The 56107-nt window shown below is 60.5% G+C and carries 58 protein-coding genes (2 of these 58 only partly in view); 35 read left to right on the top strand and 23 right to left on the bottom strand.

What is annotated here, in order from left to right; all coding sequences use genetic code 11:
• Positions 1-842 carry the 3' portion of a LysR family transcriptional regulator gene (locus tag C4J86_RS10615; protein ID WP_124370339.1) on the top strand. The gene continues 97 nt to the left of window position 1, outside the view, so 842 of the gene's 939 nt are visible here — the last part of the coding sequence; the start codon falls outside the window, past its left edge; the stop codon is at positions 840-842.
• Positions 843-910: 68 nt separating this feature from the next.
• On the opposite strand, the gene C4J86_RS10610 is transcribed toward C4J86_RS10615, so the two are convergent.
• Entirely contained in the window at positions 911-2185 is a 1275-nt protein-coding gene (locus C4J86_RS10610) for a glucarate dehydratase family protein (RefSeq protein ID WP_124370338.1), read from the bottom strand.
• Positions 2182-3543: an MFS transporter gene (locus C4J86_RS10605; protein WP_124362366.1), complete on the bottom strand. Its 1362-nt coding sequence runs from the start codon at positions 3541-3543 to the stop codon at positions 2182-2184. Before C4J86_RS10605 ends, C4J86_RS10610 begins: the two co-directional genes overlap by 4 nt.
• A gap of 137 nt (positions 3544-3680) precedes the next feature.
• On the opposite strand from C4J86_RS10605, the gene C4J86_RS10600 reads away from it, so the two are divergent.
• From C4J86_RS10600 to C4J86_RS10585, 4 genes are all read left to right on the top strand, one after another.
• Positions 3681-4589, top strand: coding sequence for a LysR family transcriptional regulator (locus tag C4J86_RS10600; protein ID WP_124362365.1), 909 nt, complete (start codon positions 3681-3683; stop codon positions 4587-4589).
• A gap of 168 nt (positions 4590-4757) precedes the next feature.
• A complete protein-coding gene (locus tag C4J86_RS10595; protein ID WP_124370337.1) occupies positions 4758-5216 on the top strand; it encodes a (2Fe-2S)-binding protein in 459 nt (152 codons plus the stop codon).
• Positions 5216-7453: a molybdopterin cofactor-binding domain-containing protein gene (locus C4J86_RS10590; protein WP_124372415.1), complete on the top strand. Its 2238-nt coding sequence runs from the start codon at positions 5216-5218 to the stop codon at positions 7451-7453. The genes C4J86_RS10595 and C4J86_RS10590 overlap by 1 nt, the downstream gene beginning before the upstream one ends.
• A 16-nt stretch (positions 7454-7469) precedes the next feature.
• Complete coding sequence (locus C4J86_RS10585) at positions 7470-8816, top strand: cytochrome c (protein ID WP_124370336.1); 1347 nt, start codon at positions 7470-7472, stop codon at positions 8814-8816.
• A gap of 158 nt (positions 8817-8974) precedes the next feature.
• Here C4J86_RS10585 and C4J86_RS26835 read toward each other — a convergent pair whose 3' ends face one another.
• Complete coding sequence (locus tag C4J86_RS26835) at positions 8975-9124, bottom strand: hypothetical protein (RefSeq protein ID WP_164487530.1); 150 nt, start codon at positions 9122-9124, stop codon at positions 8975-8977.
• A gap of 177 nt (positions 9125-9301) precedes the next feature.
• Here C4J86_RS26835 and C4J86_RS10580 point away from each other — a divergent pair, with 177 nt between their 5' ends.
• Both C4J86_RS10580 and C4J86_RS10575 read left to right on the top strand, forming a co-directional pair.
• Complete coding sequence (locus C4J86_RS10580) at positions 9302-9556, top strand: hypothetical protein (RefSeq protein ID WP_124362361.1); 255 nt, start codon at positions 9302-9304, stop codon at positions 9554-9556.
• 29 nt (positions 9557-9585) lie between these two features.
• The gene (locus tag C4J86_RS10575) at positions 9586-9888 is read left to right on the top strand and encodes a hypothetical protein (protein ID WP_124370335.1); all 303 of its coding nucleotides are present in this window, start codon (positions 9586-9588) and stop codon (positions 9886-9888) included.
• Here the strand turns inward: C4J86_RS10575 and C4J86_RS10570 are convergent.
• Positions 9885-10385, bottom strand: a complete 501-nt coding sequence (locus tag C4J86_RS10570; RefSeq protein ID WP_124366614.1) for a CinA family protein — start codon at positions 10383-10385, stop codon at positions 9885-9887. The genes C4J86_RS10575 and C4J86_RS10570 overlap by 4 nt on opposite strands.
• An 18-nt stretch (positions 10386-10403) precedes the next feature.
• The gene (locus tag C4J86_RS10565) at positions 10404-11480 is read right to left on the bottom strand and encodes a M42 family peptidase (RefSeq protein WP_124370334.1); all 1077 of its coding nucleotides are present in this window, start codon (positions 11478-11480) and stop codon (positions 10404-10406) included.
• Between the two features lie 163 nt (positions 11481-11643).
• Between C4J86_RS10565 and C4J86_RS10560 the strand changes: the two genes are divergently transcribed.
• The 4 genes from C4J86_RS10560 to C4J86_RS10545 all read left to right on the top strand — a co-directional run bounded on the left by C4J86_RS10560 (position 11644) and on the right by C4J86_RS10545 (position 13371).
• The gene (locus tag C4J86_RS10560; RefSeq protein WP_124370333.1) at positions 11644-12408 is read left to right on the top strand and encodes an OBAP family protein; all 765 of its coding nucleotides are present in this window, start codon (positions 11644-11646) and stop codon (positions 12406-12408) included.
• A gap of 97 nt (positions 12409-12505) precedes the next feature.
• Complete coding sequence (locus C4J86_RS10555) at positions 12506-12787, top strand: hypothetical protein (protein ID WP_124362356.1); 282 nt, start codon at positions 12506-12508, stop codon at positions 12785-12787.
• A 90-nt stretch (positions 12788-12877) separates the two neighbouring features.
• Positions 12878-13135: a DUF6555 family protein gene (locus tag C4J86_RS10550; protein ID WP_124362355.1), complete on the top strand. Its 258-nt coding sequence runs from the start codon at positions 12878-12880 to the stop codon at positions 13133-13135.
• Entirely contained in the window at positions 13132-13371 is a 240-nt protein-coding gene (locus C4J86_RS10545; RefSeq protein WP_124370332.1) for a hypothetical protein, read from the top strand. Before C4J86_RS10550 ends, C4J86_RS10545 begins: the two co-directional genes overlap by 4 nt.
• 205 nt (positions 13372-13576) lie before the next feature.
• Here the strand turns inward: C4J86_RS10545 and C4J86_RS10540 are convergent, their stop codons facing one another.
• On the bottom strand, positions 13577-14434 hold the full coding sequence (locus C4J86_RS10540) for an SDR family oxidoreductase (RefSeq protein WP_124370331.1): 858 nt from the start codon (positions 14432-14434) through the stop codon (positions 13577-13579).
• Between the two features lie 287 nt (positions 14435-14721).
• Here C4J86_RS10540 and C4J86_RS10535 point away from each other — a divergent pair, with 287 nt between their 5' ends.
• Entirely contained in the window at positions 14722-18867 is a 4146-nt protein-coding gene (locus C4J86_RS10535; protein WP_124370330.1) for a CheR family methyltransferase, read from the top strand.
• A gap of 6 nt (positions 18868-18873) precedes the next feature.
• Here the strand turns inward: C4J86_RS10535 and C4J86_RS10530 are convergent, their stop codons facing one another.
• Genes C4J86_RS10530 through C4J86_RS10520 form a run of 3 tightly spaced genes read right to left on the bottom strand, consistent with a single transcriptional unit; the run spans position 18874 to position 20078 of the window.
• On the bottom strand, positions 18874-19317 hold the full coding sequence (locus C4J86_RS10530; RefSeq protein ID WP_124362351.1) for a DUF421 domain-containing protein: 444 nt from the start codon (positions 19315-19317) through the stop codon (positions 18874-18876).
• Between the two features lie 10 nt (positions 19318-19327).
• Positions 19328-19843 (bottom strand): hypothetical protein, encoded by a 516-nt coding sequence (locus C4J86_RS10525; protein ID WP_124370329.1) that lies wholly within the window; start codon positions 19841-19843, stop codon positions 19328-19330.
• A 13-nt stretch (positions 19844-19856) separates the two neighbouring features.
• A complete protein-coding gene (locus tag C4J86_RS10520; protein ID WP_124362349.1) occupies positions 19857-20078 on the bottom strand; it encodes a PLDc N-terminal domain-containing protein in 222 nt (73 codons plus the stop codon).
• Between the two features lie 211 nt (positions 20079-20289).
• Here C4J86_RS10520 and C4J86_RS10515 point away from each other — a divergent pair, with 211 nt between their 5' ends.
• Positions 20290-20589, top strand: coding sequence for a hypothetical protein (locus tag C4J86_RS10515; protein WP_124370328.1), 300 nt, complete (start codon positions 20290-20292; stop codon positions 20587-20589).
• On the top strand, positions 20589-20807 hold the full coding sequence (locus C4J86_RS10510) for a hypothetical protein (RefSeq protein ID WP_124370327.1): 219 nt from the start codon (positions 20589-20591) through the stop codon (positions 20805-20807). The genes C4J86_RS10515 and C4J86_RS10510 overlap by 1 nt, the downstream gene beginning before the upstream one ends.
• A 719-nt stretch (positions 20808-21526) precedes the next feature.
• On the opposite strand, the gene C4J86_RS10505 is transcribed toward C4J86_RS10510, so the two are convergent.
• Positions 21527-23026 (bottom strand): sensor domain-containing diguanylate cyclase, encoded by a 1500-nt coding sequence (locus C4J86_RS10505; protein ID WP_124370326.1) that lies wholly within the window; start codon positions 23024-23026, stop codon positions 21527-21529.
• A gap of 449 nt (positions 23027-23475) precedes the next feature.
• On the opposite strand from C4J86_RS10505, the gene C4J86_RS10500 reads away from it, so the two are divergent.
• The 3 genes from C4J86_RS10500 to C4J86_RS10490 all read left to right on the top strand — a co-directional run bounded on the left by C4J86_RS10500 (position 23476) and on the right by C4J86_RS10490 (position 24897).
• Positions 23476-23652, top strand: a complete 177-nt coding sequence (locus tag C4J86_RS10500) for a general stress protein (protein ID WP_076954923.1) — start codon at positions 23476-23478, stop codon at positions 23650-23652.
• A gap of 289 nt (positions 23653-23941) precedes the next feature.
• Entirely contained in the window at positions 23942-24292 is a 351-nt protein-coding gene (locus C4J86_RS10495; protein ID WP_124362346.1) for a general stress protein, read from the top strand.
• A 53-nt stretch (positions 24293-24345) separates the two neighbouring features.
• Positions 24346-24897, top strand: coding sequence for an ATP-dependent Clp protease proteolytic subunit (locus C4J86_RS10490; protein WP_124366605.1), 552 nt, complete (start codon positions 24346-24348; stop codon positions 24895-24897).
• Positions 24898-25294: 397 nt separating this feature from the next.
• On the opposite strand, the gene C4J86_RS10480 is transcribed toward C4J86_RS10490, so the two are convergent.
• On the bottom strand, positions 25295-25564 hold the full coding sequence (locus C4J86_RS10480; RefSeq protein ID WP_124370324.1) for a DUF6555 family protein: 270 nt from the start codon (positions 25562-25564) through the stop codon (positions 25295-25297).
• A 1019-nt stretch (positions 25565-26583) separates the two neighbouring features.
• A complete protein-coding gene (locus tag C4J86_RS10470) occupies positions 26584-27717 on the bottom strand; it encodes an IS4 family transposase (RefSeq protein WP_124370322.1) in 1134 nt (377 codons plus the stop codon).
• Between the two features lie 273 nt (positions 27718-27990).
• Between C4J86_RS10470 and C4J86_RS10465 the strand changes: the two genes are divergently transcribed.
• A complete protein-coding gene (locus C4J86_RS10465) occupies positions 27991-28824 on the top strand; it encodes an SRPBCC family protein (protein ID WP_124370321.1) in 834 nt (277 codons plus the stop codon).
• Entirely contained in the window at positions 28824-29993 is a 1170-nt protein-coding gene (locus C4J86_RS10460; protein WP_124370320.1) for a zinc-dependent alcohol dehydrogenase, read from the top strand. Before C4J86_RS10465 ends, C4J86_RS10460 begins: the two co-directional genes overlap by 1 nt.
• A gap of 92 nt (positions 29994-30085) precedes the next feature.
• Here C4J86_RS10460 and C4J86_RS10455 read toward each other — a convergent pair whose 3' ends face one another.
• Positions 30086-31426, bottom strand: a complete 1341-nt coding sequence (locus tag C4J86_RS10455) for an APC family permease (protein WP_256680026.1) — start codon at positions 31424-31426, stop codon at positions 30086-30088.
• A 132-nt stretch (positions 31427-31558) separates the two neighbouring features.
• A complete protein-coding gene (locus C4J86_RS10450; RefSeq protein ID WP_124370319.1) occupies positions 31559-31873 on the bottom strand; it encodes a hypothetical protein in 315 nt (104 codons plus the stop codon).
• A 225-nt stretch (positions 31874-32098) separates the two neighbouring features.
• Between C4J86_RS10450 and cyoA the strand changes: the two genes are divergently transcribed.
• From cyoA to cyoE, 5 genes are read left to right on the top strand one after another with little or no spacing between them, the layout of a single operon-like run.
• The gene (gene cyoA, locus C4J86_RS10445; RefSeq protein WP_124370318.1) at positions 32099-33022 is read left to right on the top strand and encodes a ubiquinol oxidase subunit II; all 924 of its coding nucleotides are present in this window, start codon (positions 32099-32101) and stop codon (positions 33020-33022) included.
• Between the two features lie 2 nt (positions 33023-33024).
• Complete coding sequence (cyoB, locus tag C4J86_RS10440) at positions 33025-35004, top strand: cytochrome o ubiquinol oxidase subunit I (protein WP_124362338.1); 1980 nt, start codon at positions 33025-33027, stop codon at positions 35002-35004.
• Positions 35005-35009: 5 nt separating this feature from the next.
• Positions 35010-35624, top strand: coding sequence for a cytochrome o ubiquinol oxidase subunit III (locus C4J86_RS10435; protein ID WP_124370317.1), 615 nt, complete (start codon positions 35010-35012; stop codon positions 35622-35624).
• A gap of 1 nt (position 35625) precedes the next feature.
• Positions 35626-35964 carry a cytochrome o ubiquinol oxidase subunit IV gene (gene cyoD, locus C4J86_RS10430; protein ID WP_124362336.1) on the top strand — a complete coding sequence of 113 codons (339 nt, stop codon included), beginning with the start codon at positions 35626-35628 and terminating at the stop codon, positions 35962-35964.
• The gene (gene cyoE, locus C4J86_RS10425; RefSeq protein ID WP_124370316.1) at positions 35922-36818 is read left to right on the top strand and encodes a heme o synthase; all 897 of its coding nucleotides are present in this window, start codon (positions 35922-35924) and stop codon (positions 36816-36818) included. The genes cyoD and cyoE overlap by 43 nt, the downstream gene beginning before the upstream one ends.
• Here cyoE and C4J86_RS10420 read toward each other — a convergent pair.
• The 4 genes from C4J86_RS10420 to C4J86_RS10405 form a co-directional block, all read right to left on the bottom strand.
• The gene (locus tag C4J86_RS10420) at positions 36790-38415 is read right to left on the bottom strand and encodes a histidine kinase famiy protein (RefSeq protein WP_124370315.1); all 1626 of its coding nucleotides are present in this window, start codon (positions 38413-38415) and stop codon (positions 36790-36792) included. The genes cyoE and C4J86_RS10420 overlap by 29 nt on opposite strands.
• Before the next feature lie 107 nt (positions 38416-38522).
• On the bottom strand, positions 38523-39032 hold the full coding sequence (locus C4J86_RS10415; protein WP_124370314.1) for a ferritin-like domain-containing protein: 510 nt from the start codon (positions 39030-39032) through the stop codon (positions 38523-38525).
• 63 nt (positions 39033-39095) lie between these two features.
• Entirely contained in the window at positions 39096-39980 is an 885-nt protein-coding gene (locus C4J86_RS10410) for a manganese catalase family protein (RefSeq protein WP_124370313.1), read from the bottom strand.
• Positions 39981-40139: 159 nt separating this feature from the next.
• Entirely contained in the window at positions 40140-40364 is a 225-nt protein-coding gene (locus C4J86_RS10405) for a hypothetical protein (RefSeq protein WP_124362331.1), read from the bottom strand.
• 299 nt (positions 40365-40663) lie between these two features.
• On the opposite strand from C4J86_RS10405, the gene C4J86_RS10400 reads away from it, so the two are divergent.
• Positions 40664-40846, top strand: a complete 183-nt coding sequence (locus C4J86_RS10400) for a general stress protein (RefSeq protein WP_124366593.1) — start codon at positions 40664-40666, stop codon at positions 40844-40846.
• A gap of 231 nt (positions 40847-41077) precedes the next feature.
• Here the strand turns inward: C4J86_RS10400 and C4J86_RS10395 are convergent, their stop codons facing one another.
• The 3 genes from C4J86_RS10395 to gcvA all read right to left on the bottom strand — a co-directional run bounded on the left by C4J86_RS10395 (position 41078) and on the right by gcvA (position 43667).
• A complete protein-coding gene (locus C4J86_RS10395) occupies positions 41078-41839 on the bottom strand; it encodes an SDR family oxidoreductase (protein WP_124370312.1) in 762 nt (253 codons plus the stop codon).
• Positions 41840-41868: 29 nt separating this feature from the next.
• Positions 41869-42696, bottom strand: coding sequence for a DMT family transporter (locus tag C4J86_RS10390; protein WP_124362328.1), 828 nt, complete (start codon positions 42694-42696; stop codon positions 41869-41871).
• Positions 42697-42773: 77 nt separating this feature from the next.
• Entirely contained in the window at positions 42774-43667 is an 894-nt protein-coding gene (gene gcvA / locus C4J86_RS10385; protein WP_124370311.1) for a transcriptional regulator GcvA, read from the bottom strand.
• A 289-nt stretch (positions 43668-43956) separates the two neighbouring features.
• Here gcvA and C4J86_RS10380 point away from each other — a divergent pair, with 289 nt between their 5' ends.
• Complete coding sequence (locus C4J86_RS10380; protein WP_124362326.1) at positions 43957-45231, top strand: glycoside hydrolase family 68 protein; 1275 nt, start codon at positions 43957-43959, stop codon at positions 45229-45231.
• A 202-nt stretch (positions 45232-45433) separates the two neighbouring features.
• Here the strand turns inward: C4J86_RS10380 and C4J86_RS10375 are convergent, their stop codons facing one another.
• The gene (locus C4J86_RS10375) at positions 45434-46075 is read right to left on the bottom strand and encodes a glycoside hydrolase family 25 protein (RefSeq protein WP_124370310.1); all 642 of its coding nucleotides are present in this window, start codon (positions 46073-46075) and stop codon (positions 45434-45436) included.
• A 141-nt stretch (positions 46076-46216) separates the two neighbouring features.
• Positions 46217-47518 carry an Nramp family divalent metal transporter gene (locus tag C4J86_RS10370; RefSeq protein WP_124370309.1) on the bottom strand — a complete coding sequence of 434 codons (1302 nt, stop codon included), beginning with the start codon at positions 47516-47518 and terminating at the stop codon, positions 46217-46219.
• A 781-nt stretch (positions 47519-48299) separates the two neighbouring features.
• Between C4J86_RS10370 and C4J86_RS10365 the strand changes: the two genes are divergently transcribed.
• The 9 genes in view from C4J86_RS10365 to C4J86_RS10325 are tightly spaced (at most 41 nt apart) and all read left to right on the top strand, a layout consistent with a single transcriptional unit that may run on beyond the window.
• Positions 48300-49514, top strand: coding sequence for a methyl-accepting chemotaxis protein (locus tag C4J86_RS10365; protein WP_124366581.1), 1215 nt, complete (start codon positions 48300-48302; stop codon positions 49512-49514).
• A 10-nt stretch (positions 49515-49524) separates the two neighbouring features.
• Positions 49525-49893 (top strand): response regulator, encoded by a 369-nt coding sequence (locus C4J86_RS10360; protein ID WP_124366580.1) that lies wholly within the window; start codon positions 49525-49527, stop codon positions 49891-49893.
• Between the two features lie 15 nt (positions 49894-49908).
• Entirely contained in the window at positions 49909-50196 is a 288-nt protein-coding gene (locus tag C4J86_RS10355) for a lipid asymmetry maintenance protein MlaB (protein ID WP_124366579.1), read from the top strand.
• A 41-nt stretch (positions 50197-50237) separates the two neighbouring features.
• The gene (locus tag C4J86_RS10350) at positions 50238-52268 is read left to right on the top strand and encodes a chemotaxis protein CheA (RefSeq protein ID WP_124370308.1); all 2031 of its coding nucleotides are present in this window, start codon (positions 50238-50240) and stop codon (positions 52266-52268) included.
• A 30-nt stretch (positions 52269-52298) separates the two neighbouring features.
• Positions 52299-53954, top strand: coding sequence for a methyl-accepting chemotaxis protein (locus C4J86_RS10345; RefSeq protein WP_124370307.1), 1656 nt, complete (start codon positions 52299-52301; stop codon positions 53952-53954).
• 36 nt (positions 53955-53990) lie between these two features.
• Positions 53991-54530 carry a chemotaxis protein CheW gene (locus C4J86_RS10340; protein WP_124370306.1) on the top strand — a complete coding sequence of 180 codons (540 nt, stop codon included), beginning with the start codon at positions 53991-53993 and terminating at the stop codon, positions 54528-54530.
• A 9-nt stretch (positions 54531-54539) separates the two neighbouring features.
• On the top strand, positions 54540-55349 hold the full coding sequence (locus tag C4J86_RS10335; RefSeq protein ID WP_124362299.1) for a protein-glutamate O-methyltransferase CheR: 810 nt from the start codon (positions 54540-54542) through the stop codon (positions 55347-55349).
• A complete protein-coding gene (gene cheD / locus C4J86_RS10330) occupies positions 55346-55879 on the top strand; it encodes a chemoreceptor glutamine deamidase CheD (RefSeq protein ID WP_124370305.1) in 534 nt (177 codons plus the stop codon). The genes C4J86_RS10335 and cheD overlap by 4 nt, the downstream gene beginning before the upstream one ends.
• Positions 55842-56107 carry the start of a chemotaxis response regulator protein-glutamate methylesterase gene (locus C4J86_RS10325; protein WP_124370304.1) on the top strand. 817 nt of this gene lie beyond the right edge of the window, so the window shows 266 of its 1083 coding nt (coding positions 1-266); it begins with the start codon at positions 55842-55844; its stop codon lies beyond the right edge, outside the window. Before cheD ends, C4J86_RS10325 begins: the two co-directional genes overlap by 38 nt.

Raw genomic sequence — 56107 nt, 5'->3', positions numbered from 1 at the left:
GGGTGAGCAAGTCAGCGGTGAGCCAGCGGATTTCCGACCTGGAAAAGGCCACCGGCGCCCGCCTGGTGACGCGCACCACGCGCAGCGTACGGCTGACCGATGCGGGGCTGTCGTTGACCCGCGAGGTGCGCAGCGCCTATGAACACATCGCTCGCAGCTTCTCTGCGGTGCGTGACCTGGCCGGCGAAGTGCGTGGCCTGGTGCGGCTGACCGCCCCGGTAGCGTTCGCCCGGCAACAGCTGGTGCCGCATCTGCCGCAATTCCTGCGCCAATACCCGCAGGTGCGCATTCAGCTGGACGTGTCCGACGCCTTGAGTTCGCTGGCCGCCGAAGGTTACGACCTGGCCGTGCGCCATGGTTTCCAGATCCCCGAGACCCATGTGGCCTGGAAGCTCTGCGACACCGCCTCGGTGCTGGTCGCCACCCGCGATTACCTGCAGCGCCATGGCGAACCCCGCGAGCCGGGTGATCTGTCGGCGCACAACTGTCTGTTTTACCCACGGGGGGCCGACCAGCCGGCCTGGACCTTCGAACGCGGCAGCAAACACCTCGAACGCCTGACCGTGCCCATCGCCGGCAGCTTCGCCACCAACAACAGCGAAGCCCTGCGCGACGCGGCGCTCAATCACCTGGGCATTGCCCTGCTGCCGGATTTCAGCGCCCATGCGGCGCTGGCCGAGGGCAAGCTGGTGCAGGTATTGAAGGGGTGGACGCTCAAGGGCGCATTCGCCGATGAAATCTACCTGATCCGCCCCTACTCGCCCCATGTGCCGAAGGCAGTGAGCGCGCTGGTAGGTTTTTTAAAGGCGCAGTTGGCGGGTGGGTTTCGATTCGAGGGCTGAGGCGGCGCACAAAAAAAGGCCCGGCGACGCACGCGGATGCGTCACCGGGCAAAGCGAAGCGACCGGCTTCAGAAACGTGGCTTGACGGTTTTCCACGTCGGTTGGTAGCGCTTCATCTGTTTCACATCGTCACGCTGGCGGATACCGCAACTGAGGTATTGGTCATGCAGCTTGCCTAACTGATCGTGGTCCAGTTCCAGGCCCAGCCCCGGCGCGCGAGTGATGCTCACGCAGCCGTCGACGATGGGCAGTTTGCCGCCCTTGATCACCTCTTCATCCGGCTCCTGCCACGGGTAATGCGTATCGCAGGCATAGTCGAGGTTGGGCACCGACGCCGCGACGTGGGCCATGGCCATCAGGCTGATGCCCAAGTGTGAGTTGGAGTGCATCGACACGCCCAGGCCAAAGGTGTGGCACATCTTCGCCAGCACTTGGGTGTCGCGCAGGCCGCCCCAGTAATGGTGGTCGGCCAGCACGATCTGCACGCTGTTCAACGCCACGCTGCGGCGGAACTCGTCAAAATCGGTGACCACCATGTTAGTCGCCAGGGGCAAGCCGGTTCGCTTGTGCAGCTCGGCCATGCCCTCCAGGCCGGGGGTCGGGTCTTCGTAATATTGCAGGTCATCGCCGAGCAGTTCGGCCATGCGAATCGAGGTGGCCAGAGACCAGTTAGCGTTCGGGTCGATGCGTAGCGGCACACCGGGAAAGGCCTTTTTCAGCGCCTTGATGCAGCGCACTTCATGCTCGGGTTCCAGTGCGCCGGCCTTGAGCTTGATGCTTTTGAAACCGTAGGTCTCGAGCATGCGCCGGGCCTGGGCGACGATCTGCGCTTCAGTCAGGGCTTCGCCCCAGCTGTCGGGCTTGTAGGGCGAATCAATGTGTTCGGCGTATTTGAAAAACAGGTAGGCGCTGAACGGGATCTGGTCACGGATCGCGCCGCCGAGCAGGTCCACCAGCGGTACATTCAGCGAATGCGCCTGCAGGTCGAGAAACGCCACTTCGAACGCCGAATAGGCATTGCTCACGGCTTTGCTGGCATGGGAGCCCGGCGCCAGTTCCGCACCGGCCACGCTCAGCGGTTTATGCGCGGCCACGGTGGCCTGCACGATAGCGCGCAGGCCATTGAGGTTGAACGGGTCCAGGCCGATCAGCTGTTGCTGTACCTGTTGCTGGATCGCCAGCGCCGGGGCATCGCCATAGCTTTCGCCGAGGCCGATGTAGCCGGTGTCGCTTTCAATCTCGATGATCGAGCGCAGCGCGAAAGGCTCGTGGATGCCGCTGGCGTTCAACAGCGGCGGGTCGCGAAAGGCAATCGGGGTGACGGTGACGCGGATAATTTTCAAGAGACGGCTCCCTGTGGATCTGAAGACAAAGGGTGAGGCGCGGTGGATGGGTTGGACGGTGTACCGCCACGCGGTGCGGTGCGGGCAAAGAACACCACCACCGCCGCCACCAGCGAAGTGGCGGCCAGGCCGTAGAGCCCGCCCTCGATGGACCCGGTGGTCTGCTCCAGCAAACCGAAGGTGGTAGGCGCGACGAACCCGCCCAGGTTGCCCACCGAATTGATCAACGCAATCACCGCCGCCGCGATCCGCGCATCCAGGTAACCCTGGGGAATCGGCCAGAACAGCGCCGACGCGGCCTTGAAGCCAATCGCGGCAAAACAGATGGCGACGAACGCAAACACCGGCCCGCCCAGGGTAGACATGAACATGCCGAACGCCGCGATCACCAGCATCAGCGACACCCAGGCTTGCTGGTGCTTCCACTTGCTGGCCAGCGCCGCGAAGCCGTACATGGCGACGATGGAAATCAACCACGGAATGGCATTGAACAAGCCCACCTGGAAGTCACCCAGGTTGCCCATTTTCTTGATCATGCTCGGCAGCCAGAAGGTGGCGCCGTAGATGGTCAGGGCGATGGAAAAGTAGATAAAGCAGAACAGCGCGATCTGTTTGTCGGCCAACAGCTTGAACATCGACGGCCGCACGCACTGGCTCGCCTCGCGCGCCTGCTGCTCCAGCGCAATGGCACTGACCAGCGCGTGTTTTTCTTCGTCACTGAGCCACTTGGCCTGATGGGGATGGGACTGCAACCAGAACCACACAAACCCGCAGAGCACGATGGAGGCGAAGCCTTCGATCAGGAACATCCATTGCCAGCCATGCAGGCTGAACCCGCTGACATTCAGCAGCGCGCCCGACACCGGCCCGGAGATCACTGAGGCAATGGCCGAACCGCTGAGGAAAACCGCCATGGCCTTGCCGCGCTCGCTGGCCGGCAGCCACTGGGTGAAGTAGTAGATGATGCCGGGAAAGAACCCGGCTTCGGCGGCGCCGAGCACAAAGCGCAACACGTAGAAACTGGTTTCCCCCTGCACAAAGGCCATGCCCATCGCGGCCGCGCCCCAGGTGAACATGATGCGCGTCAGCCAGGCCCGCGCGCCGTAGCGTTGCAGCAGCAAATTGGATGGCACTTCGAAAATCGCATAGCCAATAAAGAACAACCCGGCGCCCAAGCCGTAGGCCGCCGCGCCAATGCCCAGGTCGGTTTCCATATGGCTGCGCACGAAGCCGATATTGACCCGGTCGATGTAGTTGACGATGAACATCACCACGAACAGCGGCAGGACATGGCGCTTGACCTTGGCAGCAGCGCGGGCGAGCACGCTCGGGTCTGGCGGATTGTGAAGGGTATCCACGGGCAACTCCCAGTCATTGTTTTTTTAGGGATCGTTTTTTTAGGGATTGTTTTTTCTAGGGGCAGACCGATGATGGACGCCGAGGATTGTTCCCGTCTAATCTAACCTGGCATTCGATTGATACTGGAATTAGATCAATGTTCGAACTGACCCAACTGCGCTGCTTCACCACCGTGGCCACCGAACTGAATTTCCGCCGGGCGGCTGAACGGCTGAACATGACGCAGCCGCCCCTTAGCCGGCAGATCCAGTTGCTCGAGCATCACCTGGGCGTGGAGCTGTTTACCCGCACCACCCGCAGCGTCGCCCTGACCGCCGCCGGCCGGGCTTTTTTCATCGAGGCGCAGAACCTGCTCGAGCGTGCCCAGCAAGCGGCCGTCACCGCGCGACGCTTTGCCGAGGGCGATATCGGTACGGTCAATATCAGCTTCGTCGGCAGCGCGGTGTATGAGTTTTTACCCAAAGTGATTGCCGAGGCGCGCCTCAAGCAGCCCCACGTCAAGATCGACCTGTCCGAGATGAACACCTACCAGCAATACGAAGCTCTGCGCGCCCGACGCATCGACCTGGGCATCGTCCGCGCGCCGCTGCTGGAGCCCGGCTACGCCACTGAATGCCTGGTGCGCGAGCCGTTTGTGCTGGCGGTGCCGAGCAGCCATCGGCTGGCCCAGGCAGAGACCGTCAGCGTGCAAGACCTGGATGCGCAGCCGTTCCTGATGTACGCCCATTCCGCCTACCCGCCGTTCAACGAATTGCTCACCGGCCTGCTGCGCTCGGCCCGTGTCGCGCCGGAGTATGTGCAGTGGCTCGGCTCGTCCCTGACCATCCTCGCCCTGGTCAACGCCGGCATGGGCCTGGCCCTGGTGCCGCGTTGCGCCAGCAGCGTGGTGTTCAAGAATGTGGTGTTCCGCGATATCGACCTGGGCGAAGGCGCGCAGAGCGAGCTGCACCTGATCTGGCGCGAGCACAACGACAACCCGGCGTTCACCATGCTCCTGGAAGGTATCCGCAGCGCTGCGGGAGCGAGCTTGCTGGCGCCCCATTGACCCAATCCTGTTGAATACTTGCCTGATCCTCTGAACTTGTGGGCTATTGCATAGATGGCCCTTGCGCGCTGGTCTAGAGTTCGACGATGGGCGACCTGCGGTCGCACCTCTCTTATAAGAACTCTAAGAACTCAGCACCACCAACCGATGATCAGCAGGTGAGCCGCCATGGAATTACGTATTAACCAACAGGCCTATCAGGTCGATGCCGACGCCGACACGCCGTTGCTGTGGGTGATCCGCGACGACCTGGGCCTGACCGGCACCAAGTACGGCTGCGGCCTGGCCCAGTGCGGCGCGTGTTCGGTGCTGGTGGACGGCAACGTGGTGCGCTCGTGCGTCACGCCGGTGGCGGCGCTGGTCGGCCGCGAGATCACCACCATCGAGGCGATTGAAGCCGATGACGTGGGCAAGCGCGTGGTCGCGGCCTGGGTCGAGCGCCAGGTGGCGCAATGCGGTTACTGCCAGTCCGGGCAGGTGATGGCGGCCACGGCGCTGCTCAAGCACACCCCTGCACCGTCGAAAGAGCAGATCAACGCGGCCATGATCAACCTGTGCCGCTGCGGCACCTACAATGCCATCTACGCCGCCATGGATGACCTGGCCGCCGGCAAGGAGACCGCATGATGAAGACGTCCGAGATTCTGCCCGGCGTGACCCTGGACGCACCGATCAACCTGTCGCGTCGACGCTTTCTGGCGAGCACCGCCGTCGGTGCATTGGTCATCGGCTTCGGCCTGCCCCTCGGCGCTTCCAGGGTGCAGGCTGCCACGGGCAACGCCGCTGAACGCGGCACCCAGGTGCCGGCGTTCCTGGAGATTCGCCCGGACGGCAGCGTGCGCCTGCTCAGCCCCTTCATGGAAGGCGGCCAGGGCACGCACACCGCCATGGCGCAGATCATCGGCGAGGAGCTGGATGCCGACCCTGCAACCTTCGTGGTCGAAGCGGCACCGCCCGGTGAAGCCTACGTGGTGATGGAAAATGGCCTGCGCATCACCGGCGGCAGCATGTCGGTGCGCATGAGCTACCCGACCATGCGCCGCCTCGGCGCCCTCGCCCGCGCCATGTTGATGCAGGCTGGCGCCGAACAGCTCGGTGTGCCCGTGGCGCAACTGACCACGCAACCGGGCCGGGTGGTGCATGCCGCGTCGGGCCGCTCGCTGGGTTACGGCGAGTTGGCCGGCCGCGCCCTGGACATGCCCGTGCCCGACCCGGCCAGCATCACCCTGCGCGACCCGAGCCAGTTCCGCTGGATCGGCAAGCCGGTCAAACGCCTGGATGCCTATGACAAATCCACCGGCAAAGCGCAGTACAGCATCGACCTGAAAGTCGACGGCATGCTCCACGCCGCAGTGCAGCACGCACCGCGCCTGGGCATGACGGTGGGCAGCCTGCGCAACCAGGCCCAGGTCGAGGCCATGAAGGGCGTGCATTCGGTGCACACCTTGCCCGGCGCCGTGGCGGTGGTGGCCGAACGCTGGTGGCACGCCAAGCGGGCCGTGGAAGCGATCCAGGTGGAATGGCTCGAAGCTGCCGCCGACTCCACTGTGCGCGCAATGCCGGCGGACTTTTCCAGCGATAAATACCGCGACTTTCTCGCCGCCCAGCAAGGCCCGGCCCGCGACGACGAAAACCAGGGTGACGTGGCCGCCACGCTGGCCAACGCCAAGACCCGCGTCGACGCCACCTATCACAACCAATACCTCAACCACGCTCAGCTCGAGCCGCCCTCGGCGCTGGCGCGCTATAACCGCGACGGCACGCTGGAGGTGTGGCTGCCGAACCAGGCGCCGGATATGTTCCGCGCCGACATCGCCAAGCGCACCGGCCTGGCCGTTGAGCAAATCACCCTGCACTCGCCGCTGCTCGGCGGCTTTTTCGGGCGGCATTTTTTGTATGACTCGGCCAACCCCTACCCGCAGGCTATCGCCCTGGCCAAGGCTGTCGGCCGGCCGATCAAGCTGATCTGGAGTCGCGAGGAAGAGTTCGTGCGCGATGTGCTGCGCCCGGTGGCGGTGGTCAAGTTCCGCGCCGCGCTGGATGACAAGGGCCTGCCGCTGGCCATTGAAGCGGTGAGCGCCACCGAAGGCCCCACCGAAGCGATTGCCGGCAAGCAAGGCGATGCCCTCGACCCCACGGCCCTGGAAGGCCTGTCCGGCAAAAGTTATGCGATCCCCAACAAGCGCATCGCTCAGATTTACGTCAAGGGCCCGGCCATGCTCGGTTACTGGCGTTCGGTGGGCAATTCGTTGAACGACTTCTTCTATGAAGCGTTCCTCGATGAACTGGCCGACAAGGGCGGCCATGACCCGTACGAACTGCGCCTGCACCTGCTGCGCGACAATGCGCGGCTGACCACTCTGCTGCAAGCGGTGGGCGAGCTGTCCGGCGGCTGGAAGCGCGGGCCGTTCACCGCCGAAGACGGCAGCCGACGGGCGCGTGGCGTGGCCATGGCCTCACCGTTTGGCTCCCACGCGGCGGTGATCGCCGAAGTGTCGATCGACAACGGCCAGGTCAAGGTGCATGACATCTGGCAAGCCATCGACCCGGGCAGCATCGTCAACCCGGCGATCATTGAAGCCCAGGTCAACGGCGCCGTGGCCTTGGGCCTGTCGCAAACCTTGCTGGAGGAAGCGGTCTACGTGGACGGTAAGCCACGGGCGCGCAACTACGATTTGTACCCGATCCTGCCGCCCTCGCGGATGGCACGGGTACACGTGAAGATCGTCGAGAGCGGCGAAAAAATGGGCGGTATTGGCGAACCACCGTTGCCCGCCGTGGCGCCAGCAGTGGCCAACGCGGTGGCACAGTTGACCGGCCAGCGCATCCGCAGCTTGCCGTTGAGCCGCTACACCTTCAGTTAACCCACAGGGAACGCCCATGAACAACCGCCGATTCGCAAGAACCGCAGGCTGGCTGGCGCTGCCCTGCCTGGTCGTGGCAGGCCTGCTGGCCTGGTACGTCACCCGCGAGCCCGCCTCGCCGTTCGCAGAACAAAACACCGCCAGTGTCGACCCGGCACTGGTCAGTCGCGGCGAGTATGTCGCGCGTCTGAGCGACTGCGTGGCCTGTCACAGCCTGGCGGGCAAGGCGCCGTTTGCCGGTGGCCTGGAAATGGCCACGCCTCTGGGGGCGATTTATGCCACCAACATCACCCCCGACCGCGAGCATGGCATTGGCAACTACAGCCTTGCCGACTTCGACCGCGCCGTACGCCACGGCGTGGCGCCGGGTGGGCGGCGGCTGTACCCGGCGATGCCCTACCCGTCTTACGTAAAACTCAGCGACGACGACATCAAGGCGCTGTATGCGTTCTTCATGAAGGGCGTGCAGCCGGCCAACCAGCCGAACATTCCCAGTGATATTCCCTGGCCGCTGAACCTGCGCTGGCCCATCGCCCTGTGGAATGGTGTATTTGCGCCCACCGCCGCCTACGCCGCCAACCCGAGCCAGGATGCCCTGTGGAACCGTGGCGCTTACATCGTGCAAGGTCCTGGCCACTGCGGCAGTTGCCATACGCCGCGCGGCCTGGCCTTCAACGAGAAAGCCCTGGACCAATCCGGCGCGCCGTTCCTGGCCGGTGCGCTGCTCGACGGCTGGTACGCACCGAGCCTGCGCCAAGACCCCAACACTGGCCTGGGCCGCTGGAGCGAGGCGCAGATCGTGCAGTTCCTCAAGACCGGGCGCAACCAGCATGCGGTGGTCTACGGCTCGATGACCGAAGCGTTCAACAACTCCACACAGTTCATGGCTGACGACGACTTGGCCGCCATCGCCCGTTACCTCAAGTCCCTGCCCGGCGACCCGCAGCGCGATGGCACGCCTTGGCAGTATCAGGCCGTGGCCGCCGACGCGCGTGCGGATTCCCCCGGCGCCCACACCTACGCGACCCGCTGCGCCTCCTGCCATGGCCTGGACGGCAAGGGCCAGCCGGAGTGGATGCCGCCACTGGCCGGCGCCACCTCGGCACTGGCCAAGGAAAGCGCCTCGGCGATCAACATCACCCTCAACGGCTCGCAACGGGTGGTGGCCGCAGGCATACCGGATGCCTACCGTATGCCGGCGTTCCGTGAGCAATTGTCCGACCAGGACATCGCTCAGGTGCTGACCTACGTGCGCAGTACCTGGGGCAACCAGGGTGGCGCGGTGGACGCACAGGCAGTGGGCAAACTGCGCGGGCATACCGACCCGGCGAGCAGCAGCCCGATCATTTTGCATATGCGGTGAGGCTGGAACGCGGTCTCTTTGGTATAGGTGATCACATGTGGGAGGGGGCTTGCTCCCGATGGCGGCGAATCAGTTAAACATGCGTTTACTGACACACCCTCATCGGGGGCAAGCCCCCTCCCACATTTCCAATCCTGCTCGACTTGGCGAGGCTAGGCCTACTTGCTCTCGTCGCCCTTGCCTTCCTGCATCTGCACCGAAGACTTGCTGCCGCTGGTGTTGTCTTTGGTCGTGTTATCGGAGTTGTCGAAACAGCCGTGCAGCAGGAATACACTGCAAAAACCCAAGCACATAGACAGCTTTTTCATAAGATCTCCTGTTAAACCGATTCGTCAGCCTGTGCTGCATGTGGCCAGTTTCCGGACACGAACGTTCCCTGCACAGGCCGTGAGGCTGACGAATGGTTTGCCATTAATTAGCTAGCATTTACGTACGGCATATTTGGGCTAACCTTGACCCGTTAAAGCCTGTTAGCCGGTGATCCCATGGACACGTTGACCAAAGCGCAAATCGAGCACGCTCTTGCACAGCGACTGCGCAATTGCCGTGTTACCTGCACGATCAATCCAGACAGCAGCCTGTCAGTCACGGTGCTCGCGCCTGACGCCAATCAGTTCACCATCGCCAATATCAACCGCGCCCGCTACCACGGCGAGTCAGGTATCAACCGGCTCGTACGGGAAATCATGGAAGACATGGTGGTTTCCCGGAAAACCTCCCGTCTTTCCTCCGTGGGGTAAATACGCTTAAAAACAGAACGAGGCTTTCCATGCCGGATTCCACCGCTGCACCGTCGCAACGCTGCACCATCGATTACCTTCAAGACACACTGCTCGGCGTCAACCCGCTCTCCCATGCATGCATGGCGCGGATTACCCAGGCCGGCGAGCGCATCTCGCTGCACATCCCGGGGCCGTGGCCGAAGGAGCTGCCGAAGGCACATACCGTATCGATCAAGGTTGAGAACCGCACTTATCATGGCGTCCTCGTGGATGCCCAGGCATCGGGCACCGATGAGTTGGTGTTGAACATTCAACTTCAGCCGGAACGGCCGGGCGCAGCTGGTCATTAACCCCGTTCACCCGCCAACGCACGCTGGTGAAAATGCGCCAGCCACTTCAAGGCATGCAGCGTCGCATCCAGCTGCACCTGCTCACGGGAGCCCATGAAGCGCTCCTTTCGGCTGAAGATACTCAGCCGGTTTTCGATTCGATAAGCCCAGGCAAAACAAATGGTCCCAGCCGGAATGCCGTCCATGTCATCCGGGCCAAGCAGGCCGGTGGTGGCGACGGCAACCCCGGCCGGGCTGTCACGCAACGCGCCTTCGGCCATCTCGCGAGCGACTTCACAACTGGTGAGGTTGAAGGTATCGATCGTATACGCGCGTACGCCCAGCAAGCGCTGTTTGGCCTCGGGCGAGTACACGACATAACCACTTTCAATACATGACCCGCCGCCCCTGACCTCCGACAGCAGCGTGATGATCTTGCCTGCCGTACACGACTCGGCGCTGGTGAGGGTGAGCTGGTGTTGTTTCAGGTAATCAATAGTGGCTGCGGCTATATCCATGATGACAATTTCCCGTGTTCAAAAGGTTGCAAGGTAGTCGGCCAATGTCAGCGCACAGGCCTCAATTGCGCCGTCCACAATCAGCTCGTAGCCGTGGGTGTTTTCCGTTGGAATCGCCAGGCAACCGCCGCGCGCCGAGGTGCCGTTACTCATGACGGCACTGGCATCCGAGGCAAAATCCACCAGCAGCGCATATTGAGGCGCATAACCGCAGCGCTGTGCGGCGTCTGCCAGGCCGGTGACCACGGAACGTGTGTAATAGCCTTTGAGGTCACCGGTATTGATGATCGGATCGACGCTCAGGCGAGTGCCGTACTCGCTCATCACCGGGCCGACTTCCACTGCGATGGTGGTATCGCCCGGCAGCGTCTGCGCCGCATACATCGCCCCGGCGTTGCACTCTTCTTCCAGGGTGGTGAAGACAAAATACACATCGCACGTCAGCGCCTGTCGGCGTTGGTGCAGGCGCTGCACGCTATGAAGTACCGCAGCGATGGGCGCGCGGTCATCCAGGAAGTGCGCGGCAATCGCGTCACCCACCCGGAACGGCGCACGCCAATGGCGGCTCAGCGTGACGCGGCTGCCGGGGCGTACGCCGTAGTCACGCAAGGTCTCGACGGAGCAACGGGTGATCACATGCACGTCATTCCAGTGCACGTCCCCTGACAACACATCGGCACCCTGGGGCGCGTTGGCGGTGGCATGCATCGAACCAAAGGACAGCACCCCCGGAATGAATTGGTGATCACCGAGTATGTCCACCGGGCACATGCCGAAATTCACCGGGTTGGCACCGCCCAACGCGGTCACGCGCAACGTGCCGTCGGCGTCCACATGCTTGACCACCATGGCGATCTCATCCATATGCGCCATGACCCGCACCGCGCGGCGGGGCTCGCTATCGCCCTGCGCGCCTTTGACCAGGCCGATGACATTGCCGGCCGGGTCCACCCAGGTGTCGTCACACAGTAGCCGCAAATGCTCCAGGCAAATGGCGCGCACCTCATCCTCCTGGCCGCCAGGGCCACGGGCGAGCAACAGTTGGTGAAGCAACTGGGGGACATCGGGTCGGGCATCGTTTGGCTGGGGTTGCATCCGGGGGTCTCCATTCGCGCTATTGAACACTTATGAAAAATGACCCGACACGTCGAACGGTTGTTCCACAAATCTTCTTCGGCGTGCATCGAAATCCAGTTGAACGCCCACTTCGGCAGGCTTTCTAGATGTGTTCGAAAACCACCCATGGAGGGAGTCCCCGATGAACATCAACCGTCTGCAACCCGCCCTGCCTTCGCTGTGCCTGGCGATGTCGATGGCCGCGCTGACCGCCTGCGCCGGCAACGACTCAGCTTCCAACGTGGTCGCGCCCGGTGAGGCTAAATCACCCACCACGCGCACCCTCGACACCGGCGCCGCCCTGCTGCAATCGCGCCCGCCCATCGATGCGCTCAATGCCTACCTGGACGGCTTTCACTTCTACAACGGCCATCCCGACGTGCAAATGGAAGCCCATCACTATTGCGCGATTCTCAACGAGGAAGTGATCCAGTGCGTGATCTACGACGGCAACCGCAAGGACGCCAAGTTGATGGGCGTGGAGTACATCATCAGCGAGCAGCTGTTCAACAGCCTGCCTGCGCCCGAGAAGGCGTTGTGGCACAGCCATGTGCATGAGGTGAAGTCGGGCCAACTGGTAGCGCCTGGTATTCCTGCGGTGGCCGAACACGCCTTGATGGAAAAACTGGTGCATACCTACGGCAAGACCTGGCACACCTGGCACACCGACCTCAACAAGCGCCTGCCGCTGGGTGTTCCGCAATTGATGATGGGCTTTACCGCCGATGGCCAGGCCGATCCGAAGATGGTCGCCGAACGGGACCAGCGGCTGGGCGTCGACAGCGCCAGGAAAAAGCAGGAACGCGCCGACATCCCAGCTCCGGCCATCGCACCGGGTGCGGACGCCTGGCGCCATGGCAATATCATCCAGATTGAAGACCCCACCCAGGCCGCCCACCAGCACTGACAGCGGCAGCTGGTCATTTGGATTGAACGATTATTTGCCGGCGCTTGCCACATAGGAAAGGGGCGCATCAGCTGCCCCGCGCATGAGGAGTTCAACTATGTCTTACGACCATCAAGGCCCTGCCAGCGTCATTACCGCTTCCCGCCATCTGGGCACCGAAGACGATGAATGCCTGAACGAAAACGCCAATATAAAAATGACCAGCAGCGGCAAGCCCACCATCGTTCGCCTGGATTTCGATACCCCGCTGACCTGGCCCGGCAACCCCAACTTCGTCACCGTCAACGTGCCCGACGGCACGTCTGTCAGCGGTGTGATCGTGGCCTTGGAACGCCCGGCTGACGGGCCAGGTTGGGTCACCTTTACGGTGGACGATTGAGCCTGCGAGCAGGCCATCGCATTGTCCGACAACTTATTTGAATTATTTTTGACGTCAAATATCTGTACTTCATGAGCATAGGGAGTCCTCATGAAAAACAACGAGTTATTCACCATCAAGTATCAACTTCACGGCGAGCCCAGGTCGTTCATCGTGCGTGCAGCGCGCATGAATAACGCTGAAGCCTGGCATTGGGCCAGTTGCGATGCCGGCGTGGCGGTCATCCCCAGGTTCGGGCAAAACAACCTCAAGCGCGTCTCCAAGCCAATGGCGGAAAAATACGGCATTACGGATGTGCGCTGGTGCGGCGCGGCAGCGATTCAGTGGGCAGAGGGCATTACATCATGAACAGTCAGGTGCTGGATTACACAGCCAGGCAAACGTCGGACGACGAAGTCGCGCAGAACACCCAGATGTTCTACGAAGCGGACCGATTGGATGCCCAGGCCTATAAGATCATCGAACACTACAGCGGCGATGCCGCGACCTGGGCGCGCTTCACCGAGGCGAAGAAGCTGGCGGACGCGCAACGGACCGCCGCTTATCAAGAGTGGATGCGCATTCACCGCACCAGGAAAAGGTAGATCTTAACGGCAGGTCAGTTGAGGCTTCTTGTAGGAGCGAGGCGGGCGGCTAGCCCTTGCTCGCGAAGAACGTCCAGGCGACGCGTTCATTCTGGATAAGCGCGGGGAGCCTGAGTTCTTCGCGAGCAAGCTCGCTCCTACATGGTTATGAGGCATGCCCCTGAGTTATGAAGCATGCCCCTGAACATCAGGGGCATGCGTCTGTTCAGAGGATCGGTTTACCGCCCGTCACGCCGTAGCGCTCGCCAGAGATATAACTGCCCTCATCCGACGCCAGCAACACATAGATAGGCGCCACTTCCACCGGCTGGCCAGGACGCCCCAGCGGCGTGTTGCCACCGAAGCTCTCCACCATGTCGTCAGTCATCGTCGACACGATCAACGGCGTCCAGATCGGCCCCGGCGCCACGCTGTTCACGCGAATCCCGCGCTCACCCAGCATCTGTGCCAGGCCGGCGGTGAAGTTGGCGATTGCGCCCTTGGTGGCCGCATAAGGCAACAGCGACGGGTTGGGCATGTCGGAATTGACCGACGTCGTGTTGATGATCGAACTGCCCTCGGCCATGTGCGGCAGCGCCGCCTTGCAGATCCTGAACATAGCGGTGATGTTGATGTTGAAGGTCTTGACCCAGTCCTCGTCAGGAATGTCTTCCAGGGATTTGTAGGTCATCTGGAACGCGGCGTTGTTGACCAGCACGTCGATACGCCCGAACTCCTTCACCGTGTCGTTGACAATGGCTGTGCACTGCGCCGCGTCGCCCAGGTCACCGGGCAACAGCAGGCACTGGCGCCCCGCTGCCTCGACCCAGCGCTGGGTCTCCTTGGCGTCCTCATGCTCGTCCAGATAAGACACGGCAACGTCCGCACCTTCGCGGGCAAAGGCGATCGCCACCGCACGCCCGATGCCGCTGTCGGCGCCGGTAATCAAGGCAATCTTGTTGGCGAGCCGGCCCGAGCCTTTGTAGGTCTGCTCACCGCAATCGGGCAGCGGCTCCATCTTGCGCTGGTCGCCGGGTACAGGCTGCTGCTGTGGCTTGAAGGGTGGTTTTGGGTAGTTACTCATCGGATTCCCTCCTGTGTGTGGTTAGTGTTGCGAGGGTCGGCCGCGCCCGATAGTTCAGAGCAATTTTCAGGAAATCGGATGACCGTACCCGCACGGCTGCGCCGCTCGTCCGATGGAATAAACCTTTGCAAAGTACGCCTCTCAACCGAAGGGTGAACGCCCGTTGGGGTATCGAGTGGTGTCGAAGCGTTCTGTTACAGGTCGCTTTTCAGCTATATTCCGCTATTCGTTTATCCCTCATCCCGTTTCGAATTCTTGCCCTGCGCAGTTAACCAAGGTTGGTGTTTATGAAGTCTGCCCCCCCGCGGTCACCCAATGTCCCGCAACGCAAGGATCTGATCCCCAGCACCCTGAATTTTCCAGTGGTGGGTATCGGCGCGTCGGCGGGCGGGTTGCAGGCGGTCAAGGCATTTTTCGAACACATGCCCCAAGACTGCGGCATGGCTTTTGTGGTGATCCTGCACCTGTCCCCCGACCATCAAAGCGTGGCGGACAGGATCATCCAGGAGTCGACCCGGCTGCCGGTGCTGCAGGTCACCGAGACGACGCCCATCGAGAAGAACCGGGTGTACGTGATTTCGCCGGCGCAGCACTTGGCAATGAATGATGGCTACCTGGCCGTCTCACCGTCGGCGCGCGAAGGCGGCTCGCATATTGCCATCGACCTGTTCTTTCGCGACCTGGCAGATGCCCATAAAGAGCACGCGTTTTGCCTGGTATTGTCCGGCACCGGCTCGGACGGCGCGGTGGGGCTTTCGCGTATCAAGGAACAGGGCGGCGTCACCCTGGTGCAAACCCCGGAAGACGCGGAATTCGACGGCATGCCACTGGCGGCAATCGAAACCCAGATGGTCGACCTGGTGTTGCCCGTGGTGGAGATGCCGCAAAAATTGCTGGAGCTGTGGCGCAACGCCCGGTCCATCATCCTGCCCACCGCCAATGACCCCGAGATCAAGACCACGCCGCCGGCGACGGAACGTGACGCGGCGGTAGCCGAACAGTTGCTGCTGGATATCCTGATACAACTGCGGCTCAACACCGGCCACGACTTCAAGCACTACAAGCGCGCCACGGTACTGCGCCGCATCGAACGCCGTCTGCAGGTCACCGCCCAACCGGACCTGGCCAGCTATTACGAATATCTCCAGGCGCACCCAGAAGAAACCAAGGCATTGCTCGGCGACATGCTGATCGGCGTGACCAACTTTTTCCGTGACCGCGAGGCCTTCGAAGCGCTCGAGCGCGATGTGGTGCCCAACCTGGTGAAGTCACTGGAAGACAGCGTGCCCAAACGCGAAGAGGTGCGCATCTGGTCGGCCGGTTGTTCCACTGGCGAAGAAGCCTATAGCCTGGGCATGCTGGTCGCCGAACAACTGGCGGTAGATGGCAGCGATGCGAAAATGCAGGTGTTCGCCACCGATATCGACGAGCGCGCGATCAACCATGGGCGTAACGGCGTTTACCCGGAAGCGATCATTACCGACGTGCCGCCCTCACGCCTGCGCCAGCACTTTGCCAAGGAAAAAAACCAGCACTATCGGGTGCGCAAGGAGATCCGTGAAAAAGTCTTGTTCGCCAAGCACAGCCTGCTGAGCGACCCGCCCTTCTCGCAGATCGACCTGATCGTCTGTCGCAACCTGTTGATCTACCTGGACCGCGAGGTGCAGCGCGACATCCTGCAGATGTTCCACTTTGCGCTGCGCCCCGGCGGCTACCTGTTCCTGGGCTCCTCGGAGTCGGCCGACGGCTGCCTGGACCTGTTCGTGCCGGTGGACAAGCGCAACCGCATTTTCCGCGTGCGGGCCGGTTCAGCGGCCATGCGCCGCGCGCCCAGCATGCCGCGCGGTGGTTACCTGCGCCCCAGCGCCACGACCATCGCCGCCCAGGTCAAGGTACCGAACAAGGTCTCGTTCGCCGACATTCACCTGCGCGCTCTGGAGAAGGCCGCGCCGCCCAGTGTCATCGTGGATATACACGCCGACATCCTGCACATGAGTGAAGGCGCGGCGCGCTTCCTGCGCCATGTGGCCGGAGAGATGACGCGCAACCTGCTGGCCCTGGTGCACCCGGACCTGCGCCTGGACATTCGTACGACGCTGTTCCAGGCCCAGCAGTCGGGCCTTGCGGTGACGTCGCGCAAAGTGCGCATCGAGCGCGATCACGTGCCCTACGTGGTCGATGTCACCGCCCTGCCCTATCAGGACGATCTCACCGAGAGCGATTATGTCCTGGTGATTTTCCAGGAAACTGAAGTCGACCCCCGGCACGCCGAAGAAACCGCCATCAGCCAAGCCGAAAACCAGATGATGAGCAACCTGGAGCGCGAACTGCAGCGGACCAAGTTGCACCTGCAGGACACCATCGAGCAGGCCGAGGTCTCCAGCGAAGAACTCAAGGCGTCCAACGAAGAAATGCAGGCGGTCAACGAAGAGTTGCGCTCGGCCACCGAAGAGTTGGAAACCAGCAAGGAAGAGTTGCAGTCGATCAACGAAGAACTGTTGACGGTCAATTTCGAACTCAAGACCAAGGTTGAAGAGACCGACAAGGTCAATGACTACCTGACCAACCTGATCGCCTCCACCGATATCGCCACGGTCTTCGTCGACCGCAACATGCGCATTCGCTGGTTCACGCCACGGGCCACGGATATTTTCAGCATGCTGCCGGTGGACACCGGGCGCTCGTTGATGGACATCACCCACCGGCTCAACTACCCGGAAATGACCGAAGACGCCACCACAGTGTTCGAATCCTTGAGCATGATCGAACGCGAAATCAGCAGCAAGGACGACCGCTGGTACATCGCACGCCTGCTGCCGTACCGCTCCAGCGAAGACCATATCGATGGCACGGTGCTGACCTTTATCGATATCACCAAGCGGCGCCAGGCCGAAGAAGAACTGCGCCTGGGTGAAGAGCGCATGCGCCTGGTCGCGGACAGCACCCATGATTTTGCCATCATCATTCTGGATGACCATGGCGCCATCACCGACTGGAACACCGGCGCCGAGTTGATCTTCGGCTATACCAAGGACGAGGTGCTTGGCGCCTATTACGACTTGATCTTCTCCCCTGAAGACCGCACCGCCGGCATCCCCGAAAACGAGCTGCGCGCCGCCCGCGAACACGGGCGCGGCGAAGACGAACGCTGGCACGTACGCAAGGACGGCAGCCGGTTTTATTGCAGTGGCGAAGTCACCCTGCTGACCAGCAATAACCTGCAGGGCTACGTCAAGATCGCCCGTGACCTCACCGGCCATAAGCGCACCCAGGATGAGCAGAGTCAACGCTTGATGGAGACCCAGACCAACAGTCACCTCAAGGATGAGTTCTTCGCGGTGATGTCCCACGAACTCAAGCACCCGTTGAACCTGATTCAACTGAATGCCGAATTGCTGCGACGCCTGCCGGCGACCAAGGCCACCGGCCAGGCGGTCAAGGCCGTGAACACCATCTGCGAAGCGGTATCGAGCCAGGCGCGCATCATCGACGACCTGCTGGACGTGGCCAGGGTGCGCACCGGCAAGCTCAAGCTGAAGAAGCAACCGATCGACCTGATCCGCACGCTTGAGGATATCTACGCGGTGGTGCTCGCCGATGGCCATCGGTGCCAGGTGACCCTGCAAAAACCGACGACGCCGGCAGCCTTGTTCGTCGACGCCGACCCTACGCGCCTCGAACAGGTGATCTGGAACCTGGTCAACAATGCGCTGAAATTCACCCCCAGCGACGGCCGCGTGCAGTTGCTGGTCAGCCGTACCGAGGGGTACGCGCGGTTGGACGTGATCGACAGCGGCGCCGGGCTCGCCGAAGACAGCCTGGAGAAGATCTTCGACCTGTTCGGCCAGGCGGAAAACCAACACCAAACCCATCAGCGCGAAGGCCTGGGTATCGGCCTGTCCCTGGTCCGGCAACTGGTGGAAGCCCACGGTGGCACGGTCAGTGTTCAGTCCCCGGGGCTGGGCTTTGGCTGCACCTTCTCGATAGCGCTGCCGCTTTCCAGGCAACAGGACCGACTGCCCCCCGCTAACGCTGCGGACGCTTCGGATGAGCGCTTGACCGGGGTCAAAGTGTTGCTGGTGGACGACTCAGCCGATGTGCTGGAAGTGTTGAATATGCTGTTGGAGATGGAAGGTGCCGAGGTGAGTGCGTTCGATGACCCGCTCGCTGCACTGCAAGCGGCCGGCGACACGCCTTTCGACCTGATTGTCTCGGACATTGGCATGCCGAACATGAACGGCCATGAGCTGATGCAGCACTTGCGCCAGATCAGCCACCTCCAGCAGGTGCCCGCCATCGCGTTGACAGGTTACGGTGCCAGCAGTGACCAGAAGAAGGCCACCGACTCGGGCTTCAGCACCCACGTGAGCAAACCCGTGACCCATGATGCGTTGATCAGCTTGATCCAGAGCCTGTGCCGCGCACGGCGCTAGGCGCGGTTATTGGTAAGGAATCACCGAGATCTTGCCGTTGCGCTCGAGGATCGCGAAGCGGATGTGCTTGATCTCGAGAATACCCTGGGCCGACCGGGCCGCCTCGAGGATATCGTCTTCATCCAGGCGGGCGCGCTTGAGGCGTTCGTGAAGGACTCGGCCCTCTTCGACCACCACCGTCGGCCCGCCATCGAGCACCCGTGAAAACCACAGCGAACGCTGCTTGAGCAATGACAGGCCGATGTCGATAGCGATCAGCGTGACGATGACCAGCACCGCATTGGTCAGCGAGAAATCATCCCCCAGCAGGGCCTGCTGGGTCGCCTCACCAATCACCATCAGCAGCACCAGATCAAAGGTGTTGAGTTCGGCGAGGGAGCGTCGGCCCGCGACCTTGAACAGGATCATCAATACCAGGTAAATCGCGGCTGCCCGCAAGACGGAGTCCATGATTGCCCCCCTAGGGATAAATGAACTGGGATACGTCCACGGTGGCGCCGTTGGCCAGCGATACCCGGGTGTCGAAATTGCCGACGCCGTCACTGCGCAAGCTCAGGTACAGCGTGGCCCGCCCTTGATCGTCGCTCAGCGTCCACAGCTTTACGCCCTCTCCCGCCGCGCTGGCCTTGAGGGGCTGGGGTTGGAGCATCTCCACGTTGAAGCCCTGCAACAGCTCGCCGTTGATTTCGACTTCCAATGGCTTGCGCGCAGCGCCTTGCAGGTGGATCACCAACGCATCGGACGAACCATTGCGCAGGAAGCGCTGGTATTCGACGCGTAGCTGCCCGTCGGCGCTGCGTGCCTCGGTGGTGCTCAACGGCCCCTTGGAAAACAGCCCCGCCAGCGTCAGTACCATGAGCACGACCAGCCCGTACCAGCCCAGCCGCTCGAAGCGCCAGACTTTGCGTTGCAAAGGCATGTCCTCGCGTACCGGATAGTCGCGGCTGTGCAGGTCATCAGGCTTTGACTCGCGCATAGCCAGCCCTCTTTCAGCCCTTGCTGTGCTCCGGCGAGGACGGGCCCTTGGTCACGCCGCGCGGGCCGTACACCGCCCATATCACCGCGCCCAGCAACGGCAGCAGGACGACCACGGCGGTCCACCCTGCCTTGCTCCCCGAAGAGTTTTCGCTACGCCACACGCTGTTGAGGACCCACAGGTCGAGCAACAACAGGATGATCATCAAGCCAATCCAGAAATACGTCAGTTCCATGGTGCACCTCCCGGTTATGCAGCATTAGGTTGGCGGGGCGGTGGCAGGGTTCAGAATTTTTGCGCTGACAGGTGCCGAATCTAAATAAACGATAGTTCCGACGGAACTGAATCGTTGAATTGATCAATATTTCAGAAGCAACCAAATTGATACCGTCCCGTTGCAGGCGGGTCACAGCCCTATCGGAACCTGTTGAAGAAGGACTTACACCATGCAACATCACGACGCTTACACCCAACTGATGGCCTGCCGCCAATTGGCAATGGATCAAAACCAGAAGCTGTTCAATGAAGCCAACGCCATCAGCCGCAACGCGTTCGACCTGTTGGAGCGCCCCGATTTCGATAGCCAGATGTTCGATGAGTACCTGCGCTTGCGCGGCAAAGCCGAAGCGCTGTTTCGTGAAGCCATTGAACACCTGAGCGTGCTCAACACCCACTTCCCCTCGCCCGCATCCAGCGCGGCGAATGAAGACGCAACGGTTGCCCGGCGTGAAAAGGAGGTGGCGTGATGAACAACTCACAACGCGCCTGGGAACTGGCCATGGTGTTGGTCGCCAATGGCAAGATCCCGTTCGACCCTGCCAACCCGAGCGGCTCGGTGAAGATCCTGTCGCGGCATCTGGAAGCGCTGGAAACTGCATTGCATGAAGAGGCGATGGCGAACACACCGGTTGAGCGCCTGCGCAAACTCGGCAGTCGCCGGCCTGCGCTGGTCGGTGCCGATTGAGGTTAACCCTGTGGGAGGGGGTGGCCATGGGTATCTACACAACGTTGGCATGGCCCTGAACCTCTAACTGACGCTGCGCGACCTGAATGTGGGAGGGGGCTTGCCCCCGATGGCCATAGGTATCTACACAACTTTGTAGCAGCCTACGGTAACCACGATGCGAAGCGAGTCGCTCTTGATCTTGCTTTTGATCTAGGCGCCCCGTTAAACCACGCTGGCCGTAATCCGATAGTGATTTGGGGGGTAAACCGGCAGGGATGCCGGTTTAGCCGCCCCGCGCCATGGATGGCGCGTGGCGGCGGCCCCCCAAATCACTGTCGGATTACGGGCACACCGAGCCTAAGCGAGGTGCCGAGTGGTGGGGCAAGAGCGTTTTGCTTACTTTTGCGCTTTTCAAAAGTGAGACGCCGTAAGGGCGGAACCCATAGCAGCCGTTACCGCAGCAACGGATATGTACTCGCCTTGATCCAATATCCTGGTCGGCTGTCAGGCCGCCATCGGGAGCAAGCCCCCTCCCACATTTTGGTCGCGGGGCATCAGTTAGAGAGGCTTCGGCTCCTGGGCCGCCGCAGGTTCAGGGCCGCGCCAAAATTGTGTAGATACCCATGCCCCGATGGCGGAGTATCATTCAGCTCAGGCTCAACTGATACACCGCTATCGGGAGCAAGCCCCCTTCCACTGTCGGGTCGCGATCGGGCAGTTAATTCGCGTCGGGCTCCTCAGCGCAGCGCAAATCCATTACGCCCTGCAGACTTCGCGTTATAAAGCGCCTGGTCCGCCGCTTCGATCAAGCCGAGCGCAGGCTCCAGCTCAGCACCTGCACCCGCCGCCACCCCGATACTCACACTCACACGCCCGAATGGGCTGCCCGGATGAGCGATATCGGCGTGCAGCAGTCGATCCAGGATCAATTGCGCCACCACTGCCGCGCCTTCGCTGTCGGTCGCAGGCATGATAATCGCTATTTCTTCTCCGCCGTAACGCGCCACCAGGTCCGAAGGGCGCCGCACGCACGTCTCCAACAGTGTGCTGATCCTCTGCAGGCAGGCATCGCCCGCTACGTGACCGAGGGCATCGTTGTACCGCTTGAAATAGTCGACGTCGATCATCAGCAAGGCCAGCGTCGTGCCGTCGCGTTGCGCCCGGCGCGCTTCCAGGGCCAGGGTCTCATCGAAACAGCGTCGGTTGGCCAGGCCGGTCAGCGCGTCCTTCATCGCCAGTAACTCAAGCTGCTGATTTGAGTCGAGCAGCTGTTGCTGGGCGATACGCAGCGCCTCTTCAGCCTCGGTTCGCCGGCGGATATCAAGGATCAGAAACCAACCGATCAAACCGGTCAGCCCCAGCAGCCCCGCCACCACCACCGCCGACAACGCGGCTTCCATGCGCCACGCCGCGAGCGCTTCGTGCTTGCCCAGGGCGACGGTGGTGATCAGCGGCAGGCTTTCGCTTTTGCGAAAGGCATACAGCCGCTCTACCCCATCCAGGCTGGAGGTGTACGCAGCGGTGCCAACGGAGCGGTCGACCAGATACTGGGAATAGATCGGCGAGGTGGAAAAGTTGCGGCCCATGTCCTGCTCGCGGAAGGGATAGCGCACCAGCAAGGTGCCGTCGGTGTACGACAAACCGATCGCACCGTCCTGGCCGACGTCGAGCTTGCCGAACACGCGCAGAAAGTTCTCCACGCCCAAGGTCACGGCCACCACCCCGGCAAAGTTGCCGGCCGCGTCATCGAAGCGGCGGCTGATGGTAACCACCCACTCCTGGTTGGTATGGCTCTGAATCGGCGGACCGATGAAAGGCTCACGGCTCGGATCGTCGCGGTGATGGATGAAATAGGCGCGCGCGCTGCTGTTGGCGCCCGCCGGAATCGCGCGGTTGGACGACATCAACCAGCCACCCTGCCGGTCATAGATGGTGATGCCGCTGAGTTGCGGCATCACCGGCTGCTGACGACGTATCAACGCGCTGATGCGCTGGATCTGCGCCGGGCCACTGCCTTCGGTTTCCAGGCGCTCGACCAGGCCCAGCAACAGCAGCGCGCTTTGGCGCACGATCCCTTCGGTATAGGTCGTGAGCGCCTGGGTGAGGTTCAAGCCATGCACGTTCACTTCCGCCAGCGCACGCTCACGGGAAGACAGGACTTTCCAGATCGTCAACGAAGTCAGGGAACAGCTGATCACCAACAGCAAAAGCATCACGAGGCGGGTATCACGCTTCACGTCAGCACCTTAAAGGAAGTCCGGTTCCATTCCAGCCATCAATCGAACGTCGGTACTCACAGCGGCCACCGGTTCCGGGGCGCAAGCATACAAGCAGTCTGGCGGGGCTGCAGCAACAGCGTGTGAAAAGGCCAGCATTGGCCGCAGACGGCGCCAAGCAAGGAGTAACGCCGACAAAGATCAGCCCCGCTTATTCCGCCTTCAGAAACACACACTTGAAACTAAGCCGAATGGTCAGCAACGCCATTATTTCAATATCAACCACCCTCTGAAAAGTTATACGAAGCGGCTTGCCAAGCGACGATTTGTATAAGTTTCTGGCTACTCACTACCGTTCATCGGCGTTTCTAAAAAATTTCAAAACCACTGCCCGCCTGCTCTTATCGGAGTAGATGTCCGTTGCATAAATGGGCAACTAGCGAAACGACAACTGAACTAGGAGTATTGTTATGACCACGAGTAATAAAAACCCTGGCAACTTCGCTAACGACCGCGAAAAAGCTTCGGAAGCGGGGAAAAAAGGCGGCCAGTCGTCAGGGGGCAACTTTGCCAACGACCGCGAGAAAGCCTCGGAAGCCGGTCGTAAAGGCGGCCAGAACAGCCATGGTGGTGGACGCAAGTCATAACGAAGGGCATCAATCATGCGAGCGTCAATTGATTATCAGCGTGGCGAGCTCCATCGCCAGCCGGTGATGGAAGTGCGAACTGAGGCAAAGACCGTTGCGCGTTCAAGCACAACTCCCTGTTACGAACGCCGGCAAGTTTCCGAACTAGCCGAAGCAACTATCGGCGCGACGCAAACACCACAGTTATGCGAGAGAAACTTATAGCCAGCGCACTCGCAGACTGAGTGTAAGTTCCCTGCAAGATCGAAATGAACGTTGTATAACCGACATAACGACGAGGTAACTGAACATGAGTACTCAAGACAAAAAAGGCCAAATGAGTGTCAACGAAGCCGGTAAAAAAGGTGGCGAAGCCACGTCTGCTTCTCATGATAAAGAGTTCTATCAAGAGATCGGCAGCAAGGGCGGCCAAAACAGTGGCGGGAATTTCAAGAACGATCCTGAACGCGCCGCTGAAGCCGGTAGCAAAGGCGGTCAGAACAGCGGCGGCAACTTCAAGAATGATCCCGAGCGCGCCGCTGAAGCCGGTAGCAAAGGCGGCCAGAACAGTGGCGGGAATTTCGCCAACGACCGGGAGAAAGCCTCGGAAGCCGGACGTAAAGGCGGCGAAAACAGCCATGGTGGCGGCCGCAATAGTTAATGTGCTTGACGCAGGGGAGCAGTGCTCCCCTGCTTTCATTGATGAGGGACACCATGCCTTTACACATTATTAATTTTACCGGCCCTGTCACCGCCTCGACCTGCAGCCAACTGATCGAAAAAGCCTCGTTGGCCGTGCAGCAAGATGCTTCGGGCCTGGTATTGAACATCGCGACCATGGGCGGCGAATGCAGCTATGGTTTTACGATGTACAACTTCCTGATGTCGCTGCCGATCCCGGTGCATACCCATAACCTGGGCACGGTGGAATCGATGGGCAATATCATTTTTCTCGCCGGTGAACGCCGCACCGCCTGCACCCACAGCAAATTCCTGTTCCACCCGTTTCATTGGCACGTGCAAGGCGCGGTCGACCATTCGCGCATGTCCGAATACGCGATGAGCCTCGATTACGACTTGCAACTGTATGCACGCATCGTGGCCGAACGCACCGCCGCTGCCAGCGAACCGTTGGAAACGGAAAAGTACCTGATCGCCGCACCGCGCATTCTCGACCCTCACCAGGCGCTGGCCGCCGGCTTGATCCACGGCATCGAACTGCCGGTCATCAAGGCGGAGTTCGTGAGCAGCTTCATCCACTCCTAGCCTTTCGCCCGGACACGATGCGCTGTCGGCTCAGGATACTGGCATTAAAATATCAACTAATCGCTTGTTTGAAATTTTCCCGTTTAGCGGTTGAAAACATCCGCCCGATGATGAATGGTGGCACTCCATTCAGGGAGGAATCGATGTGCCCCATCTACAAGCGAACCGCCGTTGTGTTCAATGCAAGACAACCTATGAACCGACCACGGACGAACCTGAGTACCTGGTGGCGACAGCCTCTGAAATGCTCTGCCCGACGTGCAGGCAACTGTACGCGGCCGAACTTATGAAAGATGCACTTCAACGCAGTGTGCAAAAGTTATATGCCCTGCAAACTCGCCGAGGAAAACAGTAAGTTCTGAACAAAGGGCGACCGGATGTCCCATTAAACTCGCCTTCATTCAGGCGGAGGTGGGACGTAGGGCTGTGCAATAAACGGAACACTGCCGGACGGACGCCACCTTACATGTTCAATGCCGTAACGCTCGGCGAGTGGCTTGCTCATTCGTTTGATCTTTTCATTGCGCGACCTTGGAATAATGCCGATCCCTGCATCGCAACATGCCCAATGCCATGCCTCCGTATTGTTCATGACCTCCGCTCTTATAATGAAAGACTTCGGCTCACGGTGGTAGTCGTACTCAATAATATATAAAGAATTTTTCATAGCCGCTCCTTCTGATCTTTTTGTTGTTTGATCAGAACGAAGGTTCAGAATTTTTCCTGGCTAACCGACCAGCCTGCACAGTTTTTCTTGTTTGTATAGACCAACGACCATTCGTCGGCAGTTACGAAAAAAAATAAAACCGCGTCGACTTTTTTGGATTCTCAATAGTGAGTCTGTTCACTCCAGGCTCTTGGTAAAAACTCCTGTCTTGCCCGTACTTAGTGCGGGCTTTTTTTCAGGGCAGTTTATATGACTAAGCAGTGTAGTCGGACGGACCAAGGCTATCGGCCAGTTGCGTGCGATCATCCTTATATACGCAAGGGCTACTATCTGGGCCTGGACCCGGATGTATATGTGTGTATGCGCTGTGGCGAACAGCGTGAGCCTGAGCGCTGGGACGACTTCGCGCGTCGCCGCATGCCGCCTCGCGGGCTTCTGAACCCTCCCTAGGCATAGGTATCTACACAACTTTGTAGCAGCCTACGGTAACCACGATGCGAAGCGAGCCGCTCTTGCCTTTGATCTTGATCTCAGTCGCCCCGTTAAACCACGCTGGCCGGAATCCGATAGTGATTTGGGGGGTAAACCGGCAGGGATGCCGGTTTAGCCGCCCCGCGCCATGGATGGCGCGTGGCGGCGGCCCCCCCAAATCACTGTCGGATTACGGGCACACCGAGCCTGGGCGAGGTGCCGAGTGGTGGGGCGAGGACCTTTTGGTTACTTTTGGGTCCTTCCAAAAGTGACACGCTGTAAGAGCGGAACCGCCAGCTGCCGTTACCGCAGCAACGGATATGTACTCGCTCTGATCCAACACCCTGGTCGGCTGTCAGGCCGCCATCGGGGGCAAGCCCCATATGCGCTAACCAAACCTCCCTCCCCACAACTCGTCCTGCTGGCGTCCTCGTTTTCGCGGGGATTCACGCAGTGCCTGGCTGATATCTCCCCACTTCTCGATACACGTAAACAACGACAAGTGGGGATTGATCGCGCTGCAAAGTAGCCAGTAAATAAAGGCCATCTCACGCCAGTGACAACGGAGTGGCGGCACTTCCTTTTTCTGTCTCGTCTCCCTCGATAGGGGAAAAATGCTCGCCCGCTGCGATTAACCGCTCAATCAGGCAAGCCACTAATAATTTCCCTTGCAACCATGCTTTTGCGCCTTCCGGATTTTTCTTTCTGAGGTGGGATAACCCCAGCAATGACTTCATCCGCTTGAACGCCAACTCCACCTGCCAACGGTGCCGATAGAGAGCCAAAACCTCCTGCGTATCCAGGCAGTCCAAGGTTGTTACCAGCACCACGTAACCGGCCGCTTCCATCGTTTCAGGTTTCAATTGCTTCTGCTTTTTTTGCCCGACTCTCTTGAGCTTGCACTCGCTTTGCGATCGCTGCTCGTCGGTTTTTCGATAGGCGCACACACGTACTGCAATATCCCCCTTTGAACCTTTCATCACAGCTGCCCACTCGCCCGTTTGCCCTGGCTGCAAGGTCCGTAGTCGCGCCAGTTGCTCAAAAGGCGACCCTTGCTCATCGCTAAGCGGCAGGCTGCTCAGGTTCATTCGTACCAGGATGTCACCGCCTGCATTGAGTACATGATTGACTCCACGCCGGTTGGCAAACCCTCGATCCGCGATGAAAACATCGCCCTGCTGCACCGAAAACCGAGTCAACGATTCGCCTGTTTTGGACGGTGTCACTTGCACTTCACAGCAACGCAACGTGCTGATATCCATCGTGTAATGCAGCCGCCATGTTGAGGTGACCGCGCCAGGCTCCATTACGACACTGCCATCAGCAGCCAGTATTCGTCTCCCCAGCAGCGCCGGGCATTGCATGGCCGCGACCGGCGATTGTTGGATCAACTGCTCTGTGATCCAACCTAGCCAGGCCCCCGATTTGTTGACCCTCTTGAGAAGGCCCACGTCTGATAACTCCAGCAATTTCCCTGTACGCGCTCGCTCTACCGTTTCGACCATCGAGCAATCGGCGCTCATGTACATCAATAATGTGCGCAATAGACTCTCTGGCCCGCTGAATCGGCGACCGAACTTCAGGGCCCCCAGCTCTTTTGCCTTGGCTTCCCATCCAGGCGGTAGTAGTGCCAGGAGCTTGGGCCAGTCTTCATTCAGTTTTTGTGTTGGGTCTATTGTCACTGCTCTCGCATCCTAAAGAGTCAGACTTGATTATATCTTTTGGGGTTTGGTTAGCGCATATGGGGGCAAGCCCCCTCCCACATTTGGAACGCGAGACGTCAGTTAGAGAGGCTTCGGCTCCAGAGCCGTCACAGGTTCAGGGCCATGCTAAAGCTGTGTAGATACCTATGCTCCCTAGGCGCTGACACCTTTCATCCCCCTACGCAAAATGTTGTGGAACCTCAAACGGCAGCGGATTTTCTACCGCACACACACCCGTTGGAGGACTGCAACATGACTGAGCATCCACTGATAGCGCACCATACCTCTGAAGACACCCATCGACGCGGCACGCTGACCAAGGCCGAACGCACACTTTCGCTGACGGCCGGCGCAGCCCTGCTGCTGAACGGCTGGCGCACCGGCGGATTGGGCGGCGCATTGCAGACTGCAGCAGGCGCCTACGCGTTAGTTCGCGGTACGGCCGGCCATTGCACGCTGAAGCAGGCACTGACGCCAACCCCCTTCGAACAGCAGTTCAGTCGCGAGCATCACTGGCCGATCAGCGAGGCGATCACGCGCAGTATCACAATAGGTCGCCCGCTCGAAGAGGTGTCTGCTTTCCTCGCCCGGCCCGAGCAGATTGGCCCGCTGCTGCGCTGGGTCGACAGCATCGAACAATTGTTGCCGGACACCACGCGCTGGACGCTCCGCGCTCCCGTCGGCAAACGCGTGCAGTGCACGCTGATCCAGACCCAAACCCAGGAGCCGGCCGTGTTGCATTGGAAAACCCCAGGCGATGCGCGCTGGGCGCACGACATTACCGTCTCACTGACCCCCGCTCCCGCCGGCCGTGGCACGCAAGTCAAAGCGGTGGTGGTCTGCAAGCCGGCCATGGGCAAGTTGGGCTATGGCCTCGCTCGTGCAATCAGCCTGTTCAGTGACAAAGCCTTGCTCAATGCATTGCAGGCGGTGAAGCAGCAACTGGAAACCGGCGAGGTCAGCAACAACCGACTCAGACCGGAACAGGACGACGACTTTTTTTACGTACACGCCGCCGACGACCAGGTGACCACCGATCACCCGGCAGTCAAAACCGGCGTCGCCATTGAAGGGGGAAATCACTGATGCGCGCACTCACTTGGCAAGCACCGAATACACTGCAAGTCGACAACGTTCCCGACCCGACGATCCTCAACCCGCGTGACGCGATCATTCGCGTCACGCTGTCTTCCGTGTGCGGTTCCGACCTGCATTTGCTTGGCGGCTACGTACCGGCGATGAAGCCTGGGGATATCATCGGCCACGAATTCATGGGGGAAGTCGTCGAGGTGGGCAAAGGCATCACGGACCTGCGCCAGGGTGACAAAGTGGTCACCATTTCGATCATCGGCTGCGGCAATTGCGAACCGTGCCAACGCAGCGATTTCTCCTGTTGCGATAACTCCAACCCCAACCCTTCGGCGACGGACCTTATGTACGGCCAGCCGTGCTGCGGCATCCTCGGCTACAGCCATGCCTTCGGTGGCTACCCCGGCAGCCACGCCACCTACGTGCGGGTGCCGTTCGCCGACGTCAACCTGTTCAAGGTGCCCGACGGGGTCAGCGACGAGCAGGCGCTGTTCGTGTCGGATGCAGCGCCGACCGGTTACTTTGCGGCGGACAATGCCGGCATCCAGCCCGGCGATACCGTGGCGGTGTGGGGCTGCGGCGGCGTGGGTCAGATGGCTATTTGCAGCGCCTATCTGTTGGGTGCAGAACGGGTCATCGCGATCGACCGATATCCGGACCGGCTGCGCCTGGCACAAGAGCGCGGCAAGGCGATCCCGCTCAACTACGAGCTCACCAATGTGCATGACGCCTTACTGGAACTGACCGGTGGCCGTGGGCCGGACCGCTGCATCGACTGCGTGGGCATGGAGGCGCACGGTACCGAGATCGACTATGCCTATGACAAGGCCAAGCAATTGCTCAGGCTGCACACCGAACGCGGCAGTGTGCTCAGGCAGGCCATACGTGCTTGCCGTAAAGGCGGCACGGTGTCGGTAGTCGGGGTGTATGGGGGGCTGCTCGACAAGTTTCCCATGGGGGCGATCGTCAACAAGGCCCTGACGTTGAAAGCCGGGCAGCAGCCGGGGCAGCGTTATGCGACGACCTTGTTTGAGCATATTCAGAAAGGCGAGTTGGATCCTGCTTATCTGTTGACCCATCCGATGAGTCTGGAAGATGGCGCGCAGGGATACGCGATGTTCAAGGAGAAGTCGGATGCATGTATGCGGGTAGTGTTCAGGCCCTGATGGGAGGTGGGGTTGACTGAGTCCATATCCGTTACCGCAGCAACGGATATGGACCCGTTCTGATCCAGCATGATTGGAACGCGGCGCGTCAGTTAGAGAGGCTTTGGCTCCTGAACAGCAGGCGCCACCAACCGATTGCACCCATACAACACCACCCCCAGCACCATCAACGCCCCACCCCGCAGCCAAGTATCCAGACTCTGCTGACTAAGCAGGATCAAACACGACACAATCGCCAACACCGGCACCCAACTCGGCACGCGAAAATGCCGTTCTTCCACCCGGTCACGGCGCAACACCAGCACCGCCAGGTTGGTACTGAGAAACACAAACAGCAGCAACAACACCACCGTCTCAGCCAATGCCGCCAGCGTGCCGGTCAAGGTCAGCGCAATCGCCACGGCTGTGCTGGCGATGATCGCCACCCAAGGCGTGCGGCGCTTGGGCAGCACCCGCGACAACGGCTCCGGCAACAGGCCCATGCGCGCCATGCCGTAGGTCAGGCGACTGGCCATGACCATCGTCAGTAAAGCGCCATTAGCCACCGCCACCAAGGCAATGAAGGCAAACAGCTGGGGTGGAATGTTCAAGCCCGAGGCCCGCACAACTTCGAGCAACGGCGCCGAAGTGGCCGTCAACTTATCCATCGGCAATACCACCGATGCAGCGACACCCACCGCCATATACACGATACCGGCCGTGATCAACGCAGCGAACAACGCACGCGGGTAAATTTTGCGCACCCCACGGATTTCCTCCGCCAGGTTGGCCGACGTTTCAAAGCCAACAAACGAATAGAACGCCAACAACGCAGCCCCCAGCACGGCCAGCATGGGATTGACGCCAGGCTTGAATTCAAACGCCCGCCCAAGGTTGGCTTCACCGGCCTGGAAGCACCACGCCGCAGCGACAACCACCAACAACAGCCCGGACAGTTCCACGCACGTCATGACCATATTGGCCCCCAGCGACTCCTTGATCCCGCGGGCATTCAACAGCCCAATTACCACCAGGAAGACCAGCGCCGCCACATGGGGGGAGACGTCGATGAACGCGGCCAGGTAGTCCCCGGCAAACGCCAGTGACAACCCGGCCGCACTGGTCACGGCCGCTGCGAGCATGCAAAAGCCCACCAGGAACGAGACCAGCGGTGACTTGAACGCCTTCTCGGCGAACACCGAAGCGGCGCCGGCGTGCGGGTACTTGGTCACCAGCTCGGCGTATGAGCCGGCCGTGAGCATGGCGAAGAATAGCGCCACCAGTAACGGCACCCAGATCGCCCCGCCCACCTGGCCGGCGATGGTGCCGGCCAGCGCATACACGCCTGCGCCGAGCACGTCGCCCAGGATGAACAGGAACAACATCGGGCCGGTGACGGCGCGGCGCAAGGACGGCTTGGAAGGTTCGGCGTGGCTGAGAGTGGATTCGGTCATGGGGCGGCTCTGGCGGCGGTTTGCGTTCAGCGATCAGCCGGCACGGGCCGGCTGAGGCAGGGCTATCTACAATGGAAAATGCCCGCGTCACCAAAGTTCCTTTATTCGTGAGAATCCAGCGCAGGCGCCTCGTCAGTCGTCGTCGTGCCCGTGTGCGTCAGCGCAGGGCAATCGACCGGATTCGCCCCCGGCAATCCTTTCGGCCTGGTCGATACCGCGCTTGAGCGCGTCAGGCACTGTCCACTCCGCGCCCGGTAACTGCTTGGTGCGCTCAGCGACACATTGGCCCGTAGCGGTGTAAACGCACAGCAGCACTTCGATATCGGCATCCTCCCGCTCGCGGGCCCTGACTTCGATATGGCAGCCGTTTTCCACTTCCTGGGTAAAGCACTCTTCGTCCAGTGCTTTTGCGGCCCAGGCGTTATAGGTATTGCCGCGAATGAACATAGCTGTTCTCCAAGACCGTTAGGGGTTGGTCTTTCAACTAAGACCTGAACTCTTTAGCAGGGATTCCGTGTTTTTTCCAAGGCGAACTTTATAGAAGCCTCATTAGCGTTTCGCTTGTTAAACCGTTCGTCAGGCGACGTAACATTTTGTTAAACCAACCCCTGAGGGCCCCATTCAAATTGTTCGAAAGCGCAATCACGGATGTTTTCACAACAGGAGCAAGGCATGAAACGAACGATGGGTTATTGCCTGGCCTATCTCGCCAGCACTTTCTTATTAACCGGCTGCAACCTCGTGGTGTTCAACCCCAAGGGGCAGGTTGCAACCGATGAACGCGACCTGATTATCCTCGCCACGGGCCTGATGTTATTGGTGGTGGTGCCGGTGATCGTGCTGATGTTTGTATTCGCCTACCGCTACCGTGCCACCAATAAGAAAGCGCGTTACTCGCCACGCTGGGCCAGCTCCCACAAGATCGAAGCGGTCGTCTGGGGCGTGCCGCTGCTGATCATCATCGCCTTGGGCTGGGTGACCTGGAAAACCACCCACGCCCTCGACCCCTATCGCCCGCTCGACTCGGACACGCCGCCGATCAATGTGCAGGTGGTGGCCACCGACTGGAAGTGGCTGTTCATCTACCCCGACCTGGGTATCGCCAGCGTCAACGAACTGGCCCTGCCGGTGCACACGCCGGTGAGCTTCACCATCACCTCCGACGCGGCCATGACCTCCTTCTTCATCCCGGCGTTGGGCGGGCAGATCTACGCCATGGCCGGCATGCAGACCAAGCTGCACCTGATCGCCAACGAGACCGGCGAATTCAAGGGCATCGCCGCCAACTACAACGGCCCCGGTTTTTCCGACATGCATTTCTCTACCCTGTCGCTGAGCCCCGCCGACTTCCAAAGCTGGGTGAGCAAGGTCAAGGGCGCGGCAACGCAACTGGACCAGGCGAGCTATGCGCAATTGGCCAAGCCCACCATCAAGCACCCGGTGACCTACTACTCGGCGGTTCAGGAGCGGCTGTTCCTGGACATCGTCGATAAATACGAAGGCATGAACAAGGCCAATAAACCCAAGCGCGCACCCGTGAGCGGCGTTGAAACGCGCGCCGATCAACACCCGAGTCTGCTGGCTGAGGAGCGGTAACAATGTTCGGAAAACTGTCGTGGGACGCGATTCCAACCACTGAACCCATCGTGATGTACACCTTGGCCATTATCGGCCTGATCGGTGTAGCGATGGTGGGGACCATTACCTGGAAGCGCAAATGGGGCTATTTGTGGCGCGAGTGGTTCACCTCGGTGGACCATAAAAAGATCGGCTGCATGTACATCATCGTTGCACTGGTGATGCTGCTGCGCGGTTTTTCTGACGCGATCATGATGCGCACCCAGCAAGCCATGGCCGCCAGTGGCGGGCCGGGCTATCTGCCGCCGGAACACTACGACCAGATCTTCACCGCCCACGGCGTGATCATGATTTTTTTCGTGGCCATGCCCTTCGTGGTCGGCTTGATGAACGTTGTGGTGCCGTTGCAGATCGGCGCACGCGATGTGGCCTACCCGTTTCTCAACGCACTGAGCTTCTGGCTGTTCGTGGCCGGTGCCGCGCTGGTCAACGTCTCACTGGGGATCGGTGAGTTTGCGCGAACCGGTTGGGTCGCCTACCCGCCGTTATCCGGGTTAGCGTACAGCCCCGGTGTGGGGGTGGATTACTACATCTGGTCCTTGCAGATATCCGGCATTGGCACGCTACTGACAGGGGTGAATTTCTTCGTCACGATTTTGAAGATGCGTACCCAAGGCATGACCCTGTTCAAGATGCCGGTGTTCACCTGGAATGCGCTGTGCACTTCGGTGTTGATCCTCGCGTCGTTTCCGATCCTGACCGCCACCCTGCTGATGCTGAGCCTGGATCGTTACCTGGGTATGCATTTCTTTACCAACGAAGCCGGCGGCAACCCGATGATGTACGTCAACCTGATCTGGGCCTGGGGGCATCCGGAGGTGTACATCCTGATCCTGCCGGCGTTCGGGGTATTTTCGGAGGTTGCCGCCACGTTCAGCAGTAAACGGCTGTTCGGCTATGTGTCGCTGGTATGGGCAACGATCGCGATTACCGTGTTGTCGTTCATCGTGTGGCTGCACCATTTCTTCACCATGGGCGCGGGGGCCAATGTCAATGCGTTCTTCGGCATCATGACGATGATCATCGCCGTGCCGACCGGGGTGAAGATCTTCACCTGGCTGTTCACCATGTACCGCGGCCGAGTGCGCTTCGAAACCCCGATGCTGTGGACCATGGGCTTTATCGTGACCTTCAGCATCGGCGGGATGACCGGGGTACTGCTGGCAGTTCCCGGCGCCGACTTCCTGCTGCACAACAGCCTGTTCCTGATCGCGCACTTTCACAACGTGATCATCGGCGGCGCGGTGTTCGGCTATATGGCCGGCCTGACCTACTGGTTCCCCAAGGCCTTTGGCTTCCGCTTGAACGACAAGCTGGGGCGCATCGCGTTCTGGTGCTGGTTGATCGGCTTCTACTTCGCCTTTATGCCGTCGTACGTGCTGGGCTTCATGGGCATGACCCGGCGCCTCAACCATTTCGACAACCCGGAATGGCGGCCCTGGTTGCTGCTGGAGTTGGTCGGGGTGGCGATCATCCTCTGCGGCGTGGCCGCTCAGGCACTGCAACTGTTCGTCAGTATCCGCAACCGCCACAGCCCCCAGTATCGCGACCTCACCGGCGATCCGTGGGACGGGCGCACGCTGGAATGGGCCACCTCCTCTCCGCCGCCGGTGTACAACTTCGCCGAGCAACCCAAGGTTGACGACCTGGACGCCTATTGGGGCATGAAGGAGCGCGGCGTGAGCACCCTGAGCCACACCGACTATCGCAGCATCCATATGCCACGCAATACCGCCTCGGGCCTGGTTATCAGTGTGTTCGCGCTGATCTGCAGCTTCGCCCTGGTGTGGCATATCTGGTGGTTGGCGGCGTTCGGTCTGGTGGCGTCGGTGGTTGCGTTCGTGGTGCGCAGTTACGACGAAGACACTGACTACTTCGTGCCCGCAGAAGAGGTGGCGCGCATCGAAACGGCCCGTCTCAAAGACCTGGCAGAGGCTTGACTCTTATGTCCAATATCGTGATCGAAAAAGACATCGCCCACACCCACGAACAAGGGCATGAAGACGCCGGTTCCCTGAGCCTGTTCGGGTTCTGGATCTACTTGATGACCGACTGCATCCTGTTCGCGACCTTGTTCGCCGGCTATGCGGTGTTGCGCGACAGCGTGGCGGGCGGCCCTTCAAGTGCGGACATTTTCGAGCTGCCCTATGTGCTGGGTGAAACCATGCTGCTGTTGCTCAGCAGCATCACTTACGGCTACGCGATGCTCGCGATGAACCGTGGCCAGCAGTCCCAGGTTCTGCGCTGGCTGGGGCTCACCTTCGTGCTGGGGGCCGGGTTTATCGCCATGGAAATCAACGAATTCCATCATTTGATTGAAGAGGGATATGGGCCGGACCGCAGTGGCTTCCTGACTGCCTTCTTCACCCTCGTCGGCACCCACGGCGCGCACGTCCTGACGGGGTTGGTGTGGATGGCGGTGCTGATGGTGCAGGTGCACCAGCGTGGCCTGACCAGCACCAACGCCACCCGGCTCAGTTGCCTGAGCCTGTTCTGGCATTTCCTGGACGTGGTGTGGATCTGCGTCTTTACCGTGGTCTATCTGTTGGGGGTGGTGTGACATGTACAAACAAAGTTCGGTTCACAGCAGCGCAGGTAGCAGCCATGGCAGCAGCCGCTCCTACCTGGTCGGCTTCCTGGTGTCGGTGCTGCTCACCCTGATCCCGTTCGCCATGGTGATGTTCCCGTCACTGCCACGCACCACCACCGCCTGGCTGGTGGTGGCGCTGGGCGCGATACAAATCGTGGTCCACTTGAAGTTCTTCCTGCATCTGGATACCGCCGAGGAGCAACGCTGGAACCTGATTGCGCTGATTTTCTCGACGGTCATCATCCTTCTGCTGGTAGGACTTTCGCTATGGATCATGAACAGTATTCATCACAACATGCTGGCGCACTGAAACACTGGCTGGGGCTGTTCAATGTAGGGGTTCAACTGACCAAGCCGGGGATTATTTTCGGCAATCTCGCGTCGGTGCTGGGGGGCTACTTCCTCGCGGGCAGCGGCCATCTGGCGAATCCCGCCCACTTGCTGGCCACCCTGATTGGCACCGCACTGGTGATCGGCTGCGGCTGTGTCATCAACAATTGTGCCGACCGGGATATCGACCGACGCATGGTGCGTACCTGCCACCGCGCGCTGGCACTGCGCGCCATCAGCGTGCCCGCCGCCGTCAGCTACGCCATCGCCCTGGGTGTCACCGGCTTCGGTTTGCTGTGGGCTGGCAGCAATATGCTGGCCTGCACCCTGGCACTGGTTGGGCTGGTCGTTTATGCAGGCGTTTATACCTACTGGCTGAAGCGGCGCTCCCACTGGGCAACCCTGATTGGCAGCCTTTCCGGGGCAATGCCGCCGGTGATCGGGTATTGCGCGGTAAGCGGTCGGTTCGACGCCACGGCGATGCTGCTGGTGCTGGTGTTCTGCTGTTGGCAGATGCCTCACTCCCATGCCATCACCGTGATGCGTCGCGAGGACTTTCGCGCCGCGCGCTTGCCCCTGCTGAGCCTGCCCGAGGCCCACCGACAGATACACGCGTACATGCTGGCATTCCTCGCCAGCACCATGGCGCTGGGCGTGGTTGCGCAGATGAACGCCGTGTACTTCGCGCTGATGCTCGGGTTCTGCGGTTATTGGATGGCGCTCGCTGCCAGCGCCACGCGCCTGACGGACCCGCCCCGCTGGGCGCGCAGGGTATTTGGATGCTCGATTCTGCTGGTGCTGGTACTCAACCTGTCGCTGGCAGTACTCCGCTGACCGTGTCGGCTGTCCCCGTAGATCCGGCATCCAGCACCGCGCGGATTTTTCGGGGCAGATCCGTGGGTTGATAGGGCTTTTGAATCAGCTCGAATTCATGCACCTGTATTTCCGCGCGCTCCAATGCGTCTTTTGCATAGCCGGTCGTGAGCAGGATCCTGACGTGCGGATACAAGCGCGATACTTCACGCGCGAGTACCGCCCCATTCATCGCGCCCGGCATGATCAAGTCACTGAACACCAGGTCATACGGGACGCTCTGGAGCATGCTCAATGCTTCGGCGGCGGTGTGCGCGATACCGGTCCGGTAACCGTAGTCAGACAGGATCACTTGCGCCAACTCGGCCACCTCGGGCCGGTCCTCCACGATCAGGATGTTCTCGTGGCCCTGCAGTGAGGCGGTGGCGGATGTTTGCTCGACCCAGGGCTGGCTGTCATCGGCCGGAAAGTACAGGCGTATGGTGGTACCGACACCCGGATAGGAATGGATCCGCGCCGTGCCGCCCGATTGCTTGACGAAGCCATACACCATCGACAGTCCCAGGCCCGAGCCCTTGCCTTCTTCCTTGGTGGTGAAGAACGGCTGCATGACTTTATCCTGAATACCCTCGGTGATGCCGCTGCCATTATCTGACACCGAGATGCTGACGTAGCGGCCCTCGGCCAGGCCATCACGTTCAGCACCGACCTCGCCCGGCACCTGGATGTTGAGGGTTTTAACCGTCACTGCTGGCTCGCTGCACCCTTGCAATGCATCCTGGGCATTCGACAGCAAGTGCCGCACCGCCAGCTCTGCCTGGGCAGGGTCAATGCAGCAGTTCCACAGATCGTCGGCGAGTTCTATGTGCAGCTCGACGTCATGCAGTACGCTCCTGAAGTCGGGCCGACTCAACACGCTGTTCAGATTGATCACACGGCTGTCGAGCCGCTGCTTGCGCGAAAACGCCAGCAATTGCTGGGTCAGGGTTTGCGCTTTTTCAGCGGCCGCCCGGGCACGGCTGGCACTGTTGACGATGCGCTGCGGGTCGCTGCCGGGGCGCTTGGCGCTCTGCTGGATCAGCTCCAGGTACCCGACCATCACCTGCAGCAGGTTATTGAAGTCATGAGCGATGCCACCCGTCAGTTGCCCCAGCGCTTCAAGGTCCTGGACGCGGCGCACGCGCAGTTCCGCGTCGTGCCGCCGGCTCACGTCCAGCTGGGAGGCAAAAAAGTACACCAGTTGGCCGCGCTCGTTGAACAACGGCGAGATGAATATCTCATTCCAGAAGGTCGAGCCGTCCTTGCGGTAATTAAGCACCTCGACACAGGCCTCATGGTGGCCCTCAAGCGCACGCTGCACCTGCCGCAGAGCACTCTTGTCGGTTTCTGGCCCTTGCAGCAACCGGCAATTGCGTCCGATGACCTCGTCATGCTCAAACCCGGTCAGCGCAAGAAACGCCGGGTTGGCGAAGATGATCGGGTTGTCGGGCTGCGCGGGGTCGGTCACGATCATCGCACTGTGGCTGGCTTGCATGGCGGCGAAGAACAGATCTTTACGGTCGGAAGACAGCACCGCCAACGCATCAGCGCCGACTGTGGGCTTTTTCTTTGTGTCCACGGTTCACCTCCAGATAAGTGGTGCGTGATCCATTGACCGTGAAAATGCAGCGGAGTGCGAGGCTGCGCCCAATCACGCGCGGCGCCGACGGGGCGCCGCGCGCAATCTCAGCGTTTGGCCTCTGTGTCGGGCGCTGCAGAGCGCTCCAGAAATGCCTGGGTGAGCTCGGGCAGATGCTCGAGCAGCCACTCGGCCATTGCAATTTCCTGGGGCAGGATCTTTTCGCAGGCCGCTTGTGTCTCGGCGTCTCTGGCTACTTTCGCGGCCGCTATGAGCGCCGTGTAGCTGGCAATCTCCATATTTTCGAACACATAGCCGGCCATCGCGCCCTTGATCACCTCGTCACTCATCAGTGAGCCACCAACCGCCTGCCCGAACGCCATCAATTTGCCGCCCATGTCTTTCAAGGTCGACGCGCTGCCGCCCAGACGCGCCAGGCATTCATCGATGAGCGCCTGCTGGCCGAGGGTTTCCTGAATATGCTCGTCGATCCGGGCTTTGAGCTTCGGGTAATGTTCCAGTCGCTCGGATTGTGCCTTTAGCATTTTTTCGGCCTGTTGCTCCATGGCATGGGCATCGCGTAGCCAGTCGAGCAGGTTTTCCTGTGGGGTCGCCATCTTGTTACTCCTCTTCAAGCCAATAAAAGAGCCGCACGCCCGAAAGCGTGCGGCTGCCGCGCATCAAAGATCAGGCTTGGGCTGAAGGCCCGCGCCCAGGTCAGCGCCGGTGGTGGGGTCGCTGGTAGGGTCGGAGGCGGTGCGGATTTTCATCGCGCTCAGCAGCGCTTCGTCGTCGGCGTCCAACTGCACGCTGGCCGTGCCATCACCGCCATCGACCGCAGGTTGCGGGCTCTCCACGAACTCCCATTCATCGCCCTGGTTCCAAGGACCACGCAGGTCTTCCGCGCCCTGGGACATGTTGTAGTACACCTGGGTGAATTCCGGCTTGCCTGGCAACTTGCCTTGGGGGAAATTCGGCTGAATCGAATGCAGCGCTTTTTCAAAGGATATCTGGTGCGCGATTTCACGGGTCATCAGGAACCCGAGGGCATCCTTCACACCTGGATCGTCGGTGACGTTCATCAGCCGTTCATAAACGATTTTGGCGCGTGCTTCGGCGGCGATATTGGAGCGCATATCCGCCGTGGGCTCACCGATAGTGTCGATGTAAGCCGCTGTCCAGGGCACTCCGGCCGAGTTGATCAGCGGCGCCCCCGCACCGTACAACAGGCTGGTGATGTGGGAATCATTGCCAGCGCCGTTGAGTGAGCGATACAACTCGCCCTCCTCCTCCACGCCTTCGGCCATTCGGCCCTTGGCGCCCTTGTTGAGCATCACAATGATCGAGCCGACGATCTCCAGGTGGCTGAGTTCTTCGGTGGCGATGTCCATCAACAGGTCTTTGCGCCCTGGATCGTCCTCAGCCAAGGCCTGGGTGAAATAACGGGATGCGGCCGCCAACTCACCTTGAGCTCCGCCAAACTGCTCGAGCAAAAGGTTCGCCAGACCCGGGTTGGGCTCGGCCACACGTACGGTGTATTGAAGTCGCTTGTTATGTAGGAACATCAACAAATCTCCTCAGGCTTACTGAAAGTGGCGGCATCTTGGGAATGCGCGCCTACCTTTCATGGGAAGCGAGCGGCGCGTGAAAAATTTCAAAATTAATTTGCGCATCACGACGAGCGGTTAACCGTCGCACAACAAGCGAAACGGCGGCGCTGCTGCTTAGCTGGCATCATCCGCCTCTGGAACGGTGTCGATCCCGGGCGTGCCGTTAGGCGGCGTCACGGTGGCCTCGACAGCGGTCGCATGGCTGTCGGGGTGGTCCCAGTCAGTGGTTGCGTTTGGGTCTTCGTCACGGCCGGCGGTGCCGATCACGCAACCATCGTCATTCGGCTTATCGAGCGGTTCTACTGGTCGGTGCTGTGAGTTGGATGGGTCATGGTTCATGGCAAAAAATCTCCAGTTCACAAAGAGGGGGAACCTCGTTTGAGCCGGCCCATGGAGTTCAAGTGCAACGAAAAAGACGAATGGCGTGAACGCTGTTATTGCCGGCACGCAGCAACGGGAAAAACTTATACGAAGCGGCGTTAAGACGGCGAACTTGTACAACTTTCCCGGTTTATCTGCCGTTCGTCGCCTGTTATAAAAATCAGTAAAACATTTCTGCTGGCGTCGCTATCGGAATAAATGCCCGCTGCCATAACGGGCAACTAACGAAACGCTAACTTAGCGACTGGAGAACTGTCATGACTACAGGCAATAAAAACCCAGGCAACTTTGCCAACGATCGCGAAAAAGCATCCGAAGCAGGGAAAAAAGGCGGCCAATCGTCGGGCGGCAACTTCGCCAATGACCGTGACAAAGCGTCCGAGGCGGGCCGTAAAGGCGGGCAGAACAGCCATGGCGGCGGCCGGAAGTCGGGCTCTTGAGTGAGAGTGGAAGGGGCAGCCTCGCTGCCCCTTCAATTCACGCAATTGCCGTTCATTGCGCCGATCGTTTGAACGTCCTTGTTGGCGCGTACACAACGAGCCCTACGTCAGGCCAGGCATCGTTAGTTCGCCTGCGCACACTAATTTAACTAACAACTGTCACTGACTAGTTGTTGCGCTGGCGTGTTGCTGCAACTCAGGAAAGTGCGAACAAAACATAGGCAGGCTTTTTTATTTACCCCCCGTCACATCAAGGAATGTACCCGTAACGAACGATGCCTCTGCGCTGGCCAGCCATAGAATGGCCTGTGCCACTTCCTCCGGCTGACCGCCACGGCCCATGGGAATCGAATCCTTGACGCGATCGACGCGTCCCGGCTCGCCGCCGCTGGCGTGCATGTCGGTATAGATATGCCCTGGGCGAACACCGTTAACGCGTATGCCTTCCCGCGCGACCTCCTTGGCCAAGCCGATGGTAAACGTCTCCAGGGCGCCCTTTGACGCCGCATAGTCCACGTATTCGCCGGGGCTGCCGAGGCGCGCCGATGCCGAAGAAACATTGATCACCACGCCGCCCGGACCGTTGTGCCGGTAAGCCATGCGCTTCACCGCCTGCTGGGCACAGAGGATCGGCCCTATGGCATTGACCGCAAAGATGCGCTGCATGCGTTCGAAACCCAGGTCTTCCAGGCGTGACTGAGTCGCCAGTACCCCGGCGTTATTGACCAGCACATCAATTCGCCCGAACGTATGGTCGATGGCGCTGAACAACTCGGCGACCTGTGCCGGGTCCGCACTGTCGGCCTGCATGGCCAGGGCTCGGCGCCCGAATGCTTCCACCTGCGCCACTACCGCCAGGGCCGCAGGCTCATTGGCCACGTAGCTGATCGCGACATCGTAGCCTCTTGCGGCAGCCAGCCGGGCGGTGGCTGCGCCCACTCCGCGACTGCCACCGGTTATCAGAATAAGCGGTGCCTGTGAGACGTTAACCATTGAAATACCCTCCTGAGCCGTCAGCCCTATCAACCGATAATGAGGATGCCGCTGGCGATCACTGCGCACGCCAGGACCCGCCGTGCCGTGAGCGTCTCGCCGAGGAACAGGTAGCCGATCAACGCCGCGAACAACACACTGGTTTCGCGCAACGCCGACACCGCGCCCAACGGCGCTTCGTTCATGGCGTAGATGACAATCCCATAGGCGAGCAACGAGACCAGCCCGCCGACCACTGCGGTCAAAATGCCGGGCCGCACGCGGAACAAGCTGCGGGCGTCGCGCAGGCCGATGTACACCACTGGCATCAGCACGCCCCACAACGCACACATCCACACCGTGTAGCCGAGCGGCGCGCCGGAGAGCCTGGCGCCAATGCCGTCGACCACGCTATAGGCGGCGATGAAGCAGCCAGTGCCCAGCGCATAGGGCAAGCTGGGCACCGACAGCCTGCGGCCTCGGAACGCCAGGGAAATAATCCCGCCGGATACCAGCGCAATACCGAACAACTCGCCGGGGGTGATGCTTTCGCCGGCGAAAACGGCAGCTCCAAGCGTGATCAGCACCGGCGACGAGCCACGGGATATCGGGTAGATCTGCCCGAGGTCACCGACTCGGTAACTGCGCACCAGAAACAGGTTGTAGCCCACATGCAGCAATGCCGACAGCAGCGCATAGCCCCAGCTTTCAATAGCGGGCGGCACCAGGAACGCAGCGGCGACGACGCAGGTGATGGCGATGGCGATGCACATCACCGTCATTGACCAGAGTCGATCGGCACCGCCACGCAGCAGTGCGTTCCAACTGGCATGCAGCAGCGCGGCGAAAAGCACCAGGCAGATCAAATGAATAGGCATGCGCCATCCTAGCAATCCAACGCCCTGCCTTCAGCGAAGTCTCTTCATCGCAGCATGAGCAAATCCTCAGACCCGGCTCATTGCACTTTCAGCGCCTCACTGCTCAACCAACGGCGAAAGTTGACGATATGCGGCTGCGCTTCGATGCCCTTGGGGCACACGAAATAGTAGGCCAGCGGCGATGGGAACGGCACATCGAACAGCCGCACCAGGCGGCCATCGCTGATTTCGTTCTCCACATGCCGACTGCGCACCAACGCCACGCCGTGGCCGAGCAAGGCGGCCTCGACCGTCATGTTGGTGTCGCCAAACCTGACGCTTTCCTTGAGCGGCGAAAAAGCCAGCCCGACACTTTCAAACCAGACCTCCCATTTCGGCGCCAGCTCGGCGCCGTCGCGGATCAGCAGCGGAAACTGCAACAGTTCTTCCGGGCTGCGCGGTATCCCCATACGCCGCAGCAATTCGGGGCTGGCCACCGGAAACACCTGCTCGCCAAACAGAAACTCTGTATGCAGGCCCGGGTAATTACCCTTGCCCAGCCGGATCGCAACATCGGCCTGGTTGCCGGAAAAGTGGATGATGTCGTCCGTGGTGTGCAGCGACACCAACAGCTCGGGGTGCTGGCGAGCCAGGTTCGGCAAGCGTGGCAGCAGCCATTTCAACGCGAAGGAGTAGGTGGTGCTGACACTCAGGCGCACCCTGCCTTTTTGCTCGCGCAGATCGCCGAGGGTCGCCTCCAGGCTCATGAAGAACTCCCGCACGATAGGCGCCAGCGTGGCCCCTGCCGCCGTAAGGCGTAATGCCTTGCCACGTTCGAACAACGGCAGCCCCCACAACGCCTCCAGATGCCTGAGCTGATGGCTGACAGCGCTCTGGGTGACATGCAGTTCCTGCGCGGCCGCCGTAAAGGTTGGGTGCCGGGTGGCAACTTCAAACGCTCGCAGTGTGGCGGTCGGCGGCAGGTCTCTCATGGGTGGGTGTCCGGCGAGTGATTGGAAAACGCTGAGCATGAGCGTTGGCTCATGGTAGTGGCAAGTGCGGCGCTTATTACCGTCATCCATTTAAACCCAGGACCGTAAGGGCGCCTACACAGCGCCAAACTTCCATAAAAACCTTCAGGTGAAACGTATCAGCTCACCTAAAAGCTTTAATTATGCATAAATGCATTTTTCTCCTTGACCCGAAGGATAGAGTCTTCTAAAGTCAAATCACTGTATATGAATACAGTATTTATCTACCTTCATGGACGAGGTTTACCTTATGAAAAGCATCACCGCAAAATTTGGCAAAACGCCCCATCAACCCAGCCTGTGGACCCGCGCCGATGCGCTGAAAGTCCGCGCAGACGACCCCACCACCACCCAGCCACTGGTGAGTGCCGACTTCCCGGTACTGAGCGACAAGGTGTTTATCTGGGACACCATGCCGCTGCGTGATATCGACGGCAACATCACCTCCGTCGATGGTTGGTCGGTGATCTTCACCCTGACCGCAGACCGCCACCCTACCGATCCGCAATACCTCGATCAGAATGGCAACTACGACATCACCCGCGACTGGAACGATCGCCATGGTCGGGCAAAGATGTACTACTGGTTCTCCCGCACCGGCAAGGACTGGAAACTCGGCGGCCGGGTCATGGCTGAAGGGGTTTCGCCCACCGTTCGTGAATGGGCCGGCACGCCGATCCTGTTGAACGAACAAGGTGAAGTGGACCTGTACTACACCGCAGTCACGCCAGGCGCGACCATCGTCAAGGTGCGTGGCCGCGTGGTGACCACCGAGCATGGCGTCAGCCTGGTGGGCTTCGAGAAGGTCAAGCCGCTGTTCGAGGCCGACGGCAAGATGTACCAGACCGAAGCGCAGAACGCGTTCTGGGGGTTCCGCGATCCGTGGCCGTTCCGCGACCCGAAGGATGGCAAGCTGTACATGCTGTTCGAGGGCAACGTGGCTGGCGAGCGTGGCTCGCACACGGTGGGTAAGGCGGAAATCGGCGATGTGCCGCCGGGCTATGAAGACGTCGGCAACTCGCGCTTCCAGACGGCCTGCGTCGGTATCGCCGTGGCCCGTGATGAGGATGGAGACGACTGGGAAATGCTGCCGCCGCTGCTGACCGCAGTCGGCGTCAATGACCAGACCGAACGTCCGCACTTCGTGTTCCAGGACGGCAAGTACTACCTGTTCACTATCAGCCACACCTTCACCTATGCCGACGGGGTAACCGGGCCAGACGGGGTGTACGGTTTTGTCGCCGACTCGCTGTTCGGCCCTTACGTGCCCTTGAACGGTTCCGGCCTGGTCCTGGGCAACCCGTCTTCCCAGCCCTTCCAGACCTACTCCCACTGCGTGATGCCCAACGGTCTGGTGACTTCCTTTATCGACAGCGTACCTACCGGCGAAAGCGGGACAACGATGCGTATCGGCGGCACCGAGGCACCAACGGTGGGCATCAAGATCAAGGGGCAGCAGACATTCGTGGTCGCTGAATATGACTACGGTTACATCCCGCCGATGCTTGACGTCACGCTCAAGTAAAGCGCTACAGGGCTTTGAGGCAACGGGTTTGAGTTCGATGAGAACCCGTTGCTGATACGTCTGCCTCATTGCGAACTGGCGACAGGAATGTAGCCGGTTCGGATGAGGTCTTATCGCAGCGACGCTGACGGCTCCAGCGTTTGCGCGCAGGGGTATCCCGCCTGGAACAACGGCCCAATCGGAGCCGTTGTGCTGTTTGCCTTCAAGGCTTGACCCAATCCAGATCCACCGCGCCCTGGATACCCTCGACCTGGCCCTTGCTGCTGTGTTGCCACCACTGCCAGCTCTTGCCGTGTGTGCTCCAGGTTTGCGGCACGGTGGGTTCAGCGACTCCCCAATGGGCAATCCACAGCGGGCATTCGCTGAAGTCATATTTGCGCCAGGCCACCCTGTTGCTCCAGATGCTGGGCGACGCATAAATATGCGGATACGCACCCTCCAGCAGCGACACCCTGACAAGCGTCACCAGTTGGAACAGGGCATCAGCCATCTGATCCGGGGTGGCCCCTTCGTTGCGATTGGTCTCGACATCAATGGCCAGGATGTCCTGCCCGACGTTGAATTCCACTTCGGCGAGCCGGCCCTTGATATTGGCCAGTTGCTCGCACGGCGTGCTGCTCAGCGCACGGAAATAGTGGTACACACCGGCCTTCAGACCGTTCGTTTTCATCCCTTGGAAGTTTTCGACGAACTTGGGATCGGTGTAGTCGCCACCCTCCGTCATCTTCGCTATCCCATGGGTGACACCCGCGCCCGCCACGCGCGCCCAATCGATGTTGCCCTGCCAGCGCGAAACGTCAATGCCACGTGCGTTTGCATCGTTGATCGGTCCTTCGCAACTCATATCTGTTCCCCTGCTGTGGATGTCTTGTCGTCGCATCTTTCCATCGACGACCAGCCGCCATGCACTATCGGGATACCGCACGACGCTTTACATCCAACCCGCTCATGCAGGGGCACATTGGGTCCCCCGGTGGCTGGTTGTTTAGGTAAACAGATCGACGCCCAACTGGAAGGCGACCCACAGCGCAAGGCCTGTAGCGAAGAGCAACGCGATGTTTTCAAACAGGTTGTTGCGATATTGCTTGTCCAGCAGCGACTTCTGGTTGGACATGATCAGCAGGCCCAGGGAAATAACCGGCAAGCCAATGATGTTCAACGCGCTGACGCCAATGGTCAGGGTCACGAAATCCGGCATGCCTGGCAGCGACCAGATCAACGGCGTCACCAGGATGAACAGCATGAACCACTTATGCATCGGGTCATGATGAAATTCCTTGCCGAACTTTTCGCGACGTTCAGGACGAACGTGCTGGAAGGCATCGGTAATCAGCATCGGGAACGCCGTGGTCTTGCCGGAAATGCTGGCAAACAAGGTGGCGAACACGCCGATGAAGAACACATACCAACCCACCGGGCCGAAGAACATTTCCAGGGCCTTGCCCAGATCGCCCAAGGTCTTCACCTCGATGCCGTTGGGCCGCAGGATTTCCGCGCCGACGATCCAGATGGCCAAATTGATGACGATCCCGACGAACACTGCAAACAGCAGATCGTTACGCTGAACACGCTTGTGCTGCGGCCCGACCCAGCCCTTTTGGCGCATGACATACGGATGCACGAAGTTGGCGATGGAGCCTGCAACCGCGCCGATAACCGATACCGCCACCAGCAGCGCGCCGTGCACGCCTTCATCCGGCGGGATGCTGAAGCCGATGGTGCCCTTGACGATGCCGACCACATCAGGACCCGACATCACGGCCAAGGCAATGAAGGCCAGGGTCATGATCGCCAACAGCACTTTCATCACGCCTTCGATCATCGAATAGATATTACGCCCCACCAGCATCCACACAGCGAGTACCACCGCCATTGAACACAGCAGTGGCTGGTCGCTTTTAAACAGCATTGCCAGCGACTCACCCGCCCCTTTGATCATGTAGGCGTTCATCAAGTGCCCCATCAGCAGGGCGTACACGAGCATGAACCAGGCAAAAAAGGGATTCAGTTGGGCATAGCCCTGCAGGATGGTCATGCCCTGGTTATTGCACAACTGGAAGCGCGCGATGATGTTTACGATCAGGTATCTCAAGAGCAGCGAGACCGCCAGCACCCACATCATTGCGTAACCGTAATTGGCACCGGCCACGGACGACGTGATCAGGTCACCTGCGCCCAGCCAAGACAGTACAGCGATGATTCCGGGGCCCAGCAGTTTGAGTATTCGGGAAAATCGATTTTGCGCGGGCGCCGCAGCCTGGCCTTCGACGGAACGAATGCTCGTCATAGAGGGTATCTCCATTTATTTTTTTTGTGAGAACGAGCGCAGTCGAACACGATAGATATGATGTCGTACAACAATTCCTGAACGAGAGTGTTTATAAATGTTTCAGCAGCAGAAAGCGGAGGCGTCGGACTGTAGAAATGATATTGAGCCGGTTAAATTCACGCAAACGCTGCGCCTGAGCCGCGGCCTATGTTTCAATCCTGAGAAAAGCAGCTATTGCTGTCGTTCAGGCAAAGTCATAGGATGACCTACCACGATCACAAAAATAAGAAATCACCTGTGAGACCCCCGCCCTCCTGGCCGCTGCCCCAAAGCACCACTGGCAGAAAGCAATCATTGGGTCATTCAACGACTTGAGCAATACCGGATTCGTCTCTCGAATCAATTCGTTCAATGTAGGTTCATTTGTAAAAGAATCAACTAAGAGAGAGGCCGAACAATACTCTTGGTCAACAGCACCGCGAGAATAACGGTAGCAATAACCGATGCGATAATAATAAATGCAATAAATATAAAGCCGCTTTGGTACGAACTTTCCGACGATTCAACTAAATTGTCACTTTGAATCTGCCTGCCCGATTAATCGATAAACATCAAGACGTACGCGGACACTAGAACCCTCCCCATCTCCTTCTACTTACTACCACCAATATCTCTCTAAGTAAGTAATATAATTATCATCAACCGGACGGACGGTATAGCTACAGGCTAAAGCTATTCTAAATACAGCAGATAACCCCTATGTTGTTTATATCCGCAAGACTGTTCAAGGAACGAACTCATGGCCCAGCGTCAATCCAGCCACATCCCCCTTCCTGGTCATCCGCGCTTTCTTTGGTTCGCTTTCATCCCGGTGGTGCCCGCCGTTATATGGACCCTGTTGCAGTCAACCTCTGTGGCCAGCCTGGCGGCCTGCGCGGTACTGGTGCTGATCGGCCTCGGTGCGTGCGCCTGGAGCGCCGGTTCGCAGCGTGACGCAGTGCTGCGAGCCACCGCGTGGGCGCTGGCGGATCAGTCAGGCGCGCAGGCGGCGCATAGCGGCATGGACTCGCGGGCACAGCTCGATGAAGTGTTGCTGGGCGCCATGCCGATCTGGGCCAAGCAGGTGGAAAGCTCGCGTCAGCAGACCGAAGACGCGATTGTGAGCCTGGCCAACCGATTTACCGGGATAGCTGCGCGATTGCAGGACACGGTACAAGCCTCGCAGCAGGCTGCCGGCGAACTAGACGGCAAGGCCGCTGACGGCGCGCTGGAGGTGCTGGCGCGCAGCGACAGCGAGCTGAGCCAGGTGATCAACTCACTCAAGGCCACTCAAACCAGCCGTGACCAGACGCTCGCCCAAGTACGCAGCCTTACCGCCTATACCGGCGAACTGCGCACCATGGCCGCCGATGTGGCCGCGATCGCCGCACAAACCAACCTGCTGGCGCTCAATGCGGCCATCGAGGCGGCGCGGGCCGGTGAAGCCGGTCGCGGCTTCGCGGTGGTGGCCGATGCGGTGCGCAGCCTGTCGAGCAAATCCAGCGAAACCGGCCAGCAGATGTCGGCCAAGGTCGACATCATCAATAACGCCATCACCCAGTTGGTGCAGGCCGCCTCCAGCAGTGCCGACCAGGACAGCAACTCGGTGGCCGCCTCTGAAAACAGCATTCAATTGGTGCTCGAACGCTTCCAGAACATCACCGGGCGCCTGGCCGACTCCGCCGACCTGCTCAAGCAGGAAAGCCACGGCATTCGTGATGAGATGACTGAAGTACTGGTCAACCTGCAATTCCAGGACCGGGTCAGCCAGATCCTCAGCCATGTGCGAGACAACATGCACGCCTTGCATGAGCACCTTATGCAGACCCGCCAATCCCCGGACCAGGCCGTGGCCGTCGACGCCCGGCAGTGGCTGGCGCGCATGGAAGCCACCTACGCCACCGATGAGCAACGGCGCACGCACCATGGCGCGGCGTCCGTGCAACAGAATTCTCAAGACATCACGTTTTTTTAAGGAGCCCCTCATGGCGAAGAATGTACTAGTGGTCGACGACTCCAGCAGCGTGCGGCAAGTGGTCGGCATTGCCTTGAAAAGCGCCGGTTACGACGTGATCGAGGCCAGCGACGGCAGGGATGCCCTGAGCAAGCTCAACGGGCAGAAAGTGCACCTGATCATCAGCGACGTGAACATGCCCAACATGGACGGCATCACCTTCGTCAAGGAGGTCAAGAAGCTGGCCAACTATAAGTTCACCCCGATCATCATGTTGACCACCGAGTCCCAGGAATCGAAAAAGGCCGAAGGCCAGGCTGCTGGCGCCAAGGCGTGGGTGGTCAAGCCGTTCCAGCCGGCGCAAATGCTGGCAGCCGTATCCAAACTGATCCTGCCCTGACACCGGGAGGCCCCCATGCCGATAACGTGCGAAACACTCGACGACACCGCCCGCGTGGGCATTGACGGCGAACTCACGATTTACACCGTGGCCGAACTGGCGAGCGTGTTGCTGCCGCAAATGGGCGCGGCGCCTCGCCTGGAGCTGGACCTGTCACAGGTCACCGAGATGGATGGCGCCGGCTTGCAGTTGCTCGCGGTCATCCAGCGTGAAGCCGGCATTGCCGGCACCGCCTTGAGCGTGACCGGCCAGAGCCAGGCGGTCACCCAGGCGCTTGAACTGTGTCGCAACGCCGCGTTGTAGCCAGCGCTGCCCACTCTCATTGATCGACAAGGAAGGTCCAGGTGAGCATCAATCTCGATCAGGCACAGCAGACATTCATCGTCGAGGCGCGCGAACTGTTGCAGGCCATGGAGCAATCCCTGCTGCAACTGGAAAGCGAGCCCGGCGATCAGGATGCCATCGGCGCGATATTCCGCGCCGCGCACACCATCAAGGGGTCGGCGGGCCTGTTCGGCCTGGCGTCGATCGTGGGGTTCACGCATATCGTCGAAGACGTGCTCGACCGCCTGCGCGACGGCAGTGTAGCGGTGGACGCCGCATTGATCGCGCTGCTGCTCAAGTGCGGCGACCACATGCTCGAACTGATCGATGTGGTCGCCAGCCGCGGTGAAGCGCCCACACCTGCCGCGCTGGAGCGCGGTGAGGTATTGCGCGAGGCGCTGAGTGCCTATCAGCCGCTGCAGACCGCGACTGCCCGCGTCGAAACCGCGGCGGTGGACGACGCCACGGCGGACGAAGTGCTTTGGCATATTTCCCTGCGCTTCGGCGTGGACGTCTTTCGCAACGGCATGGACCCGTTGTCCTTCCTGCGCTACCTCGACACACTGGGCACGCTGTTGCAGGTCACCACCCTGACCGACGGCATTCCGGCCGTGGACAGCTGGGACCCGGAAAGCTGCTACCTGGGGTTCGAAATCGTCCTGCGCTCGACGGCCAGCCACGCCACCCTCAACGAAGTGTTCGACTTTGTGCGTGACGACTGTGAAGTCAGCATCAGCGCCGTCGACGAACCCGGCGACACCCCTGCCTGCCCCGCGACCGAGGTGGCCCCCCGCGCTGAATTTGCCCCGCCCGCGCAGCAGCGCGTGGCGGCGGCCGGCGAAAAAAACCGGGATGGCAATTACGTGCGGGTCAACGCCGACAAGCTCGACGAACTGATCAACCTGGTCGGCGAGCTGGTTATCGCCAGCGCTGGCGCGAGCCTGCTGGCCCGCTCCTGTAATAACGACCCGCTGCAAGAGGCCACCTCGACGGTATCGGGGCTGGTGGAAGAAATACTCGATGGCGCCCTGCACTTGCGCATGATCCCCATCGGCGACACGTTCAACCGCTTTCGCCGCGTGGTGCGCGATGTCAGCCAGGAATTGGGCAAGGACATCGACCTGATCATCAGTGGCGCGGAAACCGAACTGGACAAGACGGTGGTCGAGAAGATCGGCGACCCGCTGATGCACCTGCTGCGCAACGCCATGGATCATGGTATCGAAAGCGCCGAGGCGCGGCGCGCGGCCGGCAAGTTGACCAGAGGCCACCTGAGCCTCAACGCCTATCATGACTCGGGCAGCATCGTCATCGAAATCGCCGACGACGGCGCCGGGCTCAACCGCGAACGTATCCTGGCAAAGGCCCAGGAACGCGGGCTGGTGGCCAGCGGCGCGGTGCTCACCGACCAGGAGATCTACAACCTGATCTTCGAGGCCGGTTTCTCGACCGCCGAGGCGGTGACCAATCTGTCCGGGCGTGGTGTCGGCATGGACGTGGTCAAGCGCAATATCACGTTGCTGCGCGGCACCGTCGACCTGGACAGCCGTCCCGGCCAGGGCACCGTGGTGCGCATTCGCTTGCCGCTGACCCTGGCGATCATCAATGGGTTCCTGGTCGGCATCGACCAATCCACCTACGTGATTCCGCTGGACATGGTTCAGGAATGCATCGAACTGGACGATCACCAGCGCCAGTCCAGCCGCGACACGGGCTATCTGGACCTGCGTGGCGAGGTACTGCCGCTGGTGCACCTGCGCGACCACTTCAGCCATGAAGGCCCGGCCGCGCGCCGCCAGAATGTGGTGGTGGTGCGCTACGCCGAGCACAAAGCCGGGCTGGTGGTGGATGACCTGCTCGGTGAGTTCCAGACCGTGATCAAACCCCTGGGCAAGCTGTTCGGCGCACTGCGCGGCATCAGCGGTTCGACCATATTGGGCAGCGGCGCAGTGGCCCTGATCCTGGATATACCGGCACTGCTCAACCAAATCGTACAACTGGAAGCTCGCACGGCCCAGGCGCCTCAGTCGCCCCCGGTCGTCGCTCGCTGACGTATTTGCAATTCCATGGAGGTTCCCCCGATGAAATGGTTCTACGATTTGAAAATTTCCACCAAGTTGATCAGCTCATTCCTGGTGGTCCTGGCGCTTACCGCGGCCATGGGCGGCTTCGCCATTCACCAGCTCGGTGCAGTCAATCAGGCGGCCCAGGACATCAAGGGCAACTGGATGCCTTCCATGCGCGCAGCGGCCGGCATGCGCTTTTTTGCCGCCAACTATCGCTTGAAGGAAAACCGCCACATCGGCACCGAGATCGCCGAGGAGAAGGCGCAGGCCGAACGGGAAGCCGACGACGCGCGCCAGCAGTTCGAAACCCGCATGGGCACCTACGAAAAATTGCTCTCCAATGATGAGGACCGCCAGCTCCTGGCCAGCGTGAACAGTGCCTGGACCGCCTATCTGGCAGCCAGCAAGCAGGTGCTGGAATTTTCCCGGCAGAACCAGGAAGCCCAGGCTCGCGGTTTGCTCAGGGGGGAGTCCAAGACGCATTTCGATGAGGTGACCAGCCGCCTGCAGAAGATGGTCGAACTCAATGACGCCGGCGCCACCGTCGCCGGTGACAAGGGCGCGTCGCTGTATGAAAACGCACGCTTGTCGATCATCGCGGCGCTGGTCGTCGCCCTGTTGATCGGCCTGGGCCTGGCCCTGTTCATCGCACGGATCATTTCCCGCCCGTTACGACAAGCCGCCACCGCCGCCGGGCAATTGGCCGAAGGCAACCTCAACACGCACATCGAACCGGGTGCCAAGGATGAAACCGGCATGGTGCTCAACGCCATGCGCAACATGGTCGGCAAGCTGGCGCATATCATCGGTGAGGTGCGCAACGCCGCCGATAACCTGGCCAGTGCTTCCGAGCAAGTCAGCGCCACCGCGCAATCGATGAGCCAGGCCACCAGTGAACAGGCCGCCAGCGTCGAGGAAACCAGTGCGTCGGTTGAACAGATGAGCGCCAGCATCAACCAGAACACCGAAAACGCCAAGGTCACCGATGGCATGGCCAGCAAAGCCGCCAAGGAAGCCACCGAAGGCGGCGAATCGGTACAGCAGACGGTGGTGGCAATGAAGAAAATCGCCCAGCGCATCAGCATCATCGATGACATCGCCTACCAGACCAATCTGCTGGCCCTCAACGCCGCCATCGAGGCCGCCCGGGCCGGCGAGCACGGCAAGGGGTTTGCGGTGGTGGCCGCCGAGGTGCGCAAACTGGCCGAGCGCAGCCAGGTAGCCGCCCAGGAAATCGGCGAACTGTCCTCCAGCAGCGTGGACATGGCCGAGAAAGCCGGCAAGTTGCTCGACGAAATGGTGCCCTCCATCAATAAAACTTCCGACCTGGTGCAGGAAATCAGTGCCGCGTCCGAGGAACAGGCCGCCGGTGTCGCGCAGATCAACACCGCAATGACCCAGCTCAACCAGGTGACCCAGCAAAATGCCTCGAGCAGCGAGGAACTGGCCGCCACCGCCGAAGAAATGAGCAGCCAGGCCGAGCAACTGCAACAGGCCATGAGCTTTTTCGTGCTGGACTCCAGCCCCAAGGCCGCGGTTCAAGGCCGCAGCGCGGACAGCGCCGGCAAGCCTGACCGCCAGCCACCACGCGCGGAGCAGCAGGCACCGCGCAAAGCCTTCGCCTATAACGTGGCCAGCGCCCCGGACGAATCGGAATTCACCCGTTTCTGATCGCAAGAATCGATGCGGGCTTACAGGGAGAATGACATGGGCGCAGTGATGACTACCCGCCATACCGCCGTCGCGGCAGGCGAGGATGCGCAATACCTGACCTTTATGCTCGGTGGCGAGATGTTCGCCATCGGCATTCTGGGCATCAAGGAAATTATCGAATACGGCAGCCTGACCGTGGTGCCGATGATGCCCGCCTTCGTGCGCGGCGTGATCAACCTGCGCGGCGCCGTGGTGCCGGTGGTCGATCTGTCGGCGCGCTTTGGCCGGCCGAACTCGTCGATCACACGGCGTTCGTGCGTGATCATCATCGAGGCCATCACCGAAGACGGCCAGCCGCAGGATATCGGGCTGTTGGTCGACACCGTTTCCGCCGTGCAGGAGATCCCGGCGACACAGATCGAACCGCCGCCCAACTTCGGCGCACGCATCCGCGCGGATTTCATCAGCGGCATGGCCAAGGTCGATGGCAAGTTCGTGATTGTGCTTGAGGTGGACAAAGTGCTGTCCATCGACGAGATGTCCAGCCTGGCCGAGACTGGCCAGGCGCTGGCTCTCGACCCCGACGCGCGTTGAGGCTCGATCATGCCAGACACCAGCCCACTCGATGATCGTGAATTCGGCCAGTTCCAGTCCTGGCTGTACCGCGCGGCCGGCATCAACCTGTCGCCCGCCAAGAAAGCCCTGGTGGCCGGGCGGCTGTTCAAACGCCTCAAACACTACGAACTGCAGAGCTACGGCGAGTACTTCAAGCTGATCATGAGCGACCAGCGCAAGGGTGAGCTGCAAGTTGCGCTGGACCTGCTGACCACCAACGAGACCTACTTTTTCCGCGAGCCCAAGCACTTCGACTTCCTGCGCCAGCAGGTGCTGCCCAAGGCGCCGCCGGGCAAACTGTTTCGCGTGTGGAGCGCGGCCAGCTCTTCGGGCGAAGAACCCTACAGCCTGGCGATGACGCTGGCGGAGAACCTGGGCACCACGCCCTGGGAAGTCATCGGTTCGGACATCAGCACCCAGGTGCTGGCCAAGGCACGCAACGGGCATTACTCCATGGAGCGCGCCGGCACCCTGGCCCAGCCGCTGCTGGTCAAATATTGCCTCAAGGGAACAGGGCGCCAGCACGGGACTTTCCTGATCGAAAAGGCCCTGCGCAACCGGGTCAACTTTATCCAGGTCAACCTGAACGAACCGCTGCCCGGCCTGGGCGAGTTCGATGTGATCTTCTTGCGCAACGTGATGATCTATTTCGACCAGCAGACCAAAAGCCAGGTGGTCGCCAGGCTGCTGCCGCTGCTCAAATCCGGCGGTTACTTCATCATCAGCCACTCCGAAAGCCTCAACGGCGTCAACGACACGTTGAAGCTGGTGGCGCCGTCGATTTATCGCAAGCCATGAAAAAGCCTGCCGATGTGGTCGAAGTGGTGCTGGCGCCGGGCCAGGTCAGTTTTGCGACGCGGCCGACACGCTTGCGTACCTTGCTCGGGTCCTGTGTGGCGATCACCTTCTGGCATCCGCAACGGCTGATCGGCGGCATGTGCCATTTCATGTTGCCGGCGCGCTCGCGCAAAGGTCAGCCCCTGGATGGTAAATATGCCGACGAGGCGCTCGAATTGCTGCTGCGCCACGCTCATGCCAACGGCACGCAGGCCCGGGATTATCAGGTCAAGTTGTTCGGCGGCGGCGAGATGTTCCCCGAACAGCCGCGCCCCCTGCCGGCACAGGACGTGGCCAGCCTGAATATTCGCGCAGCGCTGGCCCTGGCCGAGCGCCATCGCCTGCACCTGACCGCTCAGGACATGGGCAGTACCGGCTATCGCACTATTGTGTTCGACCTGTGGAACGGCAACGTCTGGGTCCGGCACCAACCAATGGGAACATTCAATAAAAATGCCTACCAAAAAAATCAGCGTGCTGCTGGTCGATGATTCGGCCGTAGTCCGGCAAGTGCTGCTGGCGATCTTCAACGACACGCCGGACATCCATGTGATGGGCGCCGCGTCCGACCCGATTTTCGCCATGGATAAACTGGCTCGGGAATGGCCGGACGTGATCGTGCTGGATGTCGAAATGCCGCGTATGGACGGCATCACCTTCCTGCGCAAAATCATGAGCGAGCGGCCGACACCGGTGGTGATCTGTTCCTCGCTGACCCA

The organism is Pseudomonas sp. R2-7-07 (assembly GCF_003852355.1).
GTDB lineage: Bacteria > Pseudomonadota > Gammaproteobacteria > Pseudomonadales > Pseudomonadaceae > Aquipseudomonas.
Note: the sequence above shows the minus strand (reverse complement) of the source record. Positions and strands in the feature narration are given on the sequence as shown.

Coding starts and splice junctions, on each gene's coding strand:
- C4J86_RS10415 (WP_124370314.1), bottom strand. CDS start 39,032: ATGGCGACCCCACAGGAAAACCTGCTCGACTGGCTACGCGATGCCCAT.
- C4J86_RS10575 (WP_124370335.1), top strand. CDS start 9,586: ATGCCGGATTCCACCGCTGCACCGTCGCAACGCTGCACCATCGATTAC.
- C4J86_RS10550 (WP_124362355.1), top strand. CDS start 12,878: ATGAAAAACAACGAGTTATTCACCATCAAGTATCAACTTCACGGCGAG.
- cyoB (WP_124362338.1), top strand. CDS start 33,025: ATGTTCGGAAAACTGTCGTGGGACGCGATTCCAACCACTGAACCCATC.
- C4J86_RS10530 (WP_124362351.1), bottom strand. CDS start 19,317: ATGGACTCCGTCTTGCGGGCAGCCGCGATTTACCTGGTATTGATGATC.
- cyoD (WP_124362336.1), top strand. CDS start 35,626: ATGTACAAACAAAGTTCGGTTCACAGCAGCGCAGGTAGCAGCCATGGC.
- C4J86_RS10410 (WP_124370313.1), bottom strand. CDS start 39,980: ATGTTCCTACATAACAAGCGACTTCAATACACCGTACGTGTGGCCGAG.
- C4J86_RS10565 (WP_124370334.1), bottom strand. CDS start 11,480: ATGCAACCCCAGCCAAACGATGCCCGACCCGATGTCCCCCAGTTGCTT.
- C4J86_RS10380 (WP_124362326.1), top strand. CDS start 43,957: ATGAAAAGCATCACCGCAAAATTTGGCAAAACGCCCCATCAACCCAGC.
- C4J86_RS10400 (WP_124366593.1), top strand. CDS start 40,664: ATGACTACAGGCAATAAAAACCCAGGCAACTTTGCCAACGATCGCGAA.
- C4J86_RS10525 (WP_124370329.1), bottom strand. CDS start 19,843: ATGCGCGAGTCAAAGCCTGATGACCTGCACAGCCGCGACTATCCGGTA.
- C4J86_RS10495 (WP_124362346.1), top strand. CDS start 23,942: ATGAGTACTCAAGACAAAAAAGGCCAAATGAGTGTCAACGAAGCCGGT.
- C4J86_RS10370 (WP_124370309.1), bottom strand. CDS start 47,518: ATGACGAGCATTCGTTCCGTCGAAGGCCAGGCTGCGGCGCCCGCGCAA.
- C4J86_RS10480 (WP_124370324.1), bottom strand. CDS start 25,564: ATGAAAAATTCTTTATATATTATTGAGTACGACTACCACCGTGAGCCG.
- C4J86_RS10560 (WP_124370333.1), top strand. CDS start 11,644: ATGAACATCAACCGTCTGCAACCCGCCCTGCCTTCGCTGTGCCTGGCG.
- C4J86_RS26835 (WP_164487530.1), bottom strand. CDS start 9,124: ATGAAAAAGCTGTCTATGTGCTTGGGTTTTTGCAGTGTATTCCTGCTG.
- C4J86_RS10515 (WP_124370328.1), top strand. CDS start 20,290: ATGCAACATCACGACGCTTACACCCAACTGATGGCCTGCCGCCAATTG.
- C4J86_RS10375 (WP_124370310.1), bottom strand. CDS start 46,075: ATGAGTTGCGAAGGACCGATCAACGATGCAAACGCACGTGGCATTGAC.
- C4J86_RS10365 (WP_124366581.1), top strand. CDS start 48,300: ATGGCCCAGCGTCAATCCAGCCACATCCCCCTTCCTGGTCATCCGCGC.
- C4J86_RS10405 (WP_124362331.1), bottom strand. CDS start 40,364: ATGAACCATGACCCATCCAACTCACAGCACCGACCAGTAGAACCGCTC.
- C4J86_RS10345 (WP_124370307.1), top strand. CDS start 52,299: ATGAAATGGTTCTACGATTTGAAAATTTCCACCAAGTTGATCAGCTCA.
- gcvA (WP_124370311.1), bottom strand. CDS start 43,667: ATGAGAGACCTGCCGCCGACCGCCACACTGCGAGCGTTTGAAGTTGCC.
- C4J86_RS10595 (WP_124370337.1), top strand. CDS start 4,758: ATGGAATTACGTATTAACCAACAGGCCTATCAGGTCGATGCCGACGCC.
- C4J86_RS10545 (WP_124370332.1), top strand. CDS start 13,132: ATGAACAGTCAGGTGCTGGATTACACAGCCAGGCAAACGTCGGACGAC.
- C4J86_RS10600 (WP_124362365.1), top strand. CDS start 3,681: ATGTTCGAACTGACCCAACTGCGCTGCTTCACCACCGTGGCCACCGAA.
- C4J86_RS10540 (WP_124370331.1), bottom strand. CDS start 14,434: ATGAGTAACTACCCAAAACCACCCTTCAAGCCACAGCAGCAGCCTGTA.
- C4J86_RS10455 (WP_256680026.1), bottom strand. CDS start 31,426: ATGACCGAATCCACTCTCAGCCACGCCGAACCTTCCAAGCCGTCCTTG.
- C4J86_RS10500 (WP_076954923.1), top strand. CDS start 23,476: ATGACCACGAGTAATAAAAACCCTGGCAACTTCGCTAACGACCGCGAA.
- C4J86_RS10360 (WP_124366580.1), top strand. CDS start 49,525: ATGGCGAAGAATGTACTAGTGGTCGACGACTCCAGCAGCGTGCGGCAA.
- C4J86_RS10520 (WP_124362349.1), bottom strand. CDS start 20,078: ATGGAACTGACGTATTTCTGGATTGGCTTGATGATCATCCTGTTGTTG.
- C4J86_RS10510 (WP_124370327.1), top strand. CDS start 20,589: ATGAACAACTCACAACGCGCCTGGGAACTGGCCATGGTGTTGGTCGCC.
- C4J86_RS10395 (WP_124370312.1), bottom strand. CDS start 41,839: ATGGTTAACGTCTCACAGGCACCGCTTATTCTGATAACCGGTGGCAGT.
- C4J86_RS10435 (WP_124370317.1), top strand. CDS start 35,010: ATGTCCAATATCGTGATCGAAAAAGACATCGCCCACACCCACGAACAA.
- C4J86_RS10590 (WP_124372415.1), top strand. CDS start 5,216: ATGAAGACGTCCGAGATTCTGCCCGGCGTGACCCTGGACGCACCGATC.
- C4J86_RS10460 (WP_124370320.1), top strand. CDS start 28,824: ATGCGCGCACTCACTTGGCAAGCACCGAATACACTGCAAGTCGACAAC.
- C4J86_RS10585 (WP_124370336.1), top strand. CDS start 7,470: ATGAACAACCGCCGATTCGCAAGAACCGCAGGCTGGCTGGCGCTGCCC.
- C4J86_RS10570 (WP_124366614.1), bottom strand. CDS start 10,385: ATGGATATAGCCGCAGCCACTATTGATTACCTGAAACAACACCAGCTC.
- cyoE (WP_124370316.1), top strand. CDS start 35,922: ATGGATCATGAACAGTATTCATCACAACATGCTGGCGCACTGAAACAC.
- C4J86_RS10335 (WP_124362299.1), top strand. CDS start 54,540: ATGCCAGACACCAGCCCACTCGATGATCGTGAATTCGGCCAGTTCCAG.
- C4J86_RS10340 (WP_124370306.1), top strand. CDS start 53,991: ATGGGCGCAGTGATGACTACCCGCCATACCGCCGTCGCGGCAGGCGAG.
- C4J86_RS10465 (WP_124370321.1), top strand. CDS start 27,991: ATGACTGAGCATCCACTGATAGCGCACCATACCTCTGAAGACACCCAT.
- C4J86_RS10390 (WP_124362328.1), bottom strand. CDS start 42,696: ATGCCTATTCATTTGATCTGCCTGGTGCTTTTCGCCGCGCTGCTGCAT.
- C4J86_RS10555 (WP_124362356.1), top strand. CDS start 12,506: ATGTCTTACGACCATCAAGGCCCTGCCAGCGTCATTACCGCTTCCCGC.
- C4J86_RS10355 (WP_124366579.1), top strand. CDS start 49,909: ATGCCGATAACGTGCGAAACACTCGACGACACCGCCCGCGTGGGCATT.
- cyoA (WP_124370318.1), top strand. CDS start 32,099: ATGAAACGAACGATGGGTTATTGCCTGGCCTATCTCGCCAGCACTTTC.
- C4J86_RS10535 (WP_124370330.1), top strand. CDS start 14,722: ATGAAGTCTGCCCCCCCGCGGTCACCCAATGTCCCGCAACGCAAGGAT.
- C4J86_RS10580 (WP_124362361.1), top strand. CDS start 9,302: ATGGACACGTTGACCAAAGCGCAAATCGAGCACGCTCTTGCACAGCGA.
- cheD (WP_124370305.1), top strand. CDS start 55,346: ATGAAAAAGCCTGCCGATGTGGTCGAAGTGGTGCTGGCGCCGGGCCAG.
- C4J86_RS10490 (WP_124366605.1), top strand. CDS start 24,346: ATGCCTTTACACATTATTAATTTTACCGGCCCTGTCACCGCCTCGACC.
- C4J86_RS10450 (WP_124370319.1), bottom strand. CDS start 31,873: ATGTTCATTCGCGGCAATACCTATAACGCCTGGGCCGCAAAAGCACTG.